The organism is Microbacterium sp. LWO12-1.2 (assembly GCF_040675875.1).
In the GTDB taxonomy this organism is placed as follows: Bacteria; Actinomycetota; Actinomycetes; order Actinomycetales; family Microbacteriaceae; genus Microbacterium.
Genome location: NZ_JBEGII010000001.1, coordinates 3320443 through 3375710 on the forward strand (window position 1 = coordinate 3320443; position 55268 = coordinate 3375710).

Here is a 55268-nt window from a genome sequence, read left to right on the forward strand (position 1 = left end):
CCGGCAGCGATCCGTCCGAAGGAGCATGAGCTCGACGTGGACTTCTACCTGCACGAGCCTGCGGGGCCGGCATCCGCGTGGGCGACATCAGCGGCACCCGGCGATGAGGTCGTGATCACCGGTCCCGACCGGCGGATGGGGTGGACGGGGTACGGGCTGCACTGGGCGCCGCAGGACGCGCGCAGGTTCCTGCTGGTCGCCGATGAGACCGCCTTCCCCGCCGTGAGGTCGATCCTGCAGACGCTGGACGCGGCGGACAGGGTAGACGTGATCCTGGAATGCCACGACGCCGTGAACGACATCGTGTCGGCGGATGCGCCGGCACACGCGCGCATCCGGATCGTCCCGCGCGGTACCGGCGACGTCTCCGGTGCCGAAAGCGCCGTGTCCGAGTGGAGCGCCGAACACGGGGCGGCGGTGCGCGACGATCCCACGTTCTACGCCTGGATCGCGGGTGAATCGGGCACCACCGCGCGTGTCCGTCGTCGCCTCACGTCGGACGTCGGCATCCCGAAGGAGCGAGTGTCCTTCCTCGGCTACTGGAAGATCGGCGGCCCGCTCGTCGGCTGATCTCGTCGAGGATCGAGCTCAGCGGCCGGCATCCCACATCGTGTACGAGATCACGCCCACGGGGAGCGTGTCGAGCGGCTTGATCAGCTCGCTCTCGGTGCCGACGATGCGGCCCGTCTCGACGGAGACGAAGGCGGTCTCGACCCGTTCGGGGATGGTCGACGCGACCCGGAGGCCGATGACGTCGCGCCCGAGGCGGTCGGTCGTCTCGCCGAGCACCTGCACGTCGCCGGCGTCGACCAGCATGTTCAGCAAGGTCGCATGCTGGTCGTCGCTCAAGGTCCAGTACTGCATCAGCCCGGTGATGGCGGCGAGCAGCTCACCGGATGACGATTCCGGGGTGGCACCGAACACGGACAGCGCGGGCTCGAGATCCGCTGGCGAACTTCCGGAGAGAGTCGCCGCCTCTGCAGGGAGTGTGAAGTCCTCCGGGGGGATGACGACCTCGTCGATCAGATCGCCGGGCTGGTACTCGCTCGGTTCGACGTCGGCGGGGCGCTCGGCATCCGACCAGTACGGGTCACCGGCGACGATGGTGCTCGTCGCGGTCTCGCCGGGCGCCCACACGAAGGTGATGTCCTGAGGAACGACCTCGACGTGGCCCTGCGCGACGTCCACGCTCCAGCCCCAGCTGACGGAGTGGACTCGTGACTCCTGCTCCACGTCGGGGGGAGCGAGCAGCGCCTGCTCGGCAGCCTCCACGACTTCGGCGAGCGAACCAGAGGACCGGTACTCGAGCGGAGGCGGGGTGAGCGCTACCGCCTGGCCGGTGGGAGAGAGGACATTCACGGCGATCACTGCTGCCGCCGCGACGGTCGCGACAGCGGTCGTGAGCCCGGCCCAGAAGAGCGCCTTCCGCGGGCGCCGCGAAAGTGTCTGATGCGATCCGCGGATGATGCCCTCGCGGATCGCGATGTGCGCGGCGGAGAGCCCATCGTCCTGTTTCGGGGCAGGGTGGGCGGCGCGGAAAAGCCGGTCGAGCTCGTCATCGGAGACGTTCATGATCCTTGGCCACCGCCCTCCAGCTGCGCGCGGAGCTTCGCGCGCGCTCGGGTGAGCGTCGTCCATACGGCGCTCTGGCTGGTTCGGAGCACTTCGGCGACCTCGCCGGCGCTCAGATCATCCCAATAGGTGAGCACCACGATCTGTCGTTCGCGGGCGCTGAGCGCGGTGAGCGCCGTACGCAGCGCGAGCACCTCCAGGGGATCCAGCTCGCCTGACTGGCTCTCGAGCCCGCGGATCAGCGCTTCGAGGGCCCGATCACGTGATCGCGCCCGCCGGGAGCGATCACGCAGCTTGTTGTTCGCCGCCCGGAGGAACCAGGTGACGGGCATCGGCCGGTCGGCGTCGAGCTTGCGCCACGCCACCGTGAAGATCTCGGCGGTGATCTCGTCGACCTCATCGGCGTCGTCGATGTAGCACGCGAGGTGTCGATGCACCCGCGGCCAGAAGTCATCGAAGAGGCGCCGGAACACGACCTCTTTGCGCTGTGCCCCCTGCGGGTTCGCTGCCCGGGCTGAATCGGTCGTGTGGCGTCGTCTCGAAAGCCGTCCGGCACCTGTCGACGTGTCGGAGGAGGGCGAGACGCTCGCGAAGGCGATCCGCAGCGTACCGACGGCCCCGAACGCGAACATGGGGACCTCGCTCACGATGGTGGGATTGATCGACCAGACTAGCGGCCGACGCGCAGCGCTACAGGAGGCAACGCAGGTTCGTGGTGCCACCGGGCAGGTTCACGGTCGCGCCGGGGCCGGCGGTTCCGAGCACGGTGCTGGCGCCCTTTCGCGCCTGCACCGTGCCGGATGAGCGCGCGTTGGCGATCGAGCCAACGGTACTCAATGCCGCGGTGCTCACCGTCGTGCACGTAGCCCAGCTGAGCTTCGTGCCGCTCCTGTTCGCTCCGGCGTATGCACAGTACGATCCGGTAGCGCAGGAGCCGACGGCGCGGGAGTCGGGCGACGGAACAGAGAGTTCCAAGCCGAGCTCCGGCCAGACCACGGTGTGCGCATCGATGACGGTGCCCCCCGGCACTGCATCGATGGCGTACAGGACATCCGGATGGATGACAGGCTCTTCACTTGCCTGCGCAGGCGTCGCGCTCCCCATCGCGAGGTCACTGCCCAGGGCAAGACCGAGAGGCTCCTTGTTCATGCTCGTCCGTTCGGGTGTCGGTAGATGCTGATGATGCGCTTCTCATCACAGCTCTTCCCATCACACCGCTGTGACGACCCGTGTGGGGATGGGTGACGCGCACCCTTTCGGATGACGGGCGACTTCCTTACCGTCGACTTTTCTTGCTCGACACGCGAGAGACGCGTCGTGCGTTTGGTTCACTGGCGGAGCAGGCATCGAAGAAAGGACCTTGCGTGGAAACGCCGAAATGGCTTCGAAGGGCGCTCGACCTACCAGGTGCCACTTCGTTCGCATCGTTGGAGTCGCTGGTGGATCGGGCGATCTCACTACGGGCGGAGCTGTGCCAGCTCTCGGGAGACAGCCTCCGCGATCGAGCTGCGGCGTGCAATGGAGCCCAAGAGCAGTTGCTCGCGCTCGCCGCAGAGGCGTCCCGACGCGCGCTCGGCGTCGTTCCGTTCCGCGAACAGATGCTGACCGCTGCGGCGATGCTCGCGGGCTTCGCGGTGGAGCTCGATACCGGAGAAGGCAAGACGCTGGCCGGGGCGTTGGCGGCAGCGGGTTTCGCCCTGAGAGGGCGGTCGGTTCACGTCATCTCCGTCAACGACTATCTCGCTCGGCGGGATGCCGCGTGGATGGGGCCGCTGTATACGGCACTGGGCGTCTCGGTGGCGGCCGTCGAAGAATCGACGTCCACCGAGCAGCGGCGCGCTGCGTACCGGGCCGATGTCGTCTACGTGAGTGTCAGCGAAGTCGGCTACGACGTGCTTCGTGACCGGTTCTGCATGCATGAAGTCGACCGCGTGTCTCCGGCGATGGATGTCGCCATCGTCGATGAAGCCGATGCCGTGATGATCGACGAGGCGATCATCCCGCTCGTCCTCGCGGGCACTGCGACGATCCCCGAAGGTGATGTCGCCCAGGCTGCATCGCTCGTCCTCGACCTCGAGGACGGCGTCGACTACCTGGTGGATGACGACGGTGCCACGGTGGCGTTCACCGACAAGGCTCTCGACGCGCTCGAGTCACAGCTTGGAGGCATCAACCTCTATTCTCCGGAGAACATCCCCACCCTGACCGGCCTCACTCTGGCATTGCACGCGAAAGTACTGATGCATCGTGACGTCGACTACATCGTGGATGGCGACGATCTTCGACTCGTGAACACGACTCGTGGACGGGTCGCTGAGGGGCAGCGCTGGCCAGACGGGTTGCACGCCGCCGTAGAGGCGAAAGAGGGCCTCGCCTCGAGCGGAGCGGGCATCGTGCTCGATCAGGTGACCGTGCAAGATCTCCTGGTGACGTACCGGAATCTGGTCGGTATGAGCGGTACCGTCCTCGACGTCGCAGAGGACTTGCTGGAGTTCTACAGCCTGCGTTCCGGACGGGTCGAGCGCCGGCTGCCACTGGCCAGGTCGAGCGAGCCCGACATCATCGTCGACACTGAGGCGGATGTCTTCGAGGCTGTGGTCGATGTGGTGCAGCGATGCCACGAGGACGGACGGCCTGTGCTCGTGGGGACGCGGAGTGTCGCCGCGTCTGAGACCATCGGGAATCTATTGACGGCCCGCGGCCTCGATGTTCGTGTGCTCAATGCGAAGAACGACGAGGCGGAGGCCTACACCGTCTCGTGTGCGGGCGAGCTCGGTGCCATCACGATATCCACGCAGATGTCGGGCAGAGGGACCGACATCGTGCTCGGTGGCGTGGACGGAGCTGACCATGGCGCCGTGGCTTCTGTCGGTGGTCTCATGGTCATTCAGGTCGGGTTGTATCCGTCGCGCCGCCTGGATGCGCAGTTGCGAGGGCGGGCGGGAAGGCAAGGCGACCCCGGGGCTGCCGTGCGCATCGTGAGTCTGCAGGACGCTCTGGTCTCCACGACGGCGACCAGAACGATCGCCTCACAGCTCGAGAGACCCGCGCGACTCACCCGCAAGCGCAAGGAACACATTCTGGACGTCGCGCAGGACATCTCCGAGGCGGTTCGCGCCGATCAGCACCGGGCGACGTGGGGATATCACAGGGCCATCGCACTGCAACGAGCTGCGGTGTTGAGGGAGCGGGAGGCGCTCATCTCCTCGGATTCGACGTTGTGGGAGCGTCTGGGAAGAGATCCGAGACTCGACGCCGGCAACGATTTCACGACGGCAGTCCGTGAAGTCGCCGTGTTCACGTTGGACGACCTCTGGTGCGACCATCTTGCGATGCTGCAGGAGACAAGAGACGGTATCCATCTTCGGGCGCTGGGCGGGCAGAACCCACTCGATGAGTTCCATCGCCTCGCCCTGGTCGCGTTCGACGGCTTCTTCGAACGCGCTTACCAGGTCGTGGACCGACTTCTCTTCGTGACGGGAGCGTTCGATGCGCAGGCCGCCGCGGCAGCAGCGCGGCTGCGAAGACCATCGGCGACGTGGACGTACATGATCACTGACAATCCTCTGGGAGACCCGGCGTCGCGAGCAGCCGAGTCTTTGCGCACGATGTGGGCGGACCGGCGGCGACGGTGACGCCGCGGCTGGCCCCGACCCGCTCCGTGACCGGCAGACTGGGGGAGGACCATCCGCAGATTTCCGGAGACGTGATGAATCAAGATCAGCCCCGCAAGGCTCCCAGCCAGGCCGTCCTCACCGTGCAGCAGGTTGAGCAGGTGAGCCCCGATCTGATCCGGATCACGGCGGGAGGCGACGGGTTCGCCGATTACAACGACAACCTCTTCACCGATAAGTACGCCAAGATCCTCTTCGCCGATGCGCGTCACGGGCTGACTCCTCCCTATGACCTCGCGCGGTTGCGCACGGAGGAGCCCGAGAAGCTCCCCACACGACGGACCTACACGATCCGTTCGGCTGACGCCGAGGCGCGGCAGATCGTCATCGACTTCGTCGTGCACGGTGACGAGGGAGTCGCCGGCCCCTGGGCTCGCGCCGCTCGGCCGGGTGACACGATCGTCGTCAGCGGTGCCGGTGGCGGCTACCGTCCGGATGCTGCCGCACCCTGGCACCTGCTCATCGGTGACCACACGGCTCTGCCGGCGATCTCCTCAGCCGTCGAGGCGATGGATGCCGCAGCCCGGGGTCATGTGCTGCTCAGCGTCGCCGACCCGGCGGACCGCATCCTTCCGACGCTGCCCTCGGGCGTGAGTATCCACTGGACGCAGAACGACGACGAGCTCCTCGCCGCGCTCGCGGAGCTGCCCTGGGCCGAGGGCACCCCCGGGGTGTTCGCGCACGGTGAGCGCGGCACGATCAAGGAGATCCGTGCCCTGCTGAAGCAGCGGGAGGTGCCGCGGGAGTCGCTGTCGATCTCGGCGTACTGGGCACGCGGCCGTGCGGAGGACCAGTTCCAGGCGGAGAAGCGCGAGCCGATCGGGCAGATCGAGTAGCCGACGCCGCCGATCCGTCAGCGCAGGTCGGACACGTCCGCGACGACGGTGGCGTAGAGGTCGGCGATGCCGGCGAGTGCGGAGCGATGCAGCTGCTCCGCCGACACATCGCCCGCGACGGACGGCAGGCTACGCGTCGCTGTCGCCGCCGCGACCACGGTGGGGCGGTTGCCGCGCAGGAACGCGCCCTCGGTCGTGTACGTCACGCACATGTGGGTCATGAAGCCGGCGATGACGACGTCTTCGTGGCCCGCGGCATCCACGAGGTCTCCCAGTTCGGTGCCGACGAACGAGTTCGGTGCGTGCTTGATCACGACGGCCTCGCCCTCGATCGGAGTGACGCGGTCGTGGATCGCACCGATGTCCTCGCGGATGTCGTACGCCGAACCGGCACCGCCGTCGTGCTGCACGTGGATCACGGTCGCCCCCGCCTCCCTCGCCTTCGCCAGGAGGTCTGCAGCCGCGTCGAGTGCGGCATCCCAGCCATCGAGCTCCATCTCGCCGCGCGTGTACGTGTTCTGGAAGTCGACGAGCACGACGGTCGACGTGGCCAGCGTCGCAGGGCTGTCGACGACGCCGCTGAGCGAGCGGAGGGTGGCGGAGGTGGTCATGAGTGTCCTTTCCAAGTGGTCAGCATCAGTCTGCCCGGACTCCCTGCTCACCGATCGCGCAGAGCCTGAGCGATGAGCGCGCGCACGTCGGAGGAGCTCGAGTCCGTCGCATACGGTTCCCAGCGGTCGAGCTGCTCGAGGGCCCACTCCCAGTGTGCGGTGCGCAGCACGATGGGCAGCGGATGGGTCTGCGGGGGCCATCCGTACTGATCCCGCTCGCCGTCGAATGCGGCGGATGCGCGCCATCCCGCATCGCGGACGCAGGAGCCGGCCATCGTCGTCAGCATGACACCGTTGACCGCATCGATCGCCATGCTGTTGTCGACGCAGCCGTCGACCTGCCACCAGAGGTGGACGGGGATCTCGATCCTCACGTACTCCATGCCACCATTCTGTCTCCCCACGCTTGTATCGCGTTCAAGGTACAAGTTGTGATAGACATATGACACAACCTGGAGATCGGAGACGTGATGTCGCAGAGTGAAGCACCCATGTTCGGCCTGATGGATCTCGTGAGAGCGGCGTTCTCGCTGCCGCTGTTCTCCCTGTTCCTCGCTGCGGTGATCGTCGGCGCGATCCTGATCTTCGCGTCCCGGCCGCAGCTCGCCCTTCGGCAGGCGCAGCCAGGGACCGCGGAGGTGATCCGCTCCGTCCACGCACGCTACCGGGTCGAGCGTCTGGTGCTCGCGATCACCGCGATCCTGGTCATCGTCGTCTTCGCCGTCGAGAACGTGCTGCGCGGCTATGTCGTGAATCTGGGCGAGCTGCTGCCGTGGTGGCGCTTCGCGACGGCGATCGTCGTCGCCGCGCTGGGCCTCGGCATCGTGGCGGCGATCGAGGTGCGGGGGGTCACGCCCTCGGAGATCCCCGTCGTGTCCGGCGCGCGGCGCACGTGGACGAGCTTCGGCCCGCGCGTCGGGCTCATCGGGGGAGTGGTCGCGCTGGTCGCCATCGTGGCAACATCGATCGCCGCGGGCCTGGCGGCCTACGTAGACAGTCGGGGCGATTCCGCATGGCTCGAGATCCCGATCCCCAACGAGGAGGCGATCGACCCCGTGCGGGTGCACTTCTACGGATGGACCTACGGGGTGCCGGTCCTGATCTGTGCCGCTCTGCTGGCAGCGGCCGTCTGGGGTGTGCTGCATGCCAACGCGTCGCGGCCGTACATCCGCCCGGAGACGGTCGCTGCCGAGCGGGATGCGCGTCGCGGCGTGGCGCGGGATGCCGTGCGCATCGCGACCGCCGGGATGCTGTTGGGCCTGGCGGGTGCGTGGCGGCTGATCGCCAGTGCCGGCACCACCTCGGGACTCGTCATCGACGGCAAGAACGACGGCGCCCCTTACGAGGTGATCTGGCGCTACGCAGAACTCGCGACAGCGGTGGGATGGGCTGCGCCGGCCCTCGAAGTCCTCGCTTTCGCCTTGCTGGTGCTGGTCGCGGTGCGGCTCCGTGTACCCCAGGTTCCGGCGGAGGCCGAGGCCGCCGTGGCCGATGTCGAGGTCGCGCGATGACCGCGTCTCCGATCTTGTCGGCGGCGGACGAGGGGAGCCCCACGCAGGACATCTATCGGCAGTTGCGCGGGCTCATCGTCTCGGGCCAGCTCGGCGCGAACGAGCGCCTGCCCACCGTGCGTCAGGCGGCGACTGACCTCGGTGTCGCGGCGGGCACGGTCGCCAAGGCGTACAAGATGCTCGAGCACGACGGGCTGGTGGTCAGCCGCACCGCCGCCGGCACCCGCGTTGCGGAGTCGGCGGGGCTGTTGCCGGCATCCGTGCTGAAGCACATCAGGGGTCTGGTGGCCGAGGCTGCGATGACCGGCGCCGGCCAGGATGACGTAATCGACGTGTTGCGGGCGGTCTGGCGGGCGGAGGCGGGCGAGGTGGCGGAGGCGGGACCGAAGCCATAAGCAACCAAGGTTGACATTTCCATGATTAGCAACGTAGGTTGACGTTATGGAATCCGTCCAGATCGCCGACATCGCGGCCGACACCTCTGACCCGCGCGCAGGTCTGAGGGCGGTCGCCTCGCTGCGACGTCTCGCCGACACTCTCGAACTACGGCAGGTCGAAGCGGCGTTGCGCGCGGGAATCAGCTGGCAGGGCATCGCCGATGCGCTCGGGGTGACGAGGCAGGCGGTGCACAAGAAGCACGCGAAACGGATCGATCCCTCGATCGAGATCCCGAGGAGGAACGCATGAGCAAGCTCATCCGCGCCGCTGCGACGAGCCAGACGCTCTCGCTGGCGGCCATGGAGGAGGCGTCCCGATTTGGCGTGCGGGATGCCGACATCGAGCACCTCTTCCTCGCGCTGACCATCGACGCGGGGATCGGTGGCCAGGTGCTGCGCAGCCTCGGGGTCACCCTCGATGCGGCCCGTTCGGCGATCGAGACGCAGCAGGCCGACCAGCTGGGTTCGCTCGGCGTGCACGCCGACAGCGCCGGCGGACGCATCGTCTACCCGGAGACCGGGGGATACGACTGGGCGGAGCGTGCACTCGCGGTGATGAGGGCGGCCGTCTCCGGAGACCGGGATGGTGATTCGGCTGCCGTGCTGCGCGCGCTGCTCGCCGAGCCCAGTGGCCTCATGACGGATCTTCTCGAGCGGATGGACGTGGAGCCCGAGCGCATCGTCGAGGCGCTCGACGATGCCGCGGCGATGATCGCTGAACACCGGAGGACGGCGGCCGAGCGGCCGACCATCCACGGCACGCACACGGCGTTCGTACCGGCGGATCCGATCGACGTGTGGAGCCTGCTGGCCGACGGCGAACGCCTCGCGGAGTGGGAGCCGACCATCGGGGAGGTCGTGAGGAGGCATGCCGCGACCGGTCGATGGGAGGCGCGGACGCGCATGGTGGGCTCTGGTGGCAAGCCGCTGAAGATCCGCGACGGCATCCGTCGTCAGTGCGCCGAGTCCGTGCGCAGCGAGCAGCCATCGCACATCACCTGGCACTTCACCTATCCGGATGAGCCGCGATCGAATGCGCGCGTGGTCGCGGTCGACATCGAGCCGGCCGCGGCTGGGGCGCAACTGCGCCTCTCGTTCGGGTGGGAGTTGAACGCGAGTCGCCGCCGTCGGAGGCTCATCGGGGCGCTGCTCAAGCCGGTGTTCCGCTTCCTGTGCTTCGTGCAGCTGACGCAGATCGCCGGGGGTATCAGCCGCGCGTTCCGGTGACGGGGCGGGTATGGACCGACTGTTTGTCATGCCTCACCATCTCGGGCATTGTGGAGACGGGTCGCCGACAGCTCCTCGTGCTTGTCTCGTAGCGACAGAACCACACACATTGAGAGAAAATGCTCCCTCGGCACAGCGCAGTCACACTGGAACAGGTCGCCCGTCAGGCGGGAGTTTCGCGCGCCACGGTGTCGCGCATCGTGAACGGGGTGTCCACCGTCGACCCCGCGCTCGCCGAGCGCGTCAACGTGGTCGTGAAGCAGTTGGGCTATGTGCCCAATCTGTCCGCCCGTTCGCTCGCGAGTCGCCGGGCGGGAGCCGTCGCGCTCGTCGTACCGGAAGATGTGGAGCGCTTCTTCGGTGATCCCTTCTTCGGGGCACTGGTGGCGGGAATCCAGGGAAAGATGCGGGGCTCCGGCTTTCTTCTCGATGTGCTGATCGCGGCGGACGACCCTCGACAGACGTCGGACCTGTTGCTCGGGGGCAAGGTGGACGCGGCCATCCTCTTCTCCCACAGGATCGAACAGTCGTTCATGTCGACGATGTCGGCCTCGCTTCCCGTCGTTCTCGCGGGACGACCCACCGCTGCAACCGAACCGACGTGCCACTACGTCGATGTCGACAACCGAGGAGGCGCGGAGCTCGTCACCCGTCATCTCCTGGAGAGGGGCCACCGCCGGATCGCGATGGTTCGAGGGCCGGAGGATTCGCCGGCCGCGGCCGATCGCCTGCAGGGGTATCTCGATGCGCACGAGGCGGCGGGCATCGAGACAGGGCCGATCGTGGCAGGAGATTTCACGAGTGCCGGCGGTGTCGCCGCCGCTGAGCAGTTGCTCGACGAGAGCGGGTGGACCGCCGTCTTCGCCGCGAACGATCTGATGGCGATCGGAGCGATAGGCGTGCTCAGAACGCGGGGGCTTCGGATCCCCGAGGACATCGCGGTCGCCGGCTTCGATGATGTGCCGTCAGCGGCGGATACGGTTCCGCCGCTGACAACCGTGCGCCAGCCGTCACGCGAGCAGGGCGCTGCGCTCGCGGAGACGGCGCTTGCCCTGGTGGCAGGAGAGCCTGTCGAACAGGGGCAGGTGCTCGCGACCGACCTGATCGTCCGCGCGTCCACCTGACCCCCGTCGGGCCCAGTCAGCCCTTGACGGCACCTGCCATGATTCCACTGACCAACTGCTTGCCTGCGAAGACGAACAGAAGCAGAAGAGGCGCCGTGGCGAGGAGCACGCCAGTCAGGACGACCGAGTAGTCGACGAAGTAGCCCGACTGCAGCAGGGACAGGGCCACAGGCAGCGTCGGGTCCTGCCGGTCGAGCACGATGAACGGCCAGAAGAAGTTGTTCCACGCGGAGACGAAGGTGAAGAGCCCCAGCATCGCCGCTGCCGGTCGTGCGGCGGGGACTCCGACCGTGAGGAACGATCGGAAGGATGATGCGCCATCGACCCTGGCCGCTTCGATGAGCTCATCGGGGACGGCCTGTCTGAGGTACTGCGTCATCCAGAACACTCCGAAGGCGCTGGTGAGCGATGGGATGATGACCGCACCGATGTTGCCGGTCCAACCGAGCTCGCTGAACATGATGTACAGCGGCACCACGCCCAGCTGCATCGGAACGGCCATGGTCGCCACGACCATCACCAGGAGCCTTCCCCGCCCGCGGAAATGGAGCTTCGAGAATGCCCAGCCGGCCAGGGTCGAGAAGAAGACGACCGAGACGGCGATCAGTGTGGAACTGTAGATCGAGTTCCACAGGGCACGCCAGAAGTTGACCGACGGGTCGTTCACGACCTTGTCGACGTTGGCCCAGAAGTTGCCACCGGGCAGCCACGACATGTGCGGGTCTCGAACGGTGTACGAGTCGCCGGACCCGATCAGGAATGACCAGTAGAAGGGGAACACGCTGGCCAGCAGCACGACGCCCAGGAAGAGGTAGACCCACGGGCTCGGTCGCGAGAAACGTCGTGCGCGACGGAAGGTCTTCGACACGTTCGGCGTCGACATGTGACGACTCATCGGCTGGCCTCCTCGACCGGTTGTGCGTTGTCATGAGTGGCACGGCGCGCGCGACGGGCCCGGCGCCCCGCGTCTTCTGCGACAGCCGCAGAATCGTCGCGGACCAGCCCCCGTGTGACGATCAGGTTGATCAGCCCGACGAGCAGGATGAGCGCGAAGAGGATCCAGGCCATCGCGGCGGCTCGACCGAAGTCCCACTCGCCCCACCCGACGTTGTAGAGGTAGAGCGCGATCGTGAGCCACTGGTTGTCCGGCCCACCTGTTCCCGTGTGGTCGTACATCCGAGGCTCGTCGAACACTTGGAGCCCACCGATCGTGGAGGTGACGACGACGAAGATCAGGGTTCCGCGCAGGCCGGGAATGGTGATCGACAGGAACTGTCGGATCGCCCCGGCCCCGTCGACCGTCGCTGCTTCGTAGTACTCCCGCGGGATCGCCTGCATAGCGGCGAGCAGGATGAGCGTGTTGTACCCGGTCCAACGGAAGTTGACCATCGTGGCGATCGCGACGTGGCTGGCGAACGGATCGGTGTGCCAGGGGATCGACGTCATTCCCAGCTGCGTGAGCAGCGAGTTCACGAGCCCGAACTTGTCGCCGAACATGTTGCTGAAGATCAGAGCGACCGCGACGGGCGCCATGACGTACGGAACGAGAACGCTCATGCGCCAGAACGTGCGTGCTCTGATGTTGCGATCAAGGGCAGCGGCGATGATGATCGCTGCGACGAGCTGCGGGATGGTCGAGAGCAGGAAGATGCTCACCGTGTTGCGCAGTGCGATCCAGAACTCGGGGGCGGACAGCACACGCCAGTACTGGTCGAACCCGACGAACTCACCTGTGCCGCGAACCATGTCCCACTCCATGAGTGAGATGACGGCCGTGTAGCCGATCGGGAAGAGGCCGGTGGCGATGAAGATCAGGAAGAACGGCGCGATGTACAGATATGGCGCTGTCTTCACGTCCCACCGGGTCAGCTTCTCCCGGAGGGCTGAGCGGCCGTTCTGCTGCGGAGCGATCGAACGATGTGAAGGCATGGACGAAGTCTCATTTCGTTGAGAAGCCCCCGCCCGAGTCCCGGGCGGGGGCTGCGGATTACTCGATCGAGTTCACCTTTTCGACCCACTGATCCCACGATGCAGCGGCATCCTGCGTGCCGTCTTCGACGCGGGCGATCGCGTCTCCCATCGCGGTGGCGACCTGGAAGTACAGCTCACCCTTGAACGGAGCGACCTCCACCGCCTGCGCCCTGTCGGAGAAGATCTGCCCGATGGGGGCGTCGTTGAAGAACGGATTGGTCGCCTCGAGAAGGACCGGCGAGCTCATCGCTTCGACCTGGCTCGGGAACAGACCTGCGTTCTCGAAGTACTTGAGCTGCTGTTCCGGCGCCGTCAGCCAGTCGGCGAGCTTCTGCGCCTCTTCGACGTTGGCTCCGGAGGCTGGGACGGTGAGGTACGAGCCTCCCCAGTTGCCGCCGCCGTTCGGGAACACGTTGGCGACGTCCCACGTGGTGACGTCCTTCGCGTTGCCCTCGATGACGCCCAGCATCCACCCCGGGCAGAGCATGGTGGCGAAGCCGCCGTTGGCCATCGCCGCGTACCAGTCGGTGCTCCACTGGCTGAGATGCGCCGACTGCGTGGCACTCGCGGCCAGTAGCTGGTCGTAGGAATCACGGACCTCGTCGTTCTCGGTCGCGGTGATCGCGCCGCTCTTCGGGTCTTCGTAGGGAGCAGCGATCTGGTTGATCATCCCCTGCCAGACTCCGCGCGCCGAGTCGAAGAACGGAAGCCCGGTCGCTTCGACGTACTGATCTCCGACCTCGAAGTAGCGGGCCCAATCTCCACCGAGAAGCTCGGCGACGGCGTCGCGATCAGCGGGCAGGCCGGCAGCCTCGAACAGGTCGGAGCGGTAGCAGATCGCCAGCGGGCCGATGTCTGTGCCGTATCCGATGAGGTTGCCTTCAGGATCGGTCGCCTCTTCCACCTTCCAGTCCAGCCAACGATCCTTCAGGTCGGCTGGCACGGGTGCGAGCAGGTCCGAATACTCCATCACCTCGGGCAGCCAGTCGCCTTCCACGTACTCGATGTCCGAGAGCCCGGTCTTTCCGAGCTTCTGGAAGAAGTTGGTTCGGGCGTCATCGGTCGTGGCCGCCTTATTGTGAATGATCTTCACGCCGGGGTTGAGCTCTTCGTACTCGGCGAACATCTCGTCGGCGAACCCCGAATCGTTGAACGTCCCCACCGTGAGGGTCACGTCGCCCGATGCGGCGTCGTCTTCTGCGGCGGGCGCGCACCCCGACAGCAGCAGTCCGGCTGCGGCCGCTCCTGCCCCGAATCGGATGATGTTGTGTTTCCTGGTCACCACTTGACACTCCTTTGCGTCTGGATCTGCGTGCGTGTTCCTGGCGGCGGATGCCGTCAGAGGGCGCCGACGATTGGTCGCACCAGTCATCGGCGGATAAGCCATGGATTGCTCATCGCATGGCGGGCTTGCGAAAAGGCTCACCAGTCGATGGGGGTACCGTCTTCACGTTCCGCGACCGGCAGGTAGGAGCGTTCATAGGGGAAGGCGCGTGCGGCGACCTCGTCGAAGTCCACGCCCAACCCCGGTGCGTCACCCGGGTGGAGGTATCCCTTGTCGAATGAGTAATCGGCCTGGAAGACGGAGAGCGCTTCACGGGGGTAGCCCATGTACTCCTGGATCCCGAGGTTCGGCGTCGCGATATCGAGATGCAACGAGGCCGCCATCGTGATCGGCGAGACATCGGAAGGGCCGTGAGGGGCGACCTTGACCTGGTAGAGCGACGCGAAGTCGTTGATCCGGCGCGAGGGCGAGATTCCACCGGCGTGCATGACGCTGGTGCGGACGAAGTCGATGTACTGCCCGGAGATGAAGCCCATGCAGTCCCAGATGGTGTTGAACACCTCTCCGATGGCCAGCGGGGTCGTGGTGTGCTGTCGCACCAACCGGAGTGCTTCCTGGTTCTCGCCCGGCGTGACGTCTTCGAGCCAGAACAGCCTGACCGGCTCCAGATCCTTGCCGAGCCGGGCCGCTTCGATCGGTGTGAGTCGATGGTGGGCGTCGTGGAGCAGTCGTATCGAGTCCCCCACGTGCGAGCGCACCGCTTCGAGAACGCCGGGGATGTGGCGAAGGTAGGCATCGGTGTCCCACACCTCGATCGTGGGGAGGCCGTTCGTCGGCTCGCCCGGTTCAGGAGATGCGACCGCGTACACGCTTTGTCTTCCCGGAATCCCGGACTGGGCGCGCACGGCGAGGTATCCCGCCTCGAGCTTCTCGTCGATGGCGTCGAGAAGCTGCGGCACCTCCCAGCCGGATGCGTGGGCGTAGGTCAGCACTCCCTCCCGCACCGCGCCGCCGAGCAGTTGGTACACGGGCACTCCGAGCTCTTTGCCCTTGATATCCCAGAGCGCCAGATCGACGGCTCCGATGGCGGCCATCGTGATGGGTCCGCGCCGCCAGTACCCGCCCTTGTACAGCCACTGCCAGGTCTGCTCGATCCGTTGGGCGTCGCGACCGACGAGAAGAGGGCAGACATGGTCACGCAGGTAGGCGGCGACAGCCAGCTCGCGCCCGTTCACGGTGGCGTCTCCCCAGCCGACGACGCCGTCGCTCGTGACGATCTTCACGGTGACGTAGTTCCGACCGGGGGAGCACACGATGACCTCGGCGCTCGCGATGATCGAAGGCACTAGACCCCCCTCTCCTCGATGCGCACGCGGACGGTGTCGGTTCTCTCGGCCAGATCTGAGATCGAGACTCGGTCGTACCCGAAGATCGCGGATCGCACGAGGTCATGCAGGGGGATCGTCCATCGTTCATCGATTCCCCCTGGCCCTGCGAGCACACCGGCGACGGCTCCGACGGTCGCGGCGTTGGAGTCGGTGTCGAACGCGCCGCGAACGGCCAGTTCGATCGACTGGCTGAAGTCGCCATCGCCCCAGAGGAGTGCAGCGGTGATCACGCCCGCATTGTTGATGCTGTGCACCCAGTTCTTCTCGCTGTGCCTCGCATGCAATGCGACGAGGGCTTTGTCCCAGCTCTCGCCGCGCGCGAAGGTGGCAAGCACCGTGCGCACCTCGTTCGCGAGCCTGCTGTGCGGGGGGATATGACGCAACGACTCGGAGATGAGTTCGGAGACATCGTCGATCGCGAAAGCCGCGGCGACCAGCGAGGCCGCCCACATCTCCGCATAGATGCCGTTTCCTCGGTGAGAGACGACGGCGTCTTTCCATGCCAGCCCGGCCGCCCTTCGCGGATCCCCGGGGCACACCATGCCGAAGACGTCCGCGCGGATGAGGGCACCGATCCACTCCCGGTAGGGATTCTCGGTGCCGCCCGCAAGCGTCGGCGGCACCCCACGAACGATGTTCCTGTAGGCCGCGCGCTCTGCCGTGAACGTCTGTCGATACGGGAGCCGCTCGAGCCATGCCGCAGCGATGTCGGCGGGAGCGAACTCTGCTCCATGCTGCTCGAGGATGTGCAGATTGAGGATCGTGTAGTCGATGTCGTCGTCTCGGCTCGACCCGTTCACTCGTCCGCGCGTGCTCTCCGTCCAGTTGGGCAGAAAGCCCCATTCGAGAGCATCTGAACTCGAGACGGGGATGTAGTCGACGAGAGGCACGGCATCGACAGACGTCAGGTAGGCGTTGATCTTCTCGTAGCTCCAGTGGGTGCCGTCTTCGATGGGCTTCCCGAGCATGTTGCCGACGATGCGACCGGTCCAGGCCGCGTGAATTCCCGCGCTGGCGGCATCCCCGGCAATCGGTGTCGCGTGCGATGCGGGCAGCAGTGCAAGGATCGCGTCGAGTTCAGAGGGTTCGCTTGCGGAATAGGTCTCGTTCCCGAGCGTCTCGAGTTCTGCGGTGAGGGCGAGGAAGTCGGCGTCGGATGCTCCGCTCCGCTCGAGGAACCGGAACCGCTCTCCGTGAACTGTCACATCGTGACCACTGTCGGATGCGTGCCGCAGCTCGTGGCGAGCAAGGTCACGTGGGATGGCATCATCGCCGTTGACCGTCGAGGGCAACGCCTGCGGCTGGGCGTCGGAAGTCAGCATCTGTGATGGCTCCAAGTCTGTGAACACTAGGAGAGAGCGCTCTCTCAGTGATCTGACCATAGCTGTCGCCCGCCGGTCACGTCAACTCGGAGGCGAGTCGATCCTGGGTGCGACACCTGCCGCCACGCACCCCTGGTGGGAGCTTGTTCTGTATATATAGAATAAGCCTCATGACGAAGCTGACGCGGGTCACGGCACCCACCCTCGACGTGGTGCAGGTTCTGCTCGGTTCCGCGGATCCGGTCTGGGGCCTCGCGCTGGCCAAGGCCGTGGAGCGCGCACCGGGCACGGTGTACCCGATCCTCTCCCGGCTCGAGGAGCTCGGCTGGATCGTCGGCGACTGGGAGGGCGAGTCCGACCACTCGGGACCGCGCCGCCGGTACTACCGCCTCACGGATGAGGGGCGTGCAGAGGCCGCCGCGCTCGTCGCCGCGCGCGCTCGCCGCGTTGCGGCCGCGCCGACACCGCGACTCGCGTTCGGGATCTCGGGATGAACGGTTCCGAGGCGCTCATCCGCATCGCCGCGGCCCTTCTTCCGCGTTCGCGGCGGGAGGTGCGCCGAGAGGAATGGCTCGCCGATCTCGCCGGCGCGGAAGAGCTCGGCATCCCTCGCGTGCAGGTGGCACTCGGCGCGCTGCAGGCCGCTCTGTCCGAGGGGGTGAGCGCTCGGCGCGGGACTTTCACGCGCCGACGGGTCTTCGCGATCACCGCGATCGTCGTCGGTGCGGTCGTGGTGGGCGCTCCCGCCGCAGCCATCGCAGTGATGCTCGTCTCCGATGCGCGCGGTGTCGTGACGGTCGAGGCGACGGATGGCGGCGACCGCGAGGTGTTCTGGCGGGACTACCCGGGGATCCCGGAGCTCGAGCCCGAGGACATCCTCTCCGGGCCGACGCTGGAACAGGGCGAGGCGGAGGGACGTGCCCTGCTGGAGGAGATCGAGACGGCGCTGACGGCCGAGTTCGGTCTGGCGTGGGCCCCGCCGTCCACCGGCAACGGAGACCAGGTCGCCTTCCCCGCGGAGAACTTCTACGGCGGGCCGTCGATGCTCAGCACTCTCAACGTGCAGGGGCGCCAGTCCACCAGCGTGCCCGCGACCTGGACGGAGAAGGAGCGGGCGCTGGAGATCATCGCCAGTATCGCGGCGCGGCACGGCTTCACGGAGCTGACGCTCGATCACGACTCCGAGTACATGACGGCCGCCGAGGTGAAGCAGGCCTTCGGCGGTGTGACCCCTGAGGAGTCGGTGGTCGTCTCGGGGACCATCGAAGGCCCCACGGGGCAGTGGCTCATGTTCGGCATGCAGGACCTCTCCCTCGATCGCGACGGACGCTTCACCGAGGATGCCGAAGCCTCAGCGGAGTACGGCTCGCTCCCGAACTCGATCTCGGTCATGTACGGCGCGAACGGACTGCTGCCGGCCGCCGACCGTGCGGAGTTCGAACGTCGGCTGGCGCCCTACGTCGGCCTCGCGCGTCCGGAGCCGCTCGAGAGCTGAACGCGCACGCCGACCGCGGTGAGGGGTCACAACACGCCGCGCCGCTCCGGCTGCTCGCGGCGTGTTGTGACCCCTCACGCGAATGTCGTGAGCCCACACGTGAGAGTGAGGACGCGGGCGTGAGGTTGGACGAGCGCGGGGCACGAAGGCGAGTGGTCAGCGCCGCACCGGGTCGGCATCGCCGACGAGGAAACGCTCGAGCTCGCGCAGCGTGGGCGCGGCCTCCCAGTCGCCCGGCACCAGGCAGGCCATTGCGCCGCAGGCGTTCGCGCGCCTCAACACGGCATCCAGATCGGCCCCGTCGAGCAGGGCGCTGAGGTACCCCGCGACGAACGCGTCACCGGCGCCGACCGTGTCGACCACGTCGATCACGAACCCGGGCGAGGCGACAACCCGATCGCCGAGGTGCACGGCTGCGCCCTTCGGCCCGAGCTTGACGACGACGGCAGCACACCCGGCCGCGTGCAGCAGCGCGGGAGACTCGTCGGCCGACGCATCCGGGTACAGGATGCCGAACTCCTCAGCCCCGCCGAACACGATGTCCGCACGCTCGGCGATCTCGCGGAGCACGGGGCCCGCGACCGCCGCCGAACCCAGCGCCGACCGGTAGTTGATGTCGAAGCTCACGGTCGCACCCGACGCCTTCGCACGGTCGACGGCCGCGTGCACCGCGCCCCGTGCCGACTCCGACAGCAGCGGTGTGATGCCGGTGATGTGCAACAGCGCGGCGCCTTCGACCCAGCCGTCGGGCAGATCGGATGCGCTGAGCCGTGAGCCCGCCGACCCCGCGCGGTAGTAGTGGACGGCGGTCGATGAGACCGACGGCTTCTCTTTGACCATGAGTCCGGTGGGGGCATCCGCGTCGATCACAGCGCGCACGTCCACGCCTTCGCCACGGAGCTCCCGCGCCACTCGCTCGCCGAGAGAGTCGTCGCCCACACGGCCCAGCCACGACACCGCGGCGCCGAGTCGCGCCAGTCCGATCGCGACGTTGCTCTCCGCGCCGCCGATGCCGAGCCGCAGCTCGGACGCGTGCCGCAGCGATCCGACCTCCGTGGTGCGCGCGAGCGCCATGGTCTCGCCGAGCGTGACCACCGAGGGTCGGGTCATCGTGCGCAGACCGAGACGAAGGCCTCTGCCCGGTCGCGCAGTGCGCCGAGATCGCCACCGTTGAAGGCATCGCCGAGCAGCGGGCCCCCGACGCTGACCGCGACCGCACCCGCGGCCAGCCAGGCTTCGGCTCCCGCCAGATCGACGCCCCCCGAAGGCACAGCGACGATGTCGGGGAACGGGCCGCGCAGGTCCTTCAGATATCCGGGACCCACCTGACCGGCGGGGAACACCTTCACGGCCGACGCACCTGCCGACCACGACGCGAACAGCTCCGTCGGGGTGAGGCCACCCGGAACGATCGGCACGTCGGCATCCGTCGCCTGCTGCACGAACGCGGTCGAGGTGATCGGGGTGACGATGTACGTCGCTCCCGCATTGATCGCGCGGGTGAGGTCGTCGGCGCTCGTCACCGTGCCGATGCCGAGGTCCACCACGTCACCGAAGCGCTCGCGCAACCGGGGGAAGTGCGCGAACGTGCCCCGTGTGGTGAGCGTCAGCTCGACGCTGCGGATGCCGGCATCCACCAGCACATCGAGCACGGCGTCGTAGTCCTCGGCGCGCTGGGCGCGGGCGACGACGATGAGCCGCGACTCGACCGTCCGCTCCGGCAGCGCGACGCGAGTGCCGGCAGCGGGCCGGGTCTCACCAGTCATGAACGGTCCCGTCGAGCAGGCGGTTCACCGGCAGGTACGCCTTCGTGTAGTCGTATCCGGCCGCCGCTTCCTCATCGAGCTCGACACCGAGACCGGGCTGTTCACCGGGGTGCAGGAAGCCCTTGTCGAACGTGAACGACGTCTGGAACACCTCGAGCGTCTTCTCGTTGTGCGGCATGTACTCCTGGATGCCGAAGTTGTGGATCGCGAGGTCCAGGTGCAGGGCGGCGGCCATGCCGACGGGCGAGATGTCGGTCGGGCCGTGGATGCCGGACTTGATGCCGTAGATCGCGGCGAAGTCGAGCAGCTTCTTCATCGCGGTGATGCCACCGGTGTGGGTGACGGCCGAGCGCACGTAGTCGATCAGGCGCTCGGTGATCAGCGTCTGGTAGTCGTACACCGAGTTGAAGACCTCGCCGATCGCCAGCGGCGTGGTGGAGTGCTGGCGTACGAGGCGCAGGGCCGACTGGTCCTCGCCGGGGGTGCAGTCCTCGAGCCAGAACAGGTCGTAGGGCTCGATCTCCTTCGCGAAGCGGGCGGCCTCGATCGGGGTCATCCGGTGGTGGCCGTCATGCAGGATGCGCAGGTCGGTGCCGAAGTCCTCGCGGATCTTCGCGAAGATCCCCGGCATGTGGTTGAGGTAGTTGCGGGTGTCCCACCGCTCCTCGCTGGGGCGGCCGTTCTCGACGCGCTTGGCGGGCTCGTAGTCGTAGCGCACGCCGGGGCCGGTGGCCGAGACGCCGTAGATCTGGCCGAGGCCGGGCACGCCGGTCTGCACGCGCACGGCGGTGTAGCCGAGCTCCTCGTAGCCGGTGATCGCGTTCTTGAGAGCCGCGTAGTCGGTGCCGGAGGCGTGGGCGTAGACCCGCACGCCCTCACGGCTGGCGCCGCCGAGCAGCTGGTACAGCGGCATCCCGGCCTTCTTGGCCTTGATGTCCCACAGCGCCATGTCGACAGCGGCGATCGCGGCCATCGTGACGGGTCCGCGACGCCAGTACGGTCCGCGGTAGAGGTACTGCCAGGTGTCTTCGATCCGGTCCTCGTCGCGGCCGATGAGCATCGAGGCGACGTGATCGGCGAGGTAGGAGGCGACCGCGAGCTCGCGGCCGTTCAGGGTGGCGTCACCGAGACCCGTGATGCCGTCGGAGGTCGTGATCTTCAGCGTCACGAAGTTGCGGCCGGGGCTGGTGATGTTGACGTCGACGAGCTCGATGGTCATGGCAGAGGTTCCTCAGAGTGGGGGGGGTGGGGTGCGGCCGTTCGGGTCGGCCGCACCCCGAGTGGGTGTCGGTGCGGTCAGATCGCGTCGCGCGGATCGGTGAGATCGCGACCGGCGACCTCCGGCATCCAGATCGAGGCGATCAGTGCGCTCAGGGTGAAGATGAAGAGCATGATGATGATCGGGATGAACGAGCCGGTGACGGCCGAGACCCACGCGGCGGCGATGACGGGCCCCGCACCGGTCGCGATGATCGCGGCGATCTCGCGGGCCATGGCCGTGAAGGTGTAGCGGTTGCGGGCTCCGAACAGCTCGGGCAGCGTGAGGTTCTCGAGCGATGCGAAGCTCATCACCGCGAGGTTGTGCAGCACGACGTAGCCGATGAAGACCTGCAGCGTGACGCCGCTGCTGATCATGAGCATCGTCGGGATGATGATGATGAGCGCGATGACCGCCCAGATCATGTACATGCGCTTGCGGCCGAACTTGTCGCCGAGCCAGCCGGACAGCGGCACGGTGATGAAGGCGACGAGCGACGAGACGATGACGGCGTTGACGCCGATCGAGCGGTCGAGCAGCAGCACGACGGTGATGTAGCTGATCAGGTACGTCTGGATCATGCCGGAGTTTCCGGCCTGGCCGAAGCGCAGCAGCAGGGCGATCGAGAAAGCCTTCCAGGGCTTGCGCTCCATCGCCTCGAGGGTGCGCACATCGCCGGTCTCGGTGGCGAGCTGGATCGTCTCCTCGCGGGAGAGCGCCTTGCCGTCGACGACGTCGTCGCGCTCCTCGAAGACCGGGGTCTCCTTGAGGTTGAAGCGCACCCAGATCGCGAAGAGCATGATGACCGCGCTGCCGATGAAGGGGATGCGCCATGCCCAGTCGATGACTTCCTGCTCGCTGTAGGCGACGAGGAGGATCGCCCAGATGCCGGAGGCGAGCAGGGTTCCGCAGTTCGTGCCGAGTGCGACGAGCGAGGCGATGATGCCGCGGCGCTTCGCCGGTGCGTACTCGGCGAGCATGACGCCGGCGCCCGAGATCTCCGCGCCCGCGCCGAAGCCCTGCGCGATGCGGAGGAGGACGAGCAGGATCGGCGCGAGGACACCCACCTGGTTGTACGTCGGCAGGAAGCCGATGAGGGTGGTCGCGAGACCCATCAGGAGGATCGTGTAGAACAGCACCTTCGTGCGGCCGGTCTTGTCACCGAGGCGCGCGAAGAAGAACGCGCCGACCGGGCGGGCGACGTAGCCGACGCCGTAGGTCGCCATCGCCGCGACGACCGCCACGGCGGGGTTCTCGGAAGAGAAGAACAGATCGGCGAAGACGAGCGCGGCGGCCAGCGAGTAGAGCTGGTAGTCCATGAACTCGAGGGCGGTGCCGAGCCACCCGGAGATGGCGGCGCGGACGAGGTCCTTGACCGACCTCTTCGCGGCGGGGTCGTCGACGGCCTGTGCCGTCGTCTGCGGTTCTGACATGGAGGTACTCCTTTGGACCAGGAACGGGTGGGGGTATCGCTAGAGGGAGAGCAGGACCTTGGCTGAGGCGGACGAGTCGCGGGCGAGCTCGAACGCGCGCACGGCGTCGGATGCGGGGATGACGTGGGAGATGACAGGGTCGAGAGCGTCGGACTCGGCGAGCATCGCCACCGCGTCGTCGATCTCGGTCGAGAAGCGGAACGCACCGCGGATGGTCAGCTCCTTCGCGAGCAAGGGCGCGAGGTTGACTCCGATGTCGGCGTTGGGGAGCATGCCGACCTGCACGATGGTGCCTGCGCGACGTGCAGCGCGGACAGCGGAGGTGAGCGCCACTCCGACGCCGGAGCACTCGAGCACCACGTCGTACGATTCGTTCTCGATCGTGTCGCGGCCGACGAGTGAGACCTCGGTCGCGCCGAGGGCCTGTGCGCGGTCGAGCGGCTCGGTGCGCACGTCGCTGGCGCCGACGACGCCCGCTCCGGCGTGCACGGCGGCCGCGACCACGAGCAGACCGATGGGACCGGCGCCGATGACCAGCACCCGCTTGCCGCTGATGTCGCCCGCGAGGCTCACGGCGTGGATCGCGACGGCGAGCGGCTCGGCGAGTGCGGCGCGCTCGAGCGGGAGCGACGCCGGGAGCACGCGGATCATCTGCTCCTCGACCAACAGGTACTCGGATGCCCCGCCCTGGCGGTGCGGGGTCGCCGCCGCGCTGCCGAAGTAGTCGCCGCCGGGGCGCAGGTGCGGGCGGTCCTCGAGGCCGGGGATGCTGGGGCCGTAGCGCGCGGGGTGCACGGTCACCGGGGTGCCGGGAGCGAGGCGGCCGGACGGATCGAGGTCGACGACGCCCGACAGCTCGTGCCCGGGGGTGAGGGGTTCACGGATCGTGTACTCCCCGTTCGCGCCGTGGAAGTAGTAGTGCAGGTCGGATCCGCAGATGCCGACGTAGTTCACCCGCAGGCGCACCTCGCCGTCGCCGGGCGTCGGGACCTCGCGGTCCTCCCAGCGGATGTCTTCCTTGCCGTGGATGGCGAGAGCCTTCATGGCTGCATCTCCTTCTTGATGGTCTGGGATGCCGAGAGGGCATCCGCGATCGCGGCGTCGACGCTACGATGGCGGATCGTGTCGATGAGCTCGCCCACGCGAGTGATGAACGAGTCCTGCCCTGCGAGTTCATCACCGAACAGCTGCTGTTCGGCGATCACGCGCTCGGCGAGCTCGTGGCCGTCGCGTGCGGTGGCGGCGACGGCCTGCAGGCGGTCACGGGCGGCATCCGTCATCGCGGCCGCGTGGACTCCGGGGTCGAAGCCGGGGAGCGGGGCGATGCACGACAGGTATCCGGCCACCGTCAGGGCGATCAGATGCGGCATCTCGCCGTTGCGGAGTGCGAGCATCGCCGGCTCCGGGATGCGCTGGCGCAGCTTGACGGAGCCGTCGGTGCCGACCTGGCTCGTGCGGTGCCCGAGCGCGCTGTTGCCCCAGCGCGCGAAGAGCTCGCTCTCGTACGCGCGGATGTCGACGCCGGAGGGCACTTCGATCGAGGGCTCGTACTCGCCGCGCAGCACCGCGAGTGCGGCATCCGCGATCTCGCTGAGACCGATGGCCTCTGGAATGGTGCCGACGCCGCGGAGCGCGCCGAGGTAGGCGATGAGGGAGTGGGTGCCGTTGAGCAGCCGCACCTTCATCTGCTCGTACCGCCCCACCTCGTTCGTGAACACGGCGCCGCCGGCCTCCCAGGCGGGGCGTCCGCCGGCGAACCGGTCTTCGATGGCCCACATCGTGAACGGCTCTGCGGGCACCGGCACCTCATCGCGGACGCCGAGGAGCGCGCTCACCTGTTCGCGCATCTGCGCCGTGGTGGACGGCACGATGCGGTCGACCATGCTGGAGGGGAAGCTCACCGACTGGTCGAGGAAGGCGAGTGTGTCAGCGCCTTCGCCGTGAGGCAGCGCGTCGAGGAACTCGCGCACCAGCTTCTCGGTGTGCTTGCCGTTGGCAGCGAGGTTGTCGCAGCTGAGCACCGAGACCGGGGCTCCTGCGGCGGCGCGTGCCTGCAGGCCGCGCGCCAGCTGGCCGATGGTGGAGCGTGGTGCCCCGCCGCGCAGGTCTGCCTGCACGACGAGGTCGTCGAGGTCGAGGCGCTGAGTGGCCGCCGAGTAGCTGTAGCCGTTCTCGGTGACGGTGAGCGTCACGATGCGGATGCTCGGATCCGCCAGGTGGGCGACGATGCGCTCGGGCTGCTCCCCGCCGACGAACGCGTCGGTGTGCACTCCTGGGATGGTGAGCGAGGTGCTGTCGGGGGAGATCGTCGCGACCGAGTAGAGGAGATCCTGCGCGTGCATCGCGTCGACGACTGCGCGGGAGCGTGACGCGACGCCGATGATTCCCCAGTCGCCCCCGGTGCTCTGCAGAGCCGCGGCGGTGTAGACCGACTGGTGCGCGCGGTGGAAGCTGCCGAGTCCGAGATGCAGGATGCCGGCGCCGGAGGGGGCGGCGGGAAGCGTTGCCGTGCCGGACGACGCGCGGCCGAGGGTGTGCGCCTGGATGCTCATGGGGTGTTCCCCTCACGGGCTTCGGCGCACCACTGGGGGTGATCGGCGATGATCGTCATGTAAAGCAGTGTGTATGAGTTGTACAAACTTGTCAACCTGTTTTACATCACGGGTGGTGATCGTAGGATTGCGGGACAACCGGAAGGCGACAGTGGCAGCGACATTGACAGACGTGGCGAGGCGCGCAGGCGTGTCCATCGCCACGGCATCCCGCGCCTTCGGCGAACCGGCGCGTCTGGCGGACGGAACGCTCGAGCGCGTGCTGCAGGCCGCCACCGATCTCGGCTACTCCACGCCGCAGTCGGCCGTCGCCACCCGCACGTTCGGCGTCGTGGTGCCGGACGTCGCGAACCCCGTCTACGCGACACTGCTCAAGGCGATCCAGGGCCAGGCGTGGCACGGCCGCCACCGCATCGTGCTGTTCGACGCCGATGAGGACCTGCGGCGCGAGCGCGAGCAGATCGAGCAGGCGCGCAAGCTCGACGGCATGCTGCTGTGCTCGCCGCGACTTCCCGACGCGGACGTGCTCGCGCTCGTCGGCGACACCCCCTACGTCGTGGTCAACCGTCAGATCGACGGTGCGGCCTGTGTGCTGATGGACACCGAGAACGGGCCCAGCCAGGCGATCGAGCACCTCGCTGCGCTGGGTCACACGCACATCGCCTATGCCGCAGGACCGCGCGGTTCCTGGGCCGATGTCCGCCGCGCCGACACCATCGCGCGGGCCTGCGAGCGCCACGGCATCCGGTTGACTCCTCTCAGCCATCACGCGGCATCGATCCAGGGCGGCCGTGCCGCTGCCGCACCCGCTGCGGCGAGCGGCGCCACCGCGGTCGTCGCCTACAACGACCTCGTCGCGCTCGGTCTCGAGGCCGGACTGATCGAGCTCGGCCGACGCTGCCCTGCCGACATCAGCATCGTGGGTATCGACGACATCGACCTCGCCGGTGCGGTGACCCCCGCGCTCACGACGGTGCGGATGCCGATCGAGCGCAGCGGTGCACTGGCGGTCGATCTGCTGCTCCAGGCGATGTCGGGAGTCGTGATCAGCGACATCGTGACCCTCGGTTCGCAGTTGATCGTGCGTGCGTCGACCGCCGCGCCGTCGCCCTGAGGGACCCCGCTCACGCCGTGCCCTTCTGCACGTGAGGGGTCAAGACACGCCGCATCATGCGGCCCGGCTGCGGCGTGTCTTGACCCCTCACGGTTCGATCTAGCGGCGAGACAGTCGCACCTCGCCGAGCAGGCGTGCGCTCGTGCGCGCGAGGGCTCGCCGTGAGAGCAGGCGGGTGCCGAGCGCGAGCAGATGGTTCTTGGTGCCGGAGATGACGCTGGGAGCGCCGTGCGGGCGGTCCAGCTGGCGGAAGGCCGTGTCGATCACCTGCGCCGAGGTCTGCTGCCGGCCCACGGATGCCGCATCGGTGCCGACGACATCGAAGAACTCGGTCTTCGTCGACCCGGGGCTCACGGCGAGCACCCGCAGGCCGGTGCCGCGGGCTTCGGCCCACAGCGCCTCGGTGAAGCTCAGCACGAACGCCTTGGTGGCGCCGTAGACGGCCATGCCGGGGGTCGGTTGATATGCCGCGGTGCTCGCGACCGTGACCAGAGCGCCGTGTCCCTGCAGCAGCTGCGGGAGGAACGCGCGCGTCAGCTCGACCAGCGTGACCACGTTGAGCTGGATCTCGCTGCTCGTGCGGGCGGGGTCGGCCTGATCGAAGGCGACGTGGGAGCCGAAGCCCGCGTTGTTGACCAGCGAGGTGATGCGGATGCCGCGGCGGTCGATCTCGTCGCGGAGTGCGACTGCTGCACCGGCGATGCCCAGGTCCGCGGGCACGACCTCGACGTCGACGTGAGCGCTCGCCCGCAGCTCGGCGGCGAGGGCTTCGAGCCGGTCGGCGCGCCGGGCCACGAGCACCAGGTTCGATCCGCGCGCCGCGAATCGTCGGGCGAACTCCACGCCCAGTCCCGAGCTCGCGCCGGTGATGAGGGCAGTGCCTCCGTGCAGGTCGAGCGTCATGATGGTGCCTTCCTCGATGTTGTCAGTGTCATCATTGTGCACGTGCCGTCGCGTGTTGTCAATGTCTACATCTGCCCTTAGGATGGACGGGTGCCCGAACAGCGCTATCACCACGGCGATCTCCGCCGCACGCTCCTCGAAGCCGCCCGCGCGAGCATCGAGGTCGAGGGTGTCGAAGCGCTGTCACTGCGCCAACTGGCCCGCGACGCAGGCGTCAGTCACGCGGCCCCCAGCCGACACTTCCGCGACAAGCAGGCCCTGCTCGACGCGCTCGCCGAAGATGGGTTCCTCCGCCTGAGCGCGGCGCTCGAAGACGTCGCGGGCGCGGAGGCGACGACCGTGGCGGACGTGCGGCAGCGGTTCGACGAGCTCGCTCGCGGATACGTCGCCTTCGCGCTCGCGCAGCCGACACTGCTGTCGCTGATGTTCGGCCTGAAGCACGCGCCGGATGCGCGCGCCGAGCTCATCGAGGCGGGCCATGCGTCGATGGCGATCACGATGCGCGTGGTCGATGCGGCGCAGCGGCTCGGGGCGATCGGCCCCGGTGACCCGCAGCGCATCGCGCTCACCGCCTTCGCCACGTTCCACGGTGTGGCGACGCTGAGTTCCGGCGGGCTGCTCGACGGCATCGCGGCGGAAGACCTGGTCGATACCGCGAGCGACACCTTCTGGCGAGGACTGCAGCCGACGGCCTGACTCCGTGCGCCGCGCCCCGCGCCCCGCGCGTCCCTGCAACCCCTGAGGGGTCAAGACACGCCGCAGCGCTCGGCCCGGCCGCGGCGTGTCTTGACCCCTCACGACTCGATGGCCCTTCCTTTCCCGGCGCATCCGTACGACTCTGGAGGGGAGAGTTCCATCGATGAGCGGAGTGCACGATGTCGAATCCCGACGCCCTGATCAACAGTTTCGAGGACTTCTCCGGCCTTCCGGAGGTGCCGGAGGAGCCGGAGGTTCCGGAAGAGGTCGAAGAGGAGATCGCGGCGGCCCGCGAAGACGAGTGAGCGCAGCGGATCAGGAGTTTTTTCCTGTTCAGCGGTAATTTGACTTCCCTGGGGAAGTGGCTATGGTCGGGAGTGTCAGCCGCCAGCCACCAAGGGGAAGCGAGTTTCACATGTCCAAGAAGTCACCGCAGGCACGCGACGGCAAGAAGGTTCCGCAGCTCTCGCTGAAGGAGAAGCGCCTCGCGAAGCGGTCGAAGCAGGAGCCTGAGGCATTCATCAAGCCGCGCAAGGGCGCGAACGCCTGATCCGCACCTCTCGCGGGGTCAGCGCTTTTCGAGCCCTGGCTGCTCGACGCGTCTGATCCCGCGACGAGGGTGCCGCGCCACGGACACGCCGGTGTATCGCTTCTGGACACGCCTTTTTCGAACCGCCAGGATGAAAAAGGAGAGTCGCGACAGGCGGCGGAGCTGAGGGGCGGACAGCATGGCGGACTTCTGGCAGACGCGGGACGGCTTCTGGCATCGGGGCGGATGGTGGCGAGCACTGCTCGTCACGGCCGGGTATCTGGTCATCTATCTCGGGGTCAGTCAGCTGGTCGGATTGACGCTCGGGCACCTGATCGTCGACGGTGGGCCTTTCGCCAGCGCCACCAACGTCGCAGTCGAGTTGCTTCTTCCGATCGGGGTCGGCGCCGTCGTCATCCTGGCCTTCCTCGCCGCCATCGGTTGGATCAAGCCCGTCTTCGGGCGCCAGCCGATCACCGGAAGGCCATGGATGTGGATCGCCGTGGCGGTCGTCGCGTATCCGATCATCTTCCGCTTCATCGGGATCGACTACGGATCGTTCCCCGCGGGGGTCGTCGTGGTGGCGCTCATCACCGGCCTCTTCATCGGCATCGCCGAGGAACTGGTGACCCGCGGGGCGGGTGTGGCGCTGCTGCGCAAGGCCGGCTACAAGGAACTGGTCGTCGCCGTGCTCTCCTCGACGCTGTTCGCGATGATGCACCTCGTCAACGCGATCGGCACCGGCTTCGACCTCACGATCGCCATCCTGCTGATCTACACGTTCTTCTTCGGCATCTGCATGTACCTCGTGATGCGCGTCACGGGCAGCATCGTCTGGGCGATCGTGATGCACGGGCTCACCGATCCGACCCTCTTCCTCTCGACGGGCGGGATCGACAAGGCCGTCGAGGGTGCGGCGCAGAACATCTGGCTCACGATCGCCAGCACCGGCAACTACAGCGTGATCCTGTTCGGCATCGTGGCGCTGTTCCTGATCCGTGGGCGGGTGCTGCCGGCGGCCGAGAAGGTGCCGACGCTTCCCGCGTGATGCGAGTCAGACGTGCGCGGTGCTGCCCTGCAGCGCGTGCACGACCGGGGCGAGCTCGGGCTGCGTGATCGCTTCGCCGAGAGTGCGTTCCAGAGCCTCGTCGTGGATCGGATGCGCCTTCTCGTAGAGCTCACGTCCGGCCGGCGTCAGCTCTGTGTAGATGCCGCGGCGGTCGTCGAGGCACAGGATGCGCGTCAGCAGGCCACGGTCCTCGAGGCGGGTGACCAGGCGCGTGGTGGCGCTCGGGCTCAGCGCCGTGGCGCGGGCGAGCTGCTGCATGCGCATGTGCCAGCCGTCCTGGCGGCTCAGGGCATCGAGCACCGTGTACTCGACGACGGAGAGGTCGGCTGAGGAGCCGAGAGCCCGTTCGAGCTCGGCCTCGATGATGCCGTGGAGCGCGGCGAGCGTGCGCCAACCGCGCGCACGGATCTCGACGGCGTCGTCAGAGATGCCCATGAGTGACCTCCAGAGATAGTTGCTTGCGCAAACTACTTGCGCGTGCAATCATTGTGTCTCGGACGCAAAATCCCGCGTCTGCAACTACTTTAGCAGAGGATCTCGGAGCGCACCCATGCCATTCGGACTCATCGCACTCGCCATCGGCGCCTTCGGAATCGGACTCACCGAGTTCGTCATCATGGGGCTGCTGCCCGAGGTGGCGGCCGACTTCAGCGTCACCGAAGCCAGCGCAGGGTGGTTGATCTCCGGCTACGCGCTCAGCGTGGTGGTCGGTGCCCTGCTGCTGACCGCCGCAACGACGCGACTCCCGCGCAAGCCGGTGCTCCTCGGACTGCTGGTGCTGTTCATCGCCGGCAACGTGCTCACCGCTCTCTCGCCCGACTACGGAGTCGCGATGGCAGGACGCATCGTCGCCGCCCTCTCGCACGGCGCCTTCTTCGGCATCGGATCCGTCGTGGCTGCTGATCTGGTGGCACCCGAGAAGAAGGCCAGGGCGATCGCCATCATGTTCACCGGGCTGACCGCCGCCAACGTCTTCGGCGTGCCGTTCGGCACCTTCCTCGGGCAGCAGTTCGGCTGGAGGTCGACGTTCTGGGTGATCTCCGTCATCGGTGTCGTGGCGCTCGTCGGCATCGGCGCGCTCGTGCGTGCTCCTCGAGGCGTCGGCGCCGGCGTGAGCCTGCGCCAGGAGCTCTCGGCGTTCCGTTCCGGCCAGGTCTGGCTCTCGCTGCTGGTGACGATCCTCGCCTACGGAGGCATGTTCGGCGCGTTCACCTACATCGCCTACACGCTCACGAGCGTGACGGGCTTCGCCTCCGCGGCCGTGCCGTGGCTGCTCGTGCTCTTCGGTCTCGGGCTGGTGGCGGGGAACGCGATCGGCGGACGCCTCGCGGACCGTTCGGTCGACCGCACACTGCTCTGGTTCATCGCCGCGCTCGCCGCGGTGCTCGTGGCTTTCGGACTCCTCGCAGGGTCGCAGCCCGCGACCATGGTCATCCTCGTGCTCATGGGCGGCTTCGGCTTCGGCACGGTCCCCGCGCTGCAGAGCCGCATCATGCACTATGCCGGAGGAGCGCCGACCCTCGCCTCGGGCGCGAACATCGGCGCATTCAACGTCGGCAACGCGCTCGGCGCCTGGGCCGGAGGCGTCGGGATCTCGGCGGGCCTCGGCTACACCTCGCCCATCTGGATCGGCGCCGCGCTCACGACATCCGCTCTCGGCGTGATGCTCGTCGCCGTCCACCTCGCCGCGCGCACCCGTCCTCGCGCCGACACGGCGACGTTCGCCACCGTCACGGCGTGAACTACCACCCCGCTTCCCCGCAAGAGAGAGAACGAGCATGACCACTCCCTCCATCCCCACCGTCACTTTGAACAACGGCCTCGAGATGCCGCAGCTCGGCTTCGGCGTCTTCCAGGTGCCCGATGCCGAGACCACGGATGCCGTCGCCAGTGCACTGGATGCCGGCTACCGCAGCATCGACACCGCCGCGATCTACGGCAACGAGGCGGGTGTCGGCGCCGCGATCGCCCGGTCGGGGCTGCCCCGTGACGAGCTCTTCGTCACCTCGAAGGTCTGGGTGTCCGACCACGGCTACGACGCCGCGCTCCGTGCGTACGACCAGTCGCTCGCACGTCTCGGGCTCGAACGGCTCGACCTGTTCCTGATCCACTGGCCCACCCCGGCGCACGACACCTACCCCGAGACCTGGCGCGCGCTCGAGCGCCTGTACGCCGACGGGCGCGTCGGGGCGATCGGAGTCTCGAACTTCGAACCGGAGCACCTCTCACGCATCGCGAGCGACACCGGCATCGTCCCGGCCGTGAACCAGGTCGAACTGCATCCCGCCCTGCAGAACCGGGCGGTCGTCGCAGCGAACACCGCTCAGGGCATCGTCACGGAGGCGTGGAGCCCGCTCGCCCAGGGCGCGGTTCTCGGCGAGGAATCGGTCGTGGCGATCGCCGCGCGCCACGGCAAGACTCCCGCTCAGGTGGTGCTGCGGTGGCACCTGCAGCAGGGGCGTGTCGTGATCCCGAAGTCCGTCACCCCTGCCCGGATCGCCGAGAACCTCGACGTATTCGACTTCGTGCTCTCGTCCGAGGAGCTCACGTCGATCGACCTGCTCGAGCGCGACGGTCGCACCGGACCGCATCCCGCGCAGTTCAACGGCTGAGTCTTCTGCCTGCGACCCTCGCGAGCATGACCGCTCGCGGGGGGCGCGTGTCTTCAGGGGTCGCGTTACTGCGCGCGCATGTACTCCTCGGCGGCCCGCACCTGATCCGCGGACGGGCGGATGCCGGTGTAGAGCACGAACTGCTCGAGGGCCTGCAGCGTCGCGACCTCGGCACCGGTGATCACGGTCTTGCCCGCCGCGCGACCGGCCTTCACGAGAGGGGTCTCCGCCGGCAGTGCGACGACGTCGAACACCACAGACGCCGCGGCGACCGCTGCCTCATCGAACGAGAGAGAGTGCTCGTCTGGCCCACCCGCCATGCCGAGCGGGGTGACGTTCACCAGGATGTCGGCTTCGAGGCCGGCGGCATCCTCGTGCCATCCGAATCCGCACTGCTCGGCGAGTGCACGGCCGAGGTTCTCGTTACGGGCGACGATCGTGACCGCGGTGAAGCCGGCGTCTCGGAACGCCGCTGCGGTCGCCTTCGCCATGCCGCCGGATCCGCGCAGCAGCACGGAGGTCGCCGGATCGAGGCTGTTCCGCTCGATCAGCTGTGCGATCGCGGAGTAGTCGGTGTTGTACGCGACGAGAACGCCGTCGTCGTTCACGATCGTGTTGACGGAATCGATCGCGGTCGCGGATGCATCCATCCGATCGACCAGGGCGATCACGTCCTCCTTGTACGGCATCGAGATCGCACACCCGCGGATGCCCAGCCCGCGCACCCCGGCGATCGCCTGCGCGAGGTCGGTCGGCGCGAAAGCCTTGTAGATCCAGTTGAGCTCGAGCGCCTCGTAGAGGAAGTTGTGGAAGCGGGTCCCGTTGTTGCTCGGCCGGGCCGACAGCGAGATACAGAGCGTCATGTCCTTGTTGAGCATCGTCACGGCTCCAGGCTACTCGCGCGCCCTCATGCTCATGTGTCGTCGAGTGCGCCGGCGATCAGTCGACGACGACGCTGCGCAATCCCTAGGAGTGAGGGATCGAGGGAGCGCCGAAATCGGCGGATCGACAGCAGATGTCCTGATTTTTCAGTAGATCTTCCGGCGTAACCAAACCGAGACAGCGCCTCCCTTCTCCGTTCTCGTGGTGCTCACTACGTTTCCCAGGTACCCCGCCGAGATGTGGACGTCCATCCCCAACATCCGGATGACGCACCGCGGTGAGGCACGTATCTGGGGAGGAATCATGGGCGCAGCACGCAGAAGCGCGCGTGTGGCGGAGAGCCGCGCCGGGTGGCGACGCCTACCGGCGGCTCTGCTCATCGCGGTCCTTGTCGCGGTCGTGTCGATCCCCCTGTCGCAGCCGCTGCCGGCCGCCGCTGCTCCCGGCGACCCCTTCGACCCCTCCATGCCCCGGGTGTTCATCGCGCAGGACGCTCCCACGCGTCTGTACTCCGCCGTGCAGGGCAATGGATCGATCACGCTGCAGCCGGAGGGTGCACCGTCTGCGATCGAGTACAACGCGATCAGCTTCCACACGGTCGACAACTATCTCTACGGACTCCGCAGAGACGACGGTTTCCGCACCGTGCTTGTGCGGATCGGACAGGGGGGTGTGGTGACCTCGCTCGGGGCGGTGTCGGGTCTCACCGCTCCGCCGGGTGCGCAGGTCTACAACCAGGGCGCGTTCGGAGCCGGGGCGAGCGCGAGCACCCTTTACGTGCGCACATCCCAGCCGTCGTCCGCGCAGCTGTGGGCCGTGAACGTCACGACAGGGACCGCGTCGCTGATCACGCTCTCCTCCGCCGTCCCCAACGTGTCGGACCTGACGTGGAAGGACGGATTCCTCTGGGGCATGAGCAGCGCCAACGTCATGTACCGGATCAATCCCGCCAACGGTCAGGTCTCGTCGTGGGCCACGGGCATCGCGCTCAACGGGGCTTTCGGTGCGCAGTGGACTTATGGCAACGGCAACCTCGGCCTGTCGGACAACGTCACCGGCCTCATCCACCAGCTCGCGATCGGCAATCCTTCGGCGGCGACGCCGACCTTCACTCTCGTATCCACGACGAGTGGACCGGCATCCTCGAACAACGACGGTGCGGCGATCCCCGGTCTTGATGTCGATCTGGGGATCGTGAAGACCGGACCGGCGGTGTACACACCCGGAGCGGCGATCACGTACACGCTCACCGTGACGAACAACGGCCCCGGCATCTCTTCCGGGTACCAGGTGACCGACACTCTGCCTGCCGGGGTCACCGGAGGGTCATCCCCCACGGCGGGATGCGCGGTGACGTCGGGTGTTCTCCGCTGCGGACTCGCCGGGCTCGCGGTCGGCGCGACCCGCACGATCACAGTGACCGGCACCGTCGCATCAGCCACGACCGGTCTGCTCGCGAACACGGCGCGCGTGATCGGCAACGAACGCGATCCGAATCCGGCGAACGACCAGAGCACGTCGACGGCCGCGTTCTCGGCAGGGTTCCGCTGCACGGCCGACGTGGTCTACGGACTCAACTCCACGGGTGCAGTGCTGGCGATCAACCGCACGACGGGCGCGTCCGTGCAGGAGGGCGTCTTCCCGACGAGCGGAGTGAACGGCCTGGGGATGTCGGCTGATGGGCGCTACGCGTTCGCCGTGTCCCAGGCGGGCCCGAAGGCGGTGTACCGCTACGACTCCATGACGGGGGTCGCGGCCGCGGTCGGGACGATACCGCAGGCGTCCGCGGTGAACCTCTTCATGGGGGCACTCAATCCCGTCGACGGCCTGTACTACGTCGGTGCGAATTCGGGATCGCAGTACGTGTTCTACGCGTTCGACACCGCGACGAACACCTCCCTGGGGGAGAGGTTCCGACTGCCGTCGCTCATCTCGGGAGTCGTGTACAGCGACCTCGCCTTCGACAGTCGTGGCCGCGCGTTCGTGGTCAGCTCGTCCGGCAACGGGACCGCCACGGGTAACCAACTCCTCGTGATCGAGAACCTTCCGACGAACGGCAGCGTCGCCACCACTCGTCTGCTCGCCTACCCGGCACCGGCCACCGCCGCCTTCCAGGGCGCGGCCTTCGGCAGCGATGGCTACCTCTACGGGCAGTACGCCACCGCGACGAATCGTGTCCTGGCCCGCATCGACCCCAACTCCGGCGCGGTGGCGTCATCGTCGAACATCCTCAACCCGAACGGCACGACGAACACGCTCGTGAACGATCTGGCGTCGTGCAGTCTGAACAGCACGCTCACGGCGCAGAAGTTCATCGACGGCCGCCATACGGCGAGCGATCAGTTCACCGTGACCATCTCGGGCAACGGGGTTGCTCTCGGGAACACCGGCACGACCTCCGGCGCGACGACCGGGCTGCAGGCATCGCCTGCGGCATCCGCAGGTCCGGTGGTGGGGGTGCCGGGGCGCACGTACACGATCACCGAGACTCCCAGCGCGGGCACGGTGCCCGGCAACTACCGCACGCTGTGGGAGTGCGTCGACACCCGCGACAGCAGTCTCATCGCGAGTGGGACCGGCGCCACCGGTACCGTCACGATGCCGAGCAGCTCGGCGTCCGGTGCGCATGTGGCGTGCGTGTTCACGAACTTCGCGATCCCGACGTGGACGCTCGCGAAGCAGGCGTATCGCGGAGCCGCAGCATTGCCCACCGGCGCGGTCGTGCGTCCGGGTGACGAGATCACGTATCGCGTCACCGCGGTCAACACCTCCGGAGTCGAGGTGAGTGGTGCGTCGCTGACCGATGACCTGTCGCAGGTGCTTGACGACGCGGCGTTCGTGGCGGGATCGGCACAGTTGGTGATCGGCACAGGTGCGCCCCTCGCGCTGACCGACCCCGTCGGCACTCAGCTCACGACCGGACCGTTCGCGCTTCCCGCATCCACGACGGCGCAACTCACATATCGCGTCGTCGTGGATGCCGATGCGTGGTCACGGAGTCTGACCAACACCGTCACGGGCACGGGAGGCAAGCCGGGTCAGCCGACGCCGCCGCAGCCGTGCCCGACCGCCTGCACCACGACGCAGGTCACCCCCACGCCGCTGCAGCTGCAGAAGGTCGGCGAGGCATCGACCGGCGAGTTGGTGCCGATGGACGGCTCCGAATGGGTGATCTGGGATGCCGAGACGGGAGGCACCGCCCTCGTGGATCCTGTGCCCCCGGCGATGTCGGGCGGGATGCCGGTGACGGGACTCTTCCGTGATGTGACGCTCACGGCCGGGACGTACTGGCTGGAGGAGACACGGGCGCTGGACGGCTTCGCCCTCTTGCCGCAGCGGGTGCCGTTCGTGATCGCGGATGACGGGTCGGTCTCCCTCGGCACCGGCGTCGGGGCGTCGTCGAACGTCGAGCTGGTGGATGTCGACGGCATCCGCACGATCCGGGTCGAGGACGTGCCGGTCCTCGACCTGCCCGACGCCGGCGGGCCGGGGACGACCTGGATGTACCTGCTCGGTGTGACCCTCCTCGTCTCCGGTGCCGCCGCCGGCGCCCTTCTGGTGCGGCGGCGACGAAGGGTCGCCACCGGATGAACCCGATGAGGCCAAGAGGCGACATGACTGCACGGCCCGACATGACTGAAACACCCGACACAAGGGGGAAGAAAGAGATGAACACGATGAATCCGACTCGGCGCGGTCTCCGCGGCGTTCTCGCAGCGAGCGCCGTCGCGGTGTTCCTGGGGCTCGGCCTCGCGGCGCCCGCAGCGGCGGCTCCGCTGGTCGATCCGAACGCGACAGGATCGATCACGGTGCACAAGCTCCAGGCGCCCGACTCCCCGACGGGACTCCCGAACAACGGCACCGCGGTCGACACCACAGGGCTCGCACCGCTCCCTGGCGTCGAGTTCCAGGTCCGACAGGTCACCGGTGTCGATCTGTCGACGAACGACGGGTGGGCGGACGCCTCCGACCTCTCGGGTGTCTTCGATGCCGTCGATCCGGAGGGATCGATCACGGGTGCCGGCTTCGCGCTCGCCGCAGGGGCGTCTCTCGTGACGGATACGTCAGGGCAGGCCGCCTTCACCGGGCTGCCTGTCGGCCTCTACCTCGTCGAGGAGACGAGTGTTCCGGCGGGGGTGACACCGTCGGCGCCGTTCCTGGTGAGCGTGCCGCTCACGGATCCTGACGATCGTGACACCTGGCTCTATGACGTGCACGTGTACCCCAAGAACGCGGTGACCACGGCGAGCAAGACCGTCGACGACGCGGAAGCCGTGCAGCTCGGAGACGAGGTGACGTTCACCATCACCTCTGACATCCCCAACGTCGACCCGATCGACGGGTTCCGTATCGTCGATGTGCTCGACCCCAAGCTCGACTACGTCGCCGCGACGGTCACGCTCGCCGACGGCACCACGATCGCCGAGGGCGCTGACTTCACGATCGTCCACGATGCAGGCACGAACGCCGTCACGCTCGAGTTCACCGCCGCAGGCCGCGCGATCCTCGCTGCGAACAACACCACGCAGGTCGTCTTCGATATCGACACCACGGTGAACGCGGTGGGCGAGATCGCCAACCAGGCGCTCGTCTACCCGAACGCTGCCAGCTTCGACATCGACCCCGGTGAGCCGGGTGGTCCGACGGTGACGCCCGAGGTCGAGACCCGCTGGGGTGGACTCACCGTGGAGAAGATCGGAACGGACAGCGCACCACTGACGGGCGCCGTGTTCCAGGTGTTCACCTCGGCGGCCGATGCCGCCGCTCAGACCAACCCCGTCACGCTCGGAGGCGACACGGAGTTCGAGGTCGTCGCGGCAGATGGCACGTTGACGATCGAAGGTCTGCGCTACAGCGATTTCGCGAACGGTGTCACCGTCGCCCCGGGAGACGCGGGCTACCTGCAGTACTACCTTGTCGAGGTGCAGGCGCCGGACGGATACGAGTTGCTCGCTGAGCCGATCGAGTTCACCGTGACCGCCGCGACATCTGCCGTGGGCATCGACCTGACCATCACCAACGTCCCCCACAATGGCGGTTTCCAGTTGCCGTTCACGGGCGGCACCGGTTCGGGTCTGCTCTACCTGGTCGGCATCGGCCTCATCGCGGGTGGAGTCGTGTTCCTCGTCGTGAAGCGCCGCCGGAACGCCTGACGCCCCATCCCGAGGAGAGGGCGGTCGCTCCCTGACCGCCCTGTCCTCCACCACCGCAGCAGGAGGAGAGCATGACGACCACTCGCAGCGGTGCGACCCTCCCGACGCGGCGCGGCGGGCGGCGGTGGTCGCCCGCCAACGTCGCGGTCGGCCTCGTCGTCGTCGTCGGCACCGGTCTGGTCGCCTATCCGTCGGCGGGGACATGGGTGACCGACCTCACCCACGCCTCCACCGTGTCGGGATACTCGCAGGAGGTCGCGGCGACGGATGCCGACGATCTCGATGATCTCCTCACCGCCGCGCGACGGTACAACGGCGACCTTCCGGATGGTCCGCTCCGCGATCCTTACGTGCTCAACGCCGAGGGCGGCGCCGACGACACCCGTGACCAGCATGCGGAGTATCTCGCCCAGCTCGCCCTGCGTCCCGGTGCGCCGATGGCGCGCATCCGCATACCGGCGATCGACGTCGATCTGCCGGTGTACCACGGCACAGACGAGGACACCCTGTCGAAGGGAATCGGCCACCTCTACGGGTCAGCGCTCCCCGTCGGGGGCAGCGGTGCGCATGCCGTGCTCACCGGGCACTCGGGAATCCCCGGAGAGAGTCTGTTCAGCCGACTCGGAGAGCTGCAGGTCGGCGACACTCTCGTGGTGGAGGTCGCCGGCGAGAGGCTGACCTATGCCGTGGACCAGATCAAGACCGTCCTTCCCGACGTGGGCGAGGACCTGCGTGAGGTAGCCGGCCGCGACTACCTCACGCTCCTCACCTGCACGCCGATCGGTGTGAACACGCATCGCCTCCTGGTGCGGGCAGAGCGGACGGATCCGGGATCGGGCGAGGCGGCCCCGATCGCACTGTCGGCCTCACCGGCGTCGCCGAGGTTCCCCTGGGAGGCCGCCATCATGCTGGCCGGTGGATTCGCGATCGCCTTCGCCATCGCCCGTCCCCGCACGGCGCCGCACTGACCCCCGCGCTCCCACCCGCGAGGCGCTCTCCCCTCCCTGAGCCTCGCGGGTGGGTCTCTTCACCGACTCGCGTGCGGACCGCGCTCAGCCGACAGACGATCCCGTGGCCGGCTCGACCCCGTTGCCCGGCGTGACGCCGACCGTCTGCACGAAGAGCGACATCCGGTCAGGGCGCATCACGGTGGTCGAGAAGCACAGAGCTTCGCCTGTGCTGTCGTGCATCGTCTGTTCCAGGCTCAGCAGGGGGCTCGACGTCGGCACGCCGAGACGGTGGGCTGTCGCAGTGTCGGCGAGCATCGCACCGATCACGTGCTCGGTGGAGGCGACGACGAGCCCGCCATCGTGCAGCAGATCGTGGATGCCGCCGCAGAGATCCGCGTTCTCGAGGAGCGCCGCGGCCGGCAGTGCGAGGTAGCTCGTCGACACGGCGCAGACGATGGCGTCGACGATCGTGAGGTGCTCGATGCACAGCACGCGCGCACCGCAGCCGTCCATCCGCTCCTCGACCGTTCGTGGTGTGTCGATGATCCGACGCTGCACGCTGTGAGGAGCAGGGACGTCGCCACCGTGGAGCGGGTGCCGGTGCGCGGGGGAGGCGAGAAGGGAGCGGGTGCCGACGCCCTGCGTCCGCGTGACGACGCCCGTGTCGTTCAGCTGCTGGAGCACATCTCGAACGACGCCACGGCTTGCTCCGTAGTCGCGCATGATCTCGGACTCGCGTGGAAGCCGTCCATTCGGGAAGTCCCCGCGCGAGATGCTCCCGCGGAGCAGGAGGGTGAGGCGGCGGCGAGCGGCGCTTCCCGAGGTCTCGCGAGATGGCTGCGGCTTTCGGTCTGGCTCCACGAGCGCCATCCTAGGCGGGCGGCGTCGAAGGATTCTCGCGGGATCGGGGGAGACGGGCGAACGGAGGTGCCTCCGTGCTGTAACGCCCTGTCTCCTCCCGAAACCTGCGATCCTTGCGGATCTTCTCCCCGACCTTCGCCGATCTCGCCGCCTGGACGAATCGTTCGTGGCGAGATCGTGCATCCTCCCCTATGGTGAAGGTGCATGCACAAGGGGATTCGATCGTCTCCGTCACCCCCAGATGACGGGCAGCCTTCCCCAGAGGCAGGACGATCCGTGCATGCGATTGGGCCCTCTCGAGTAGTTCAGTCCCCAATGGACTATTCGAGGGGGCCGCTATCGCCCATCTTCTCATCTTTTTTGGGATTTGTCCCCCAAAAGGGGGACAAGCGTCCGGAAAAGCTGTTAGCGTTGTTCCTGACGCACCCTCCGGTCGTCTTCGGCCCTCATCGCTCCCCCCGCGGTGAGGGCCACACCATTTTCTGGGGCCTGTGTCGACGTCGACCCGCTCCCGTCGATCGGGATCCGCGGATGTCGGCGAGATTCCGCTCGTGCAACATTTGGGTTACCTTCTGGCCGCGGCTATTCCCTTCAGGGCCTCCTCCACTAGCGTTAGCGATGTCGGGGCATACCTGCGTCGGCTTCTTCACCAGCAGAACAGGCAGTACATGAGCACCCAGGGCACGGTCAAGTGGTTCAACTCGGAGAAGGGCTTCGGCTTCATCTCCCCCGACGACGGCGGCGCTGACGTTTTCGCGCACTACTCCGCCATCGAGTCATCCGGCTACCGGTCTCTCGAAGAGAACCAGCGAGTCGAGTTCGACGTGGCGCAGGGCCCCAAGGGCCTGCAGGCTGAGAACATCCGCCCCCTCTGAGGCGGACAATGCACTGAACTCCCCGACCGGATCCGCTTTGATGCGGCATCCGGCGGGGAGTTCTGTGCTTTGCGGGGCTGATCCGGCTTCGGGGTGCGCGATGGAGCGCGCCTGAGGGAGCCGTCATGCGCCACGTGCAGGAGAAGGCGCGGGATGCAGGAGCTGCGCGCGGCGTTTCGTCCTGCGCGTCGCCGATCGTCCTGCAGGTGGCGCGGCCGCGCGACGATCAGCTGAGAAGCAGTGCCCGGAGCTCGTCGACCGTGGATGCGCGGAATGCCGCGTCGTCGCCTTCGTGCGCTTCGCTGAAACCCCACTCCACGAAGATCACGGGCACCCCGTTGGCGTTTCCCCCCTCGACATCGTGGTGGCGGTCTCCGATCAATACCGGACGGGACACGTCGGCGCCGAGTGCGGTCAGCCGGCGCAGCGCCTCAGCCACGATGTCGGTCTTCGAGGCCAGTGTCGACTCGTCAGGTGTGGCGCCGACCGTCGTGAGGAATGACGGGCGCAGCTGGAAGTGGTCGATCAGTGCATCGACCTGGTTCTCGGGCTTCGAGCTCGCCGTCGCCTGGGGCACTCCGGCCGCGTGCAGATCGCGGATGAGATCGGTCACGCCCGGGTAGGTGGCCACATCGGTCGTGTAGCCGTCGGCCTTGCCGAGCGTGCGGTAGAACGAGACCGCCTCGGCCGATTGTTCCGGGGTCATGCCCGCCTGGTCCTGGAAGGACTGGAACATCGGCGGGCCGATCCAGTGGATCAGCTCCTCGCGGGTGGGTGCCGGCTTGCCGAAGTGCGTGAGCGCGACGTTCAGGCGACGGAGGATGCCGATCGAGGCGTCGACGATGGTGCCGTCGACGTCCCACAGCACGCAGGAGTAGGGGGAGGAGGCCATGCCTTCCAGCCTATGGGCTTGACGCGCACCGACGACTCCTCCTGCACAGGTGTGCATCTTCGATCGGCCTCCACCTTCCGCGCGCTGGAGCCGAACCCCCGTATCCGGGGCATGACAGGCTCGGACGCAGAGAGCGAGACTGGGGGAATGTTCGTGTCGGTAGAGGTCATCACGATGCTCGCCTGCGCCGTGTCGATCATCATCGCGTTCGTGAGCGGGTGCGGGTGGTTGATCAATCGCATGGACGTGCGGTTCGCGCGGATGGAAGTGCGCATCGACGAGAAGTTCGCAGTGCAGGATGCGCGTATCGACGAGAAGTTCGCGCTGCAGGATGCGCGTATCGATGAGAAGTTCGCGGCGCAGGATGCGCGGATCGACGAGAAGTTCGTCGGCGTGGACCGCGAGCTGGGCGAGCTGCGGATCGCGATCGCGCGGCTGGAAGGACCGCCACGACGGTTGGCCACGGTTCGCTGACGCTGTGTCGAGCAGCGGGTGGTCGCTGCCGGATCAGAACAGCCGGGGGATGCCGGACTCGATGCCCTTCATGTCGTCGTAGTCGAGCACGAGGCAGCGGATGCCGCGGTCCTCGGCGAGCACACGGGCCTGCGGCTTGATCTCCTGTGCGGCGAACACGCCCTGCACGGGTGAGAGGTGCGGGTCGCGGCCCAGCAGTTCGAGGTACCGGGTCAGCTGTTCGACGCCGTCGATGTCGCCGCGGCGCTTGATCTCGACCGCGATCGCGGCTCCGTCCGCGTCGCGCACCAGCAGATCGACGGGCCCGATCGCGGTCGGGTACTCGCGACGCACGAGAGTCGCACCCTCGGAGATGCGCTCGACCTGCTCCGCGAGCAGGCGCTGCAGGTCAGCCTCGACCCCGTCCTTCTGCAGGCCGGGGTCGATGCCCAGCTCGTGCGAGGAATCGTGGATGATCTCGTAGATCTGAACGCGCAGCGCGTCGCCGGTCTTCTTGTGGGTCACGCGCCACACCTCGACGACGCCGGCACTCGCCTCTTCCTCGCCCGGGTCCTCGGTGGACAGCGAGCACGGAGGACTCATCCAGTTCAGCGGCTTGTAGCTGCCGCCGTCCGAGTGCACGAGCAGACTCCCGTCCCCCTTGTGCACGAGCAGACGCGTGGCAAGCGGGAGATGGGCATTGAGCCGACCGGTGTAGTCGACCGAGCAGCGGGCGATGACGAGACGCACCCGTCGAGCCTAACGGCATCCTGGCGTGCGTCCTGACGGCGCTCGCCACATCAACCGCCGAGTTGCCCGAGAGCGTCGAAGATCCCGAGCTCCGTCGCGGCGGAGCGAGCGATCAGGAACCCGATGATGCCGATGATCCACGCGGTGTTCTCGGCTCCGTTGCGCTCCATCCACGCCGCGAAGCGTTCGAGGGGCCGCTGCACGAGCCGCGCGGCCACCACACGCAGCACCAGCAGAATCAGCGCCGGGAGGATCATGAGAACGCAGTAGCCGACGAGCGAGAGCACGCGCAGCGGCGTGCCGACTCCTGCATCGGCCAGCATCGTCATCGCCACGATGTAGGGCAGCATCGTGGCGACCTCGACGAGTCCCGCCGCGATCGCCACCCCCATCACGGCCGTGCCGCGCGTGCTCGGGTCGAGCAGTCGCTTGCGCCATCGTGTGATGCGCCCAGGTGGCGCGGAAGAGGCGGCATCCGGGGAAACGTCAGCGGCGGGAGGGGTCAGGCCGGTCGACGACGCGCCGAGGTGTGCTGTCGCCGCAGCCTTCTCGCGTGAGCCCGATCCGGTGGGCATCACGAAGGCCGTGATGAGCAGCGACGCTCCCACGACGAGTCGGATGACGAGGCCGGCGGGGGAGGCGAGGAAGTCCGCGGCGACGTCGACGAGGTTCACGAGCCCCCATAGGAAGAGCAACCCGATGACCAGATAGAACGCCGCGATCGTCACGAGGTAGAGCAGGATGCGACCCGCCCGCACTCGACCGGGATTCAGGAGGAGGAAGACCGGGATGAGGAGGGTGCCGACGCTGAGCCCGTCGATCAGCGCCAGGACGGCCAGGGAAAGGGGCAGCGGCAGCCCGCCGAAGAGTTCCATGCCCCCCAGCGTGTGCGAGCCCGCCGCCGAGCGGATCGGGCGAAAGTCCTGATGTTGCGCGGCGCGCTCATCCTTTCGGCGGATGCGACGCGCGGAGGTGCCGTGGTTGCATGAGTGTCATGGAGGCCACGGCGGAGCGGATCCGCGACTGGTACCGGGGGCACCGGCCGGCGGCGGATGCGCTGATCATCGCCCTGTTCAGTGTGCTCGGTGCCGCGCTCGGGTTCGGCGGGGTCTGGGGCATGTTCTCGCTCATCCCCCCTGGCACCTCCGCATGGTGGACGCTCGCGACCGCGCTCCCTGCGTGTTTGCTGGTGCTGGCGAAGCGGCGCTTCCCGATGGTCTCGCTGATGGTGGCGGCGGTGATCTTCGCGATCGACCTGCTGACGTTCGGTGGACTCGGGCCACTGGTCGTCCTGCTCGATGTGCTGTGGACCGCGGCGTTCCTCGCGACGCCCCGAGTCCGCGTACGTCTGCTGGGCGCGATCGCCGTCTCCGTGCTCGCGCTGTTCGCGATGGCAGTGCTGGTCTCGCACGCCTCTCTTCCCACCGCTTTCCTCGTCGCAGTGCAGTTCGGCGCCTTCGTCGGCACGGACTACTGGTGGGCGGTCGCGGTCTCGCAGGCCAACGAGCTCGCGGAGCTGCACCGTCAGCGGGCGGATGACGCGGCCGCGGTGGCAGCGCGCGACCGAGTCGAGGCCGTGCGCCGTGAGCGCGAGACCATGGCGAGGGAGCTGCACGATGTGGTCGCAGGGCACGTGCTGGCCATGGCGATCCGCGCCGAAGCGGCTCTCTCGACCGCGCCGGATGAGGTCCGCGACCGTGAGGCGCTGCATGCCGTCCGTGGTGCGGGTCTCGATGCGCACGGCGCACTGCGTTCCATGATCACCGTGCTGCGACGAGGTGATGGTGAGCTGTCGCCGACCCCGCGGCTCGGCGACCTGCAGGGCGTCGTGGAGGATGCGGAGCGGGCCGGGCTCGACATCCGCTACTCGGTGTCGGGTCTGTCTCCGCTGAGCGAGCCCGTCGAGCAGGCGATCGTGCGCATCGTGCGGGAGGCGCTGGCCAACTGCATCCGCCATGCGAGCGGAGCCGAGGTCGACGTCGCGATCACCGAAGACGACGGCGGGATCGGCATCGCGGTGCGCTCGGTGGGCGGAGCATCCCTGGCTGCGGCCGAGTACGCCGGTGGTGGCTGGGGGCTCGCCATGCTCAGAGAACGCGTGGATGCGCTGGGTGGCGAGTTCTCGGCGGGTCCGGTCGCAGGCGGCTGGACGGTGCAGGCGAGACTCCCGGTGGCGGTGCACGCATGACCGCGCCGACCGTGCTGCTCGCAGATGACCACGCGGCGATCCGTGCGGGGCTGCGCATCATTCTGGAAGCGCAGGGGATCGTCGTGGTGGGGGAGGCTGCCGACGGCGATGTCGCCGTGCGCAATGCGGTGGCTCTGCGTCCGGACGTGGTGCTGATGGATCTGCGCATGCCGGGGCGAGACGGCGTCTCGGCGACGCGCGAGATCGTCGAACGCGGAGTCAGCGAGGTGCTCGTGCTGACGAGCTTCGACGAGGACGACCTCGTTTTCGGCGCGATCCGTGCAGGGGCCGTCGGTTTCCTCCTCAAGACCGCCGACGCCGCGACCCTCACTCAGGCGGTGCGCTCGGTGGCCGCAGGCGACGGCGCCCTGGACCCTCGGGTGACACGACGTGCGCTCGCCGCGGTCGCGCAGAGCGCACCGGAGCCGCTCCGGGCCGGCCACCCTCACCCCGAGCTGACGCTCCGGGAGCGGGAGGTGCTCGACGGAATCGCGCAGGGCTGGTCGAATGCGCAGCTCGCCGAACGGCTGAGCATCTCGGTGCCGACCGTCAAGACCCACGTCTCGAGCGTGTTGGCGAAACTCGGTGCGCGGAGCCGCTCGCATGCGGCGGCACTGTCGCGGCATCCGCAGCGCTGATGATCAGCTCGGTGTCACCACCGGGATCTTCTCGTCTTCACGCAGCGGACGCGCGGCGCCGGAGAACAGGCCGGATGCCACGACCAGTGCGACCAGGATGAAGAGGGTGTTCAGCAGGCCGATGTGCTCGCTGATGAAACCCAGCACGGGCGGTCCGCCGAGGAACGCCACATAGCCGATGGTCGCCGCCGCGCTCACACGGGCGGCCGCCTTCGCAGGGTCGTCGGCTGCGGCCGACATCCCCAGCGGGAATCCGAGCGATGCGCCGATCCCCCAGAGCGCGGCCCCCACGAGCACGAGCGGCAGGTTCGGGCCGAGGATGAACAGCAGGATGCCGGATGCCGCGGCCACCGCGAGGATGCGCAGCACGGCCACACGGCCGAAGCGGTCGACGAGCGGTCCGCCGAACAGGCGCACCACGGTCATGCCCACGGAGAAGACCGCGAGAGCGATGGCGCCGGTTCCGGCCGCGAAGCCGTGGCCCTGCTCGGTGCCCAGGGCGATCCAGTCGTTCGCGCCTCCCTCGGCGAACGACATGCCGAGCATGACCACGCCGATCAGATAGGTGCGGGGCTCGCGCCAGGCCTCCAGCGCGACATGCATCCGTTCGCGCCAATGGGGCTTCTCGGACGGTTCGGGGTCGAGCGTCGCCTCCCGCGAGGGCACCTGGGCGAAGCAGACGAAGGCGAGGATGGCGATCAGCGCCCCGATGATCGACGCGTGCACCGCGACGGTGAGGGAGAGCAGTGCGGCAAGAGCGCCGACACCTGCGCCGATCACGGTGCCGAAGCTGAAGAAGGCGTGGAACACGGGCAGGATCGTCTTGCCCATCTGCTGCTCGATGGCCGTGGCCTCGACGTTCATCATGACGTCGAGACTGCCGTTTCCGAAACCGAACAGCGCCATGCCGGTGAGCACGACCGGCACGGACGCGAAGACCGTCGAACCCAGCCCCACGAGGGTGATCCCGAGCGCGAACAGCAGGATCGTCAGGAGCATCCCCCGGCGCGCACCGGTGCGCGCCATCACGGCAGGGCTGGTCGAGATGCCGATGATCGAAGCGGCCCCCATGCCGAGGAGGATGAGCCCCACCTGTGCGTTGTCGAGGGCGAGATCCGTCTTGATGCTCGGGACCCGCGAAGCCCAGGTGGCGATCGAGAGTCCGCTGGCGAAGAAGATCGCGAAGATGGCGGCACGCCACCGGACGAACTGGGAGCGGGTCAGAGCGGATTCCATGTCGCACAGCATATCGAATCGATTCGACTCTCGGGAGCCGGAGGGAGCTATCCTCGAAGTATGAGCAGTCACGAGACGCCGCGTCGGGCGACGATCGCCGACGTCGCGCGAGGGGCAGGCGTGGCGACGTCGACCGCCTCCGTGGTGTTCAGCGGCAAGGCCAAGGTCGCGGCTGCAACCAGGGAGCGCGTTCTCGCCGCGGCGGCGGAGCTCGGCTATGCCGGACCAGATCCCCGTGCCGCCTCGCTGCGGCGTGGTCGCAGCGGTATCGTCGCGGTCGTCCTCGAGGGACATCTCCGGGCGGCGTTCCTCGATCCGGTCACGACCGCCATGATGGACGGGCTCACCGATGGCCTCGCCGAGCTCAGCGCCGGCATCCTGCTGATGCGCGACGAGCCCGGCGAAGACGGCTCCGCACTCGCGAGCGCCCCGGTCGACGCCTTCGTGCTGATCGGATGCTCCGGCCGCACACGTGCCTCGCTCGAAGTCGTGCGTGGTCGCGGGCTCCCTGTCGTCGTGATCGAAGGGGACGCCGGGGACGACATCCCGCGCATCACGCTCGACAACGCGGCCGCGGCCGCCGACGTGGCGCGGCATGTGCGTGATCTCGGCCACCGTGACGTCGCGCTGGTCACACTCTCCCTCGACGCGGAGCGCGAACGCGGTCTCGTGACCCAGGAGCGCATCGCCACGGCGACCGTCGATGTGACCATCGACCGTCTCGCGGGCATGCGCGAGGTGTTCCCCGACGCCCCTGCGATCTCGGCCTCCGGCAGCCTCATCGATGAGGGGGCGATCGTCGGACGCATGCTGCTCGCGGACCCTGCGACGCGTCCCACAGCCGTTCTCGCTCAGAGCGACCTCCTCGCCGTCGGAGTCATCCGGGCTGCAGAGGAGCTGGGGCTGCGCGTGCCCGAAGACGTCTCGGTCGCCGGCTTCGACGGCATCGCGGTCGACGGGCTCGGTCCGCAGCTGCTCACCACCAGCGTGCAGCCGGCTGTCGAGAAGGGGCGTGCCGCCGGTGAACAGGTCGCTCGCATGCTGCGCGGCGAACCGGGCATCACGCAGCACCTGACGTGTCGCTTCCGCCAGGGCACGACGACGGCTCCGCCCGCCCGTTGAGCCGCTGACCGGGATGGCTCGCGGCTGCCTCAGCTGTGCTGCGGGCCGAGCGGCAGTGGCGTGCTCCCGAAATCGAGGATGCGGTAGCGACCGCAGTCGACGATCGCATCGGGCGCGATGTCGAGTGGAAGCTGCCACTCCACGGTCTGCGCATCCTCGATCAGGAACGACACCTCGCCGACGTCGAAGTCGGTGCGGTTCACCAGCCAGGCGTACCCGTTCAGCCTGTGGTCCACCTGCACCAGCTGCGTCCGGTCGTCGAGGTGCAGCTTCGGGAGCCGCACGGTCCAGAACTGACCGGCGCCCGTGCGGCCGGAGGAGGATACCCAGTCCGTGACGCAGGTGAGGTCGGCATCGGGTGCGTGCGCGGCGGACACCAGGCGTGGGACGCTGAGCGCGGATCCCGCCAGCAGCAGGACCGCGACGGTGGCGATGATCGGGCGGGGGCGTGGGATCGCGAGTGCGCGTGGCGCTGCGACGAGCGCGAGCACCGGCGCGAAGGCGAGCGGTTGGAGGTAGCGGGCGGCGTGCGTGCCCAGCGCGATCGCGCCGAGGAGCACGAGCACCGGGATCACCCACGCAGCCAGAGCGACCACGCGCTCGGCCGGCTCGTGCACGCGCATCGACCTGACCGCTGCGAACGCCAGGAGCCCCAGCGACAGGAGGGTGCCGATGATGCCCAGTGGCGTCGTCACACGATCACCGAGGAGTGCGGCGTAGTAGCCGACGGACTCCACCCACAGCGCGGGTTGGGCGTAGCCGGCGCCGGTGTTCGCGATCCATGCCGAGAACGGCATGCGTCCGATCAAACCGAGAGCCGTGGCGGCGATCAAGACGGCGAGAGCCGGCAGCATCCGTGAACGGGTGGCTGATCGCCGCGCCAGGCCTGCCAGGACGATCGTGAGGGGCACGGTCGCCCAGACCGCGAAGAGCGGGTTCGAGAGCGTCGAGAGTGCCGCCACGAACGCCAGCGCGAGCAGAGGACCCGCTCCCCGCTTCCGGCGCTCGACGAAGCGACGGATCAGACCGACAGCCAGCACGACGGCGATCACGGTCGCGGAGTAGTAGGTCGTGGTGAGCAGGAGCGAGGCGAGCTCGAGGGCGTCGCGGGAGGACGAGGTCTCCGTCATCGCGAGCACCCCGAGCGCCGCCGTCCCGATCAGCGCCCACGACACCGGGGCGGTGACGCGGCGTCGGCGACCGGCCGCCATCCGCAGGGCGCCGTAGAACGCGAGGATGTTGACCACCGCGCTCGCGGCGAGCAAGCCGTTCACGTCGACCGGCAGGATCAGGTCGAGGCCGGCGAACACGGCGGTCTCGGGGAGGAAGAGCACGCTCGACATCGCCCAGTGCGAGGGCTCACCGGAGAGGGCGGACTGCGCGAACAGGGCGACGATGAGCGAGTCGCCATCGCGGAACAGCAGTTCAGAGCGCGCGGATGCCGCGACCTGGCCGGTCACGATCAGGGCGAGGGCCAACGCACCGAGCCATCCCGCCAGCTCGCGCACCCAGACCCGTGTCATGTCCGATACTCTGCCACGACCTGCATCCGCGTCTGAATGATCTCTTTTCGCCGATTTCAATAGGCAGAATGCTGCGTCAGGACGGCGAAAAGAGCCATTTGATCGATTCGGCAGCGGATACTGCGGACCTGAGAACCTCGATCGCCCGGTAAACTGGGGGGGACCTGCCCGCCTGCGCCATCTGGCCGACGAGCCCCAAGGAGCCGCGTATATGCTGACGCTCCTCGCCGTGTTCCTCCTCGGGTCGCTGTTGATGCCCGTTCTGGTGCGCTGGCTCGGAGCTCAGGCCTTCGCGATCGCCGCGCTCGTTCCCGCGGCAGCATTCATCCACGCGCTCGTGATGACGCCGCAGGTGCTCGACCCGGACTCGTCGCCGTACGTGTCGATCGCGTGGATCCCGCAACTCGGCCTCAACCTGTCGATGCACATGGACGTGCTCGGGTGGGTGCTCACTCTGATCGTCACCGGGGTCGGCGCCCTCGTGCTGTTGTATTGCCGCTGGTACTTCCACGACGACTCCGTCGGGATCGGCCAGTTCTCCGCCGTGCTGCTCGGGTTCGCCGGCGCGATGTACGGGCTCGTGCTCACCGACGACCTCGTGATGCTCGTGATGTTCTGGGAGGTGACGAGCATCCTCTCGTACCTCCTGATCGGCCATTACCGCCGCCGCGCGGCCAGCCGACGTGCGGCGCTGCAGGCGCTTCTCGTGACCACGCTCGGCGGCCTGGTGATGTTCGTCGGCGTGGTCCTGCTGGTCGTGGATACCGGAACCTCCAGCATCCGCGAGATCCTCGCGCTCGCGCCCACCGGACCGATCGTCGATGCCGCCATCGTGATGCTCCTGATCGGCGCGATCAGCAAGTCGGCGCTGTTCCCGTTCCACTTCTGGCTGCCCGGTGCCATGGCGGCGCCCACCCCTGTGAGCGCCTACCTGCACGCCGCCGCGATGGTGAAGGCCGGCATCTACCTGATCGCCCGCTTCGCGCCGATCTTCGCGTTCAGCGCCCCGTGGCGACCGATCGTGATCACCCTCGGTATCGTGACGATGCTGCTCGGGGGCATCCAGGCGTTGCGTGAGACCGACCTCAAGCGCATCCTCGCCTTCGGCACGGTCAGCCAGCTGGGCTTCTTCGCCGTGGTCGTCGGCTACGGCACGCAGGCAGCAGCCCTCGCCGGACTCGCGCTGGTCATCGGGCACGCGCTGTTCAAGTCGGCGCTGTTCCTGATCGTCGGCGTGATCGACCGCCAGCTCTCGACCCGTGACATCAACGAGCTCTCCGGAGTCGGCCGACAGGCCCCGGTCATGGCGACGGCGGCGTTCATCTCGGTGGCATCCATGGCGGGCGTCGCCCCGACCATCGGATTCGTGGCCAAGGAATCCACCCTCACCGCTCTCCTCGACGACGCTCTGGCCGGCTCTCCCTGGGGCCTGGTGGCCATCATCGGCGTCGTCCTCGGGTCCATGCTCACCGCGGCATATGGCGTCCGGTTCCTCTGGGGCGCCTTCTGGACCAAGCGTGATGCGCAGGGTGGACGGATGCCGACCACGGCGTGGCCAGACCCTCCCGTCGGCTTCCTCTCCGCGCCGATCATCCTCGCGGGTGTGACCCTCGCCGCCGGTATCGGTGCCCCGGCTCTCGACATCGCGTTGCAGGGCTACGCGGTGACGGCGACACCCGGGCTCGACTCGGCGACGGGAGAGGCGACCGAAGGACCAGGCCACCTCGCTCTCTGGCACGGCTTCGAGCCGGCGCTCGGTATCTCGATCCTGTCGATCCTGCTCGGATTCGGACTGTTCCTCCTCACCCGTCGCACCGGCTGGGACCGCAAGCCCCGGCTGCTGCGCTTCACGGCTGCGGACGTCTACTACCTCGTCGTCCGCGGCGTCGACCGTCTCTCCGTCCTCAGCACCACCCTGACCCAGCGTGGTTCGCTCCCTGTGTACGTCGGCACGATCTTCGTGGTGTTCGTCGCGGCGGAGGTCACGGCGCTCGTGGCGAGCGACATCGATCGGTTCCAGTTGTCCGCGTGGCACACGCCCGCGCAGATCGTGGTGGCGCCGATCATGGCGGCCGCCGGCGTTTTCGCCGTCCGCGCGCAGAAACGGTACACGGGAGTCGTACTCGTCTCGGTGACCGGACTCGGCATGGTCGCCCTGTTCGCCACCAGTGGCGCGCCTGACCTCGCACTCACCCAGATCCTCATCGAGACCGTCACGATGGTCACCTTCGCTCTGGTGCTGCGCCGACTGCCTGCCCGTATGGGAGAGCACAACGCATCGGTCGGGCGCATCCCTCGCGCTCTGCTCGGCATCGGCGTGGGTCTGACGATGGCGCTGATCGCGGTCGTCGCCACGCAATCCCGCGTGGCCGATCCGATCTCGGGCATCTTCCCCGAGATCGCCTACGAGATCGGTCACGGCAAGAACGTCGTCAACGTTGCTCTCGTCGACCTGCGTGGCTGGGACACGATGGGCGAGCTGTCGGTGCTCGTGCTCGCCGCGACCGGTGTCGCCTCGCTGGTGTTCGTCACACATCGTGCTGATCTGCTCGCCGCCACCAGGACCCTGCCGCGCGCGACGCGCAAGGCCGCGCGCAGCCGGCCGCTGGTCGAGACCACCGAGGGCATCCGCTTCCAGACGACCGAGAATCAGGCCAGCCCCCGCGCCTGGCTCGTGGGCGGTCAGAAGATGAAGCCGGAGAACCGGTCGATCCTGCTCGAGGTGATCGTCCGCATCCTCTTCCACACGATCATCGTGGTGTCGATCTTCCTGCTCTTCGCCGGCCACAACCTCCCGGGCGGCGGCTTCGCCGGTGGACTCGTCGCCGGAATGGCCCTGGTCATGCGCTACATCGCGGGAGGACGCTGGGAGCTCGGCGCCGCCGCGCCGACGGATGCCGGACGCCTCCTGGGTGCTGGTCTGATCCTCGCCGTCGGCACCGCCGTCATCCCGCTCTTCTTCGGTCTCGCCCCGCTCACCAGCTCGTTCTGGGAGTGGGAGATCCCCGGCATCGGGCACATGGAGTTCGTCACTTCGACCATCTTCGACATCGGCGTGTACCTCGTCGTGATCGGACTCGTGCTCGACGTGCTCCGCAGCCTCGGTGCCGAGGTCGACCGGCAGGCGCAGGATATGCGCGAGCGGGCGGTGAGCAGCTGATGGATGTCTCGCTGACCCTGATCGTGATCATGGCCGTGCTGTTCGCCTGCGGCGTCTACGCGATGCTCGAGCGCAGCCTCACCCGCGTGCTCATCGGCTTCCTCCTCCTCGGCAACGCCACCAACCTGCTGCTGTTGATCGTGATGGGCGTGCCGGGCAACGCCCCGTTCTACGACGCCGAAGGCAGCGTCAGCGACCCGCTGCCCCAGGCACTCACCCTCACCGCGATCGTGATCACCTTCGCCGTCTCGGCATTCCTGCTCGCGCTGATCTATCGCTCCTGGCAGCTGGGTCAGGCCGACACCGTCGAGGACGACGAAGCCGACATCGCTCTGCGTGCACGCACCGACGCCGACGAGGACGTCATGGACGACGAGGGCGACACGGAGGACGACGAGGCCACCACCGACTTCGTGGGAGTGCAGACCGCGCCGATCACGGTGCTCCACATGCGAGATCACTCGTCCATCCAGGATGACGCCCCGACCGATCTGCCATCGCGGCCGTACACCGGAACGGATTCCGACGCCCGGCCTGAATCAGACTCACGAGACGAAGGGGAGGACCGCACGTGACCGCGCTCATTCCCCTGCTCGTCGGACTGCCGCTGCTCGGCGCCGCCATCACGCTCATCTTCGGCCGCAACGCCCGCCTGCAGGTGCTCGTCACCGTGCTGACCCTGGCGGCGGTGTCGGTCATCGCTGCCGTGCTGCTCGTGGTGGTGGACGCCGGTGAGCCGCTCGCAGTCTCGGTCGGTGGCTGGCCGGTGCCGTTCGGCATCGTGCTCTACGTCGACCGGCTCGCCGCGCTCCTCGTGCTCATCTCGAGCATCGTGCTGCTCGCGGTGCTGCTCTTCTCGATCGGTCAGGGCGTTGCAGACGGTACGGACGAGACCCCGATCTCGATCTTCAACCCGTCGTACCTGATCCTCGCGGCCGGCATCTTCAACGCCTTCATCGCGGGCGACCTGTTCAACCTCTACGTCGGCTTCGAGATCCTGCTCGTCGCCTCGTACGTGCTGATCACCCTCGGCAGCACCGAGTCCCGCATCCGCACCGGTGCGGTCTACATCGTCGTCTCGCTCGTGTCGTCGATCCTGTTCCTCGCCGCGATCGCCATGATCTACGGCGCGCTCGGAACCGTGAACATGGCGCAGATCGCCGAGCGGATGACGGAGCTGCCACAGGAGACGCAGCTGGTGCTGCACCTGATGCTGGTGATCGCCTTCGGCATCAAGGCCGCGATCTTCCCCGTCTCCTTCTGGCTCCCTGACTCCTACCCGACGGCGCCGGCACCCGTCACCGCCGTGTTCGCCGGCTTGCTGACGAAGGTCGGCGTGTACGCGCTGATCCGCACCGAGACGCAGCTGTTCGCCGACAACGACATCGACACCTTGCTTCTGATCGTGGCGCTGGCCACCATGATCGTGGGAGTCCTCGGCGCGGTCGCGCAAGCCGAGCTCAAACGAATCCTGTCGTTCACCCTGGTCAGCCACGTCGGCTACATGATCTTCGGCTTGGCGATAGCGACACCGGCGGCGATCGGCGCGACGGTGTACTACATCGTCCACCACATCGTGGTGCAGACGACGCTGTTCCTCGCCGTCGGACTCGTGGAACGTCGAGCCGGCAGTACGTCGATCCTGCGGGTGAAGGGGCTGCTGAAGGTCGCGCCGGTGATCGCCGTGCTCTACTTCGTGCCGGCCATCAACCTCGGCGGGCTGCCCCCGTTCTCCGGCTTCATCGGCAAGTTCGCGCTGTTCGAGGCCGCGGCATCCGTCGGCACCCCGCTCATGATCGTGCTGATCGTCGGCGGCATCGTGACCTCGCTGCTCACGCTCTACGCCCTGATGCGTGCCTGGAACCTCGCCTTCTGGCGCGAGGAGGAGGACTCCTCCGAGACGGAGGGACGTATCTCGTACCTGGGCAACGCCCCCGCTGCCGACGAGCAGCAGGAACGTCGCCGCATCCCGAAGATCATGACGTATGCCACGGCAGGCATGGTGGCGGTCACCGTCGCGCTGACGATCTTCGCCGGTCCCCTCTACGCGCTGTGCGATCGCATCGGAGCCACGCTGCTCGATCCGGTCAGCCTGGTGCAGCTGCAGGATGAGGTGGACGGATGATGGAACGCACCCGCCGCCATCTCTGGCGCGACATCGGCTCGCAGCTCCCGTTCCTCGCCTGGCTCGTCGTGCTCT

At 67.9% G+C, this 55268-nt stretch carries 54 protein-coding genes (2 of these 54 only partly in view); 29 read left to right on the plus strand and 25 right to left on the minus strand.

Annotation, left to right across the window (positions count from 1 at the left end; translation table 11 throughout):
- Positions 1 to 570, plus strand: partial view of a siderophore-interacting protein gene (locus MRBLWO12_RS15900; RefSeq protein WP_363557180.1) — the 3' portion only. 282 nt of this gene lie to the left of the window's left edge; 570 of the gene's 852 nt are visible here — the last part of the coding sequence; its start codon lies off the left edge, out of view; it ends in the stop codon at positions 568 to 570.
- A gap of 18 nt (positions 571 to 588) precedes the next feature.
- Here MRBLWO12_RS15900 and MRBLWO12_RS15905 read toward each other — a convergent pair whose 3' ends face one another.
- From MRBLWO12_RS15905 to MRBLWO12_RS15915, 3 genes are read right to left on the minus strand one after another with little or no spacing between them, the layout of a single operon-like run.
- Entirely contained in the window at positions 589 to 1572 is a 984-nt protein-coding gene (locus tag MRBLWO12_RS15905) for a hypothetical protein (RefSeq protein ID WP_363557182.1), read from the minus strand.
- Positions 1569 to 2219, minus strand: a complete 651-nt coding sequence (locus tag MRBLWO12_RS15910; RefSeq protein WP_363557184.1) for an RNA polymerase sigma factor — start codon at positions 2217 to 2219, stop codon at positions 1569 to 1571. Before MRBLWO12_RS15910 ends, MRBLWO12_RS15905 begins: the two co-directional genes overlap by 4 nt.
- Positions 2220 to 2262: 43 nt before the next feature.
- A complete protein-coding gene (locus tag MRBLWO12_RS15915; protein WP_363557186.1) occupies positions 2263 to 2721 on the minus strand; it encodes a hypothetical protein in 459 nt (152 codons plus the stop codon).
- Between the two features lie 215 nt (positions 2722 to 2936).
- On the opposite strand from MRBLWO12_RS15915, the gene secA2 reads away from it, so the two are divergent.
- Both secA2 and MRBLWO12_RS15925 read left to right on the plus strand, forming a co-directional pair.
- On the plus strand, positions 2937 to 5207 hold the full coding sequence (secA2, locus tag MRBLWO12_RS15920) for an accessory Sec system translocase SecA2 (RefSeq protein WP_363557188.1): 2271 nt from the start codon (positions 2937 to 2939) through the stop codon (positions 5205 to 5207).
- 74 nt (positions 5208 to 5281) lie between these two features.
- A complete protein-coding gene (locus MRBLWO12_RS15925) occupies positions 5282 to 6082 on the plus strand; it encodes a siderophore-interacting protein (protein ID WP_363557190.1) in 801 nt (266 codons plus the stop codon).
- A 17-nt stretch (positions 6083 to 6099) separates the two neighbouring features.
- Here MRBLWO12_RS15925 and MRBLWO12_RS15930 read toward each other — a convergent pair whose 3' ends face one another.
- The gene (locus MRBLWO12_RS15930) at positions 6100 to 6693 is read right to left on the minus strand and encodes an isochorismatase family protein (RefSeq protein ID WP_363557192.1); all 594 of its coding nucleotides are present in this window, start codon (positions 6691 to 6693) and stop codon (positions 6100 to 6102) included.
- A gap of 47 nt (positions 6694 to 6740) precedes the next feature.
- On the minus strand, positions 6741 to 7076 hold the full coding sequence (locus tag MRBLWO12_RS15935; RefSeq protein WP_363557194.1) for a hypothetical protein: 336 nt from the start codon (positions 7074 to 7076) through the stop codon (positions 6741 to 6743).
- 87 nt (positions 7077 to 7163) lie between these two features.
- On the opposite strand from MRBLWO12_RS15935, the gene MRBLWO12_RS15940 reads away from it, so the two are divergent.
- The 5 genes from MRBLWO12_RS15940 (at position 7164) to MRBLWO12_RS15960 (ending at position 10992) form a co-directional block, all read left to right on the plus strand.
- Positions 7164 to 8204 carry a hypothetical protein gene (locus tag MRBLWO12_RS15940; protein ID WP_363557196.1) on the plus strand — a complete coding sequence of 347 codons (1041 nt, stop codon included), beginning with the start codon at positions 7164 to 7166 and terminating at the stop codon, positions 8202 to 8204.
- Positions 8201 to 8599 (plus strand): GntR family transcriptional regulator, encoded by a 399-nt coding sequence (locus MRBLWO12_RS15945; RefSeq protein ID WP_363557198.1) that lies wholly within the window; start codon positions 8201 to 8203, stop codon positions 8597 to 8599. Before MRBLWO12_RS15940 ends, MRBLWO12_RS15945 begins: the two co-directional genes overlap by 4 nt.
- A gap of 46 nt (positions 8600 to 8645) precedes the next feature.
- Complete coding sequence (locus tag MRBLWO12_RS15950; RefSeq protein WP_363557200.1) at positions 8646 to 8891, plus strand: hypothetical protein; 246 nt, start codon at positions 8646 to 8648, stop codon at positions 8889 to 8891.
- Positions 8888 to 9868, plus strand: a complete 981-nt coding sequence (locus MRBLWO12_RS15955) for an SRPBCC family protein (RefSeq protein WP_363557202.1) — start codon at positions 8888 to 8890, stop codon at positions 9866 to 9868. The genes MRBLWO12_RS15950 and MRBLWO12_RS15955 overlap by 4 nt, the downstream gene beginning before the upstream one ends.
- Before the next feature lie 119 nt (positions 9869 to 9987).
- On the plus strand, positions 9988 to 10992 hold the full coding sequence (locus MRBLWO12_RS15960; protein WP_363557204.1) for a LacI family DNA-binding transcriptional regulator: 1005 nt from the start codon (positions 9988 to 9990) through the stop codon (positions 10990 to 10992).
- A gap of 16 nt (positions 10993 to 11008) precedes the next feature.
- Here the strand turns inward: MRBLWO12_RS15960 and MRBLWO12_RS15965 are convergent, their stop codons facing one another.
- The 5 genes from MRBLWO12_RS15965 to MRBLWO12_RS15985 all read right to left on the minus strand — a co-directional run bounded on the left by MRBLWO12_RS15965 (position 11009) and on the right by MRBLWO12_RS15985 (position 16958).
- Entirely contained in the window at positions 11009 to 11875 is an 867-nt protein-coding gene (locus MRBLWO12_RS15965; RefSeq protein ID WP_414685518.1) for a carbohydrate ABC transporter permease, read from the minus strand.
- 8 nt (positions 11876 to 11883) lie between these two features.
- Complete coding sequence (locus MRBLWO12_RS15970; protein WP_363557208.1) at positions 11884 to 12921, minus strand: carbohydrate ABC transporter permease; 1038 nt, start codon at positions 12919 to 12921, stop codon at positions 11884 to 11886.
- A 58-nt stretch (positions 12922 to 12979) separates the two neighbouring features.
- Positions 12980 to 14248 carry an extracellular solute-binding protein gene (locus MRBLWO12_RS15975; RefSeq protein WP_363557210.1) on the minus strand — a complete coding sequence of 423 codons (1269 nt, stop codon included), beginning with the start codon at positions 14246 to 14248 and terminating at the stop codon, positions 12980 to 12982.
- Positions 14249 to 14385: 137 nt separating this feature from the next.
- Positions 14386 to 15594 (minus strand): D-mannonate dehydratase ManD, encoded by a 1209-nt coding sequence (gene manD / locus MRBLWO12_RS15980; protein WP_363557212.1) that lies wholly within the window; start codon positions 15592 to 15594, stop codon positions 14386 to 14388.
- Positions 15594 to 16958: an ADP-ribosylglycohydrolase family protein gene (locus MRBLWO12_RS15985; RefSeq protein ID WP_363557214.1), complete on the minus strand. Its 1365-nt coding sequence runs from the start codon at positions 16956 to 16958 to the stop codon at positions 15594 to 15596. The genes manD (MRBLWO12_RS15980) and MRBLWO12_RS15985 overlap by 1 nt, the downstream gene beginning before the upstream one ends.
- Positions 16959 to 17128: 170 nt before the next feature.
- Here MRBLWO12_RS15985 and MRBLWO12_RS15990 point away from each other — a divergent pair, with 170 nt between their 5' ends.
- Both MRBLWO12_RS15990 and MRBLWO12_RS15995 read left to right on the plus strand, forming a co-directional pair.
- Entirely contained in the window at positions 17129 to 17452 is a 324-nt protein-coding gene (locus MRBLWO12_RS15990) for a PadR family transcriptional regulator (protein WP_363557216.1), read from the plus strand.
- Entirely contained in the window at positions 17449 to 18453 is a 1005-nt protein-coding gene (locus tag MRBLWO12_RS15995) for a hypothetical protein (protein ID WP_363557218.1), read from the plus strand. Before MRBLWO12_RS15990 ends, MRBLWO12_RS15995 begins: the two co-directional genes overlap by 4 nt.
- Positions 18454 to 18609: 156 nt before the next feature.
- Here MRBLWO12_RS15995 and MRBLWO12_RS16000 read toward each other — a convergent pair whose 3' ends face one another.
- From MRBLWO12_RS16000 to MRBLWO12_RS16025, 6 genes are all read right to left on the minus strand, one after another.
- Positions 18610 to 19563, minus strand: a complete 954-nt coding sequence (locus tag MRBLWO12_RS16000; protein ID WP_363557220.1) for a sugar kinase — start codon at positions 19561 to 19563, stop codon at positions 18610 to 18612.
- Positions 19560 to 20219: a bifunctional 4-hydroxy-2-oxoglutarate aldolase/2-dehydro-3-deoxy-phosphogluconate aldolase gene (locus tag MRBLWO12_RS16005; protein ID WP_363557222.1), complete on the minus strand. Its 660-nt coding sequence runs from the start codon at positions 20217 to 20219 to the stop codon at positions 19560 to 19562. The genes MRBLWO12_RS16000 and MRBLWO12_RS16005 overlap by 4 nt, the downstream gene beginning before the upstream one ends.
- Positions 20209 to 21438 (minus strand): D-mannonate dehydratase ManD, encoded by a 1230-nt coding sequence (gene manD, locus MRBLWO12_RS16010; protein WP_363557224.1) that lies wholly within the window; start codon positions 21436 to 21438, stop codon positions 20209 to 20211. Before manD (MRBLWO12_RS16010) ends, MRBLWO12_RS16005 begins: the two co-directional genes overlap by 11 nt.
- A 77-nt stretch (positions 21439 to 21515) precedes the next feature.
- Positions 21516 to 22910: an MFS transporter gene (locus MRBLWO12_RS16015; protein WP_363557226.1), complete on the minus strand. Its 1395-nt coding sequence runs from the start codon at positions 22908 to 22910 to the stop codon at positions 21516 to 21518.
- A gap of 39 nt (positions 22911 to 22949) precedes the next feature.
- Complete coding sequence (locus MRBLWO12_RS16020) at positions 22950 to 23954, minus strand: L-idonate 5-dehydrogenase (protein WP_363557228.1); 1005 nt, start codon at positions 23952 to 23954, stop codon at positions 22950 to 22952.
- A complete protein-coding gene (locus MRBLWO12_RS16025; RefSeq protein WP_363557230.1) occupies positions 23951 to 25462 on the minus strand; it encodes a mannitol dehydrogenase family protein in 1512 nt (503 codons plus the stop codon). The genes MRBLWO12_RS16020 and MRBLWO12_RS16025 overlap by 4 nt, the downstream gene beginning before the upstream one ends.
- Before the next feature lie 172 nt (positions 25463 to 25634).
- On the opposite strand from MRBLWO12_RS16025, the gene MRBLWO12_RS16030 reads away from it, so the two are divergent.
- Positions 25635 to 26576, plus strand: a complete 942-nt coding sequence (locus tag MRBLWO12_RS16030) for a LacI family DNA-binding transcriptional regulator (protein ID WP_363557232.1) — start codon at positions 25635 to 25637, stop codon at positions 26574 to 26576.
- Positions 26577 to 26675: 99 nt separating this feature from the next.
- On the opposite strand, the gene MRBLWO12_RS16035 is transcribed toward MRBLWO12_RS16030, so the two are convergent.
- A complete protein-coding gene (locus MRBLWO12_RS16035; protein ID WP_363557234.1) occupies positions 26676 to 27479 on the minus strand; it encodes an SDR family NAD(P)-dependent oxidoreductase in 804 nt (267 codons plus the stop codon).
- 90 nt (positions 27480 to 27569) lie between these two features.
- Between MRBLWO12_RS16035 and MRBLWO12_RS16040 the strand changes: the two genes are divergently transcribed.
- The 4 genes from MRBLWO12_RS16040 to MRBLWO12_RS16055 all read left to right on the plus strand — a co-directional run bounded on the left by MRBLWO12_RS16040 (position 27570) and on the right by MRBLWO12_RS16055 (position 29752).
- A complete protein-coding gene (locus tag MRBLWO12_RS16040; RefSeq protein ID WP_363557236.1) occupies positions 27570 to 28175 on the plus strand; it encodes a TetR/AcrR family transcriptional regulator in 606 nt (201 codons plus the stop codon).
- Positions 28176 to 28354: 179 nt separating this feature from the next.
- Positions 28355 to 28480, plus strand: a complete 126-nt coding sequence (locus MRBLWO12_RS16045; RefSeq protein WP_281731703.1) for a hypothetical protein — start codon at positions 28355 to 28357, stop codon at positions 28478 to 28480.
- A gap of 110 nt (positions 28481 to 28590) precedes the next feature.
- Positions 28591 to 28725 carry a hypothetical protein gene (locus MRBLWO12_RS16050; protein WP_363557238.1) on the plus strand — a complete coding sequence of 45 codons (135 nt, stop codon included), beginning with the start codon at positions 28591 to 28593 and terminating at the stop codon, positions 28723 to 28725.
- A gap of 178 nt (positions 28726 to 28903) precedes the next feature.
- Positions 28904 to 29752: a CPBP family intramembrane glutamic endopeptidase gene (locus tag MRBLWO12_RS16055; RefSeq protein ID WP_363557240.1), complete on the plus strand. Its 849-nt coding sequence runs from the start codon at positions 28904 to 28906 to the stop codon at positions 29750 to 29752.
- A 6-nt stretch (positions 29753 to 29758) separates the two neighbouring features.
- Here the strand turns inward: MRBLWO12_RS16055 and MRBLWO12_RS16060 are convergent, their stop codons facing one another.
- On the minus strand, positions 29759 to 30208 hold the full coding sequence (locus MRBLWO12_RS16060) for a MarR family winged helix-turn-helix transcriptional regulator (RefSeq protein WP_363557242.1): 450 nt from the start codon (positions 30206 to 30208) through the stop codon (positions 29759 to 29761).
- Positions 30209 to 30323: 115 nt separating this feature from the next.
- Here MRBLWO12_RS16060 and MRBLWO12_RS16065 point away from each other — a divergent pair, with 115 nt between their 5' ends.
- Together MRBLWO12_RS16065 and MRBLWO12_RS16070 are read left to right on the plus strand one after the other, a co-directional pair.
- Entirely contained in the window at positions 30324 to 31514 is a 1191-nt protein-coding gene (locus tag MRBLWO12_RS16065; RefSeq protein WP_363557244.1) for an MFS transporter, read from the plus strand.
- A gap of 37 nt (positions 31515 to 31551) precedes the next feature.
- On the plus strand, positions 31552 to 32385 hold the full coding sequence (locus tag MRBLWO12_RS16070; RefSeq protein WP_363557246.1) for an aldo/keto reductase: 834 nt from the start codon (positions 31552 to 31554) through the stop codon (positions 32383 to 32385).
- Between the two features lie 65 nt (positions 32386 to 32450).
- Here MRBLWO12_RS16070 and MRBLWO12_RS16075 read toward each other — a convergent pair whose 3' ends face one another.
- Complete coding sequence (locus tag MRBLWO12_RS16075) at positions 32451 to 33269, minus strand: shikimate 5-dehydrogenase (RefSeq protein ID WP_363557248.1); 819 nt, start codon at positions 33267 to 33269, stop codon at positions 32451 to 32453.
- Positions 33270 to 33504: 235 nt separating this feature from the next.
- On the opposite strand from MRBLWO12_RS16075, the gene MRBLWO12_RS16080 reads away from it, so the two are divergent.
- The 3 genes from MRBLWO12_RS16080 (at position 33505) to MRBLWO12_RS16090 (ending at position 39388) form a co-directional block, all read left to right on the plus strand.
- Positions 33505 to 36858: a DUF6923 family protein gene (locus tag MRBLWO12_RS16080; RefSeq protein ID WP_363557250.1), complete on the plus strand. Its 3354-nt coding sequence runs from the start codon at positions 33505 to 33507 to the stop codon at positions 36856 to 36858.
- A 77-nt stretch (positions 36859 to 36935) separates the two neighbouring features.
- Positions 36936 to 38420, plus strand: coding sequence for a SpaH/EbpB family LPXTG-anchored major pilin (locus MRBLWO12_RS16085; protein WP_363557252.1), 1485 nt, complete (start codon positions 36936 to 36938; stop codon positions 38418 to 38420).
- A 71-nt stretch (positions 38421 to 38491) separates the two neighbouring features.
- Entirely contained in the window at positions 38492 to 39388 is an 897-nt protein-coding gene (locus MRBLWO12_RS16090) for a class C sortase (protein ID WP_363557254.1), read from the plus strand.
- 84 nt (positions 39389 to 39472) lie between these two features.
- On the opposite strand, the gene MRBLWO12_RS16095 is transcribed toward MRBLWO12_RS16090, so the two are convergent.
- Complete coding sequence (locus MRBLWO12_RS16095; RefSeq protein ID WP_363557256.1) at positions 39473 to 40231, minus strand: GntR family transcriptional regulator; 759 nt, start codon at positions 40229 to 40231, stop codon at positions 39473 to 39475.
- A gap of 668 nt (positions 40232 to 40899) precedes the next feature.
- Between MRBLWO12_RS16095 and MRBLWO12_RS16100 the strand changes: the two genes are divergently transcribed.
- Positions 40900 to 41106 carry a cold-shock protein gene (locus tag MRBLWO12_RS16100; RefSeq protein ID WP_042540947.1) on the plus strand — a complete coding sequence of 69 codons (207 nt, stop codon included), beginning with the start codon at positions 40900 to 40902 and terminating at the stop codon, positions 41104 to 41106.
- A gap of 226 nt (positions 41107 to 41332) precedes the next feature.
- On the opposite strand, the gene MRBLWO12_RS16105 is transcribed toward MRBLWO12_RS16100, so the two are convergent.
- On the minus strand, positions 41333 to 41998 hold the full coding sequence (locus MRBLWO12_RS16105; RefSeq protein ID WP_363557258.1) for an HAD hydrolase-like protein: 666 nt from the start codon (positions 41996 to 41998) through the stop codon (positions 41333 to 41335).
- A 147-nt stretch (positions 41999 to 42145) separates the two neighbouring features.
- Between MRBLWO12_RS16105 and MRBLWO12_RS16110 the strand changes: the two genes are divergently transcribed.
- The gene (locus MRBLWO12_RS16110) at positions 42146 to 42472 is read left to right on the plus strand and encodes a response regulator (RefSeq protein WP_363557260.1); all 327 of its coding nucleotides are present in this window, start codon (positions 42146 to 42148) and stop codon (positions 42470 to 42472) included.
- Between the two features lie 33 nt (positions 42473 to 42505).
- Here MRBLWO12_RS16110 and nucS read toward each other — a convergent pair whose 3' ends face one another.
- Positions 42506 to 43201, minus strand: a complete 696-nt coding sequence (gene nucS / locus MRBLWO12_RS16115; protein WP_363557262.1) for an endonuclease NucS — start codon at positions 43199 to 43201, stop codon at positions 42506 to 42508.
- Between the two features lie 50 nt (positions 43202 to 43251).
- Entirely contained in the window at positions 43252 to 44076 is an 825-nt protein-coding gene (locus MRBLWO12_RS16120; protein WP_363557264.1) for a GAP family protein, read from the minus strand.
- 110 nt (positions 44077 to 44186) lie between these two features.
- Between MRBLWO12_RS16120 and MRBLWO12_RS16125 the strand changes: the two genes are divergently transcribed.
- Entirely contained in the window at positions 44187 to 45389 is a 1203-nt protein-coding gene (locus MRBLWO12_RS16125; RefSeq protein WP_363557266.1) for a sensor histidine kinase, read from the plus strand.
- Positions 45386 to 46027 carry a response regulator transcription factor gene (locus tag MRBLWO12_RS16130; RefSeq protein WP_363557268.1) on the plus strand — a complete coding sequence of 214 codons (642 nt, stop codon included), beginning with the start codon at positions 45386 to 45388 and terminating at the stop codon, positions 46025 to 46027. The genes MRBLWO12_RS16125 and MRBLWO12_RS16130 overlap by 4 nt, the downstream gene beginning before the upstream one ends.
- 3 nt (positions 46028 to 46030) lie before the next feature.
- Here the strand turns inward: MRBLWO12_RS16130 and MRBLWO12_RS16135 are convergent, their stop codons facing one another.
- Positions 46031 to 47263, minus strand: coding sequence for an MFS transporter (locus MRBLWO12_RS16135; RefSeq protein WP_363557270.1), 1233 nt, complete (start codon positions 47261 to 47263; stop codon positions 46031 to 46033).
- Between the two features lie 60 nt (positions 47264 to 47323).
- Here MRBLWO12_RS16135 and MRBLWO12_RS16140 point away from each other — a divergent pair, with 60 nt between their 5' ends.
- Positions 47324 to 48385: a LacI family DNA-binding transcriptional regulator gene (locus MRBLWO12_RS16140; RefSeq protein WP_363557272.1), complete on the plus strand. Its 1062-nt coding sequence runs from the start codon at positions 47324 to 47326 to the stop codon at positions 48383 to 48385.
- Between the two features lie 29 nt (positions 48386 to 48414).
- On the opposite strand, the gene MRBLWO12_RS16145 is transcribed toward MRBLWO12_RS16140, so the two are convergent.
- Complete coding sequence (locus MRBLWO12_RS16145; protein ID WP_363557274.1) at positions 48415 to 49908, minus strand: hypothetical protein; 1494 nt, start codon at positions 49906 to 49908, stop codon at positions 48415 to 48417.
- A gap of 211 nt (positions 49909 to 50119) precedes the next feature.
- Here MRBLWO12_RS16145 and MRBLWO12_RS16150 point away from each other — a divergent pair, with 211 nt between their 5' ends.
- The 4 genes in view from MRBLWO12_RS16150 to MRBLWO12_RS16165 are tightly spaced (each overlapping or abutting the next) and all read left to right on the plus strand, a layout consistent with a single transcriptional unit that may run on beyond the window.
- Entirely contained in the window at positions 50120 to 53068 is a 2949-nt protein-coding gene (locus MRBLWO12_RS16150; protein WP_363557276.1) for a Na+/H+ antiporter subunit A, read from the plus strand.
- The gene (locus tag MRBLWO12_RS16155) at positions 53068 to 53643 is read left to right on the plus strand and encodes a Na(+)/H(+) antiporter subunit C (RefSeq protein WP_363557278.1); all 576 of its coding nucleotides are present in this window, start codon (positions 53068 to 53070) and stop codon (positions 53641 to 53643) included. Before MRBLWO12_RS16150 ends, MRBLWO12_RS16155 begins: the two co-directional genes overlap by 1 nt.
- A complete protein-coding gene (locus MRBLWO12_RS16160) occupies positions 53640 to 55193 on the plus strand; it encodes a Na+/H+ antiporter subunit D (RefSeq protein WP_363557280.1) in 1554 nt (517 codons plus the stop codon). Before MRBLWO12_RS16155 ends, MRBLWO12_RS16160 begins: the two co-directional genes overlap by 4 nt.
- Positions 55190 to 55268, plus strand: the beginning of a protein-coding gene (locus MRBLWO12_RS16165; protein ID WP_363557282.1) for a Na+/H+ antiporter subunit E. Its footprint extends 494 nt past the window's final position; the window shows 79 of its 573 coding nt (coding positions 1-79); it begins with the start codon at positions 55190 to 55192; its stop codon lies beyond the right edge, outside the window. The genes MRBLWO12_RS16160 and MRBLWO12_RS16165 overlap by 4 nt, the downstream gene beginning before the upstream one ends.

Bases quoted from the DNA above. Each gene is read 5' to 3' on its own strand.
- MRBLWO12_RS16125 (WP_363557266.1), top strand. From the start codon at position 44,187: ATGAGTGTCATGGAGGCCACGGCGGAGCGGATCCGCGACTGGTACCGG.
- MRBLWO12_RS15985 (WP_363557214.1), bottom strand. From the start codon at position 16,958: ATGCTGACTTCCGACGCCCAGCCGCAGGCGTTGCCCTCGACGGTCAAC.
- MRBLWO12_RS16035 (WP_363557234.1), bottom strand. From the start codon at position 27,479: ATGACGCTCGACCTGCACGGAGGCACTGCCCTCATCACCGGCGCGAGC.
- MRBLWO12_RS15955 (WP_363557202.1), top strand. From the start codon at position 8,888: ATGAGCAAGCTCATCCGCGCCGCTGCGACGAGCCAGACGCTCTCGCTG.
- manD (WP_363557224.1), bottom strand. From the start codon at position 21,438: ATGACCATCGAGCTCGTCGACGTCAACATCACCAGCCCCGGCCGCAAC.
- MRBLWO12_RS16060 (WP_363557242.1), bottom strand. From the start codon at position 30,208: ATGGGCATCTCTGACGACGCCGTCGAGATCCGTGCGCGCGGTTGGCGC.
- MRBLWO12_RS15950 (WP_363557200.1), top strand. From the start codon at position 8,646: ATGGAATCCGTCCAGATCGCCGACATCGCGGCCGACACCTCTGACCCG.
- MRBLWO12_RS16080 (WP_363557250.1), top strand. From the start codon at position 33,505: ATGTGGACGTCCATCCCCAACATCCGGATGACGCACCGCGGTGAGGCA.
- MRBLWO12_RS16020 (WP_363557228.1), bottom strand. From the start codon at position 23,954: ATGAAGGCTCTCGCCATCCACGGCAAGGAAGACATCCGCTGGGAGGAC.
- MRBLWO12_RS16150 (WP_363557276.1), top strand. From the start codon at position 50,120: ATGCTGACGCTCCTCGCCGTGTTCCTCCTCGGGTCGCTGTTGATGCCC.
- MRBLWO12_RS15935 (WP_363557194.1), bottom strand. From the start codon at position 7,076: ATGGAGTACGTGAGGATCGAGATCCCCGTCCACCTCTGGTGGCAGGTC.
- MRBLWO12_RS15965 (WP_414685518.1), bottom strand. From the start codon at position 11,875: ATGTCGACGCCGAACGTGTCGAAGACCTTCCGTCGCGCACGACGTTTC.
- MRBLWO12_RS15925 (WP_363557190.1), top strand. From the start codon at position 5,282: ATGAATCAAGATCAGCCCCGCAAGGCTCCCAGCCAGGCCGTCCTCACC.
- MRBLWO12_RS15905 (WP_363557182.1), bottom strand. From the start codon at position 1,572: ATGAACGTCTCCGATGACGAGCTCGACCGGCTTTTCCGCGCCGCCCAC.
- MRBLWO12_RS16110 (WP_363557260.1), top strand. From the start codon at position 42,146: ATGTTCGTGTCGGTAGAGGTCATCACGATGCTCGCCTGCGCCGTGTCG.
- MRBLWO12_RS15970 (WP_363557208.1), bottom strand. From the start codon at position 12,921: ATGCCTTCACATCGTTCGATCGCTCCGCAGCAGAACGGCCGCTCAGCC.
- MRBLWO12_RS16145 (WP_363557274.1), bottom strand. From the start codon at position 49,908: ATGACACGGGTCTGGGTGCGCGAGCTGGCGGGATGGCTCGGTGCGTTG.
- MRBLWO12_RS16090 (WP_363557254.1), top strand. From the start codon at position 38,492: ATGACGACCACTCGCAGCGGTGCGACCCTCCCGACGCGGCGCGGCGGG.
- MRBLWO12_RS16045 (WP_281731703.1), top strand. From the start codon at position 28,355: ATGTCGAATCCCGACGCCCTGATCAACAGTTTCGAGGACTTCTCCGGC.
- MRBLWO12_RS15960 (WP_363557204.1), top strand. From the start codon at position 9,988: ATGCTCCCTCGGCACAGCGCAGTCACACTGGAACAGGTCGCCCGTCAG.
- MRBLWO12_RS15945 (WP_363557198.1), top strand. From the start codon at position 8,201: ATGACCGCGTCTCCGATCTTGTCGGCGGCGGACGAGGGGAGCCCCACG.
- MRBLWO12_RS16055 (WP_363557240.1), top strand. From the start codon at position 28,904: ATGGCGGACTTCTGGCAGACGCGGGACGGCTTCTGGCATCGGGGCGGA.
- MRBLWO12_RS16070 (WP_363557246.1), top strand. From the start codon at position 31,552: ATGACCACTCCCTCCATCCCCACCGTCACTTTGAACAACGGCCTCGAG.
- MRBLWO12_RS16105 (WP_363557258.1), bottom strand. From the start codon at position 41,998: ATGGCCTCCTCCCCCTACTCCTGCGTGCTGTGGGACGTCGACGGCACC.
- MRBLWO12_RS16000 (WP_363557220.1), bottom strand. From the start codon at position 19,563: ATGACCCGACCCTCGGTGGTCACGCTCGGCGAGACCATGGCGCTCGCG.
- MRBLWO12_RS15995 (WP_363557218.1), top strand. From the start codon at position 17,449: ATGAACGGTTCCGAGGCGCTCATCCGCATCGCCGCGGCCCTTCTTCCG.
- MRBLWO12_RS15990 (WP_363557216.1), top strand. From the start codon at position 17,129: ATGACGAAGCTGACGCGGGTCACGGCACCCACCCTCGACGTGGTGCAG.
- MRBLWO12_RS16015 (WP_363557226.1), bottom strand. From the start codon at position 22,910: ATGTCAGAACCGCAGACGACGGCACAGGCCGTCGACGACCCCGCCGCG.
- MRBLWO12_RS16130 (WP_363557268.1), top strand. From the start codon at position 45,386: ATGACCGCGCCGACCGTGCTGCTCGCAGATGACCACGCGGCGATCCGT.
- MRBLWO12_RS15940 (WP_363557196.1), top strand. From the start codon at position 7,164: ATGTCGCAGAGTGAAGCACCCATGTTCGGCCTGATGGATCTCGTGAGA.
- MRBLWO12_RS16050 (WP_363557238.1), top strand. From the start codon at position 28,591: ATGTCCAAGAAGTCACCGCAGGCACGCGACGGCAAGAAGGTTCCGCAG.
- MRBLWO12_RS15915 (WP_363557186.1), bottom strand. From the start codon at position 2,721: ATGAACAAGGAGCCTCTCGGTCTTGCCCTGGGCAGTGACCTCGCGATG.
- MRBLWO12_RS16135 (WP_363557270.1), bottom strand. From the start codon at position 47,263: ATGGAATCCGCTCTGACCCGCTCCCAGTTCGTCCGGTGGCGTGCCGCC.
- MRBLWO12_RS16120 (WP_363557264.1), bottom strand. From the start codon at position 44,076: ATGGAACTCTTCGGCGGGCTGCCGCTGCCCCTTTCCCTGGCCGTCCTG.
- MRBLWO12_RS16005 (WP_363557222.1), bottom strand. From the start codon at position 20,219: ATGACTGGTGAGACCCGGCCCGCTGCCGGCACTCGCGTCGCGCTGCCG.
- MRBLWO12_RS16140 (WP_363557272.1), top strand. From the start codon at position 47,324: ATGAGCAGTCACGAGACGCCGCGTCGGGCGACGATCGCCGACGTCGCG.
- MRBLWO12_RS16155 (WP_363557278.1), top strand. From the start codon at position 53,068: ATGGATGTCTCGCTGACCCTGATCGTGATCATGGCCGTGCTGTTCGCC.
- MRBLWO12_RS16100 (WP_042540947.1), top strand. From the start codon at position 40,900: ATGAGCACCCAGGGCACGGTCAAGTGGTTCAACTCGGAGAAGGGCTTC.
- MRBLWO12_RS16025 (WP_363557230.1), bottom strand. From the start codon at position 25,462: ATGAGCATCCAGGCGCACACCCTCGGCCGCGCGTCGTCCGGCACGGCA.
- MRBLWO12_RS16085 (WP_363557252.1), top strand. From the start codon at position 36,936: ATGAACACGATGAATCCGACTCGGCGCGGTCTCCGCGGCGTTCTCGCA.
- MRBLWO12_RS15930 (WP_363557192.1), bottom strand. From the start codon at position 6,693: ATGACCACCTCCGCCACCCTCCGCTCGCTCAGCGGCGTCGTCGACAGC.
- MRBLWO12_RS16065 (WP_363557244.1), top strand. From the start codon at position 30,324: ATGCCATTCGGACTCATCGCACTCGCCATCGGCGCCTTCGGAATCGGA.